Origin of the sequence: Porphyromonas somerae DSM 23386 (assembly GCF_000372405.1) — a bacterium.
In the GTDB taxonomy this organism is placed as follows: Bacteria; Bacteroidota; Bacteroidia; order Bacteroidales; family Porphyromonadaceae; genus Porphyromonas_A; species Porphyromonas_A somerae.
This window is the reverse complement of record NZ_AQVC01000005.1, coordinates 1-57,671: the sequence shown is the minus strand read 5'-3', so window position 1 is coordinate 57,671 and position 57,671 is coordinate 1. Positions and strand designations below refer to the sequence as shown.

At 47.8% G+C, this 57,671-nt stretch carries 42 protein-coding genes and 2 pseudogenes (1 of these 44 running past the window's edge); 25 read left to right on the top strand and 19 right to left on the bottom strand.

Annotation, left to right across the window (positions count from 1 at the left end; translation table 11 throughout):
• From A3GK_RS0101620 to A3GK_RS0101525, 19 genes are all read right to left on the bottom strand, one after another.
• Positions 1-236 carry the start of an Mfa1 family fimbria major subunit gene (locus A3GK_RS0101620; RefSeq protein WP_018027785.1) on the bottom strand. The gene continues 1,438 nt to the left of window position 1, outside the view, so 236 of the gene's 1,674 nt are visible here — the first part of the coding sequence; its start codon is at positions 234-236; its stop codon lies off the left edge, out of view.
• 20 nt (positions 237-256) lie between these two features.
• Positions 257-1,240 carry a FimB/Mfa2 family fimbrial subunit gene (locus A3GK_RS0101615; RefSeq protein ID WP_018027784.1) on the bottom strand — a complete coding sequence of 328 codons (984 nt, stop codon included), beginning with the start codon at positions 1,238-1,240 and terminating at the stop codon, positions 257-259.
• 295 nt (positions 1,241-1,535) lie between these two features.
• Positions 1,536-3,200, bottom strand: coding sequence for an Mfa1 family fimbria major subunit (locus tag A3GK_RS0101605; RefSeq protein ID WP_162138127.1), 1,665 nt, complete (start codon positions 3,198-3,200; stop codon positions 1,536-1,538).
• A 66-nt stretch (positions 3,201-3,266) separates the two neighbouring features.
• Entirely contained in the window at positions 3,267-4,724 is a 1,458-nt protein-coding gene (locus A3GK_RS0101600; protein WP_018027782.1) for an OmpA family protein, read from the bottom strand.
• 9 nt (positions 4,725-4,733) lie between these two features.
• The gene (locus tag A3GK_RS0101595; RefSeq protein ID WP_018027781.1) at positions 4,734-5,321 is read right to left on the bottom strand and encodes a DUF3575 domain-containing protein; all 588 of its coding nucleotides are present in this window, start codon (positions 5,319-5,321) and stop codon (positions 4,734-4,736) included.
• Positions 5,322-6,756: 1,435 nt separating this feature from the next.
• Positions 6,757-8,082: a 3-phosphoshikimate 1-carboxyvinyltransferase gene (locus tag A3GK_RS0101590; protein ID WP_018027780.1), complete on the bottom strand. Its 1,326-nt coding sequence runs from the start codon at positions 8,080-8,082 to the stop codon at positions 6,757-6,759.
• 67 nt (positions 8,083-8,149) lie between these two features.
• Positions 8,150-9,049, bottom strand: coding sequence for a deoxyribose-phosphate aldolase (gene deoC / locus A3GK_RS0101585; RefSeq protein ID WP_018027779.1), 900 nt, complete (start codon positions 9,047-9,049; stop codon positions 8,150-8,152).
• 5 nt (positions 9,050-9,054) lie between these two features.
• Positions 9,055-9,399, bottom strand: coding sequence for a nucleotide pyrophosphohydrolase (locus A3GK_RS0101580; protein WP_018027778.1), 345 nt, complete (start codon positions 9,397-9,399; stop codon positions 9,055-9,057).
• Complete coding sequence (dtd, locus tag A3GK_RS0101575) at positions 9,396-9,845, bottom strand: D-aminoacyl-tRNA deacylase (RefSeq protein WP_018027777.1); 450 nt, start codon at positions 9,843-9,845, stop codon at positions 9,396-9,398. Before dtd ends, A3GK_RS0101580 begins: the two co-directional genes overlap by 4 nt.
• Positions 9,842-11,668: an excinuclease ABC subunit UvrC gene (uvrC, locus tag A3GK_RS0101570; RefSeq protein ID WP_018027776.1), complete on the bottom strand. Its 1,827-nt coding sequence runs from the start codon at positions 11,666-11,668 to the stop codon at positions 9,842-9,844. Before uvrC ends, dtd begins: the two co-directional genes overlap by 4 nt.
• A 19-nt stretch (positions 11,669-11,687) precedes the next feature.
• The gene (mnmG, locus tag A3GK_RS0101565; RefSeq protein ID WP_018027775.1) at positions 11,688-13,565 is read right to left on the bottom strand and encodes a tRNA uridine-5-carboxymethylaminomethyl(34) synthesis enzyme MnmG; all 1,878 of its coding nucleotides are present in this window, start codon (positions 13,563-13,565) and stop codon (positions 11,688-11,690) included.
• Positions 13,565-15,670, bottom strand: a complete 2,106-nt coding sequence (gene recG / locus A3GK_RS0101560) for an ATP-dependent DNA helicase RecG (protein ID WP_018027774.1) — start codon at positions 15,668-15,670, stop codon at positions 13,565-13,567. The genes mnmG and recG overlap by 1 nt, the downstream gene beginning before the upstream one ends.
• The gene (gene ispD, locus A3GK_RS0101555; RefSeq protein WP_040575770.1) at positions 15,663-16,367 is read right to left on the bottom strand and encodes a 2-C-methyl-D-erythritol 4-phosphate cytidylyltransferase; all 705 of its coding nucleotides are present in this window, start codon (positions 16,365-16,367) and stop codon (positions 15,663-15,665) included. Before ispD ends, recG begins: the two co-directional genes overlap by 8 nt.
• A gap of 6 nt (positions 16,368-16,373) precedes the next feature.
• The gene (locus A3GK_RS0101550; RefSeq protein ID WP_018027772.1) at positions 16,374-16,913 is read right to left on the bottom strand and encodes an RNA methyltransferase; all 540 of its coding nucleotides are present in this window, start codon (positions 16,911-16,913) and stop codon (positions 16,374-16,376) included.
• Positions 16,913-18,769, bottom strand: coding sequence for an AMP-dependent synthetase/ligase (locus tag A3GK_RS0101545; protein WP_018027771.1), 1,857 nt, complete (start codon positions 18,767-18,769; stop codon positions 16,913-16,915). Before A3GK_RS0101545 ends, A3GK_RS0101550 begins: the two co-directional genes overlap by 1 nt.
• Before the next feature lie 1,452 nt (positions 18,770-20,221).
• On the bottom strand, positions 20,222-21,070 hold the full coding sequence (locus tag A3GK_RS0101540) for an MBL fold metallo-hydrolase (RefSeq protein ID WP_018027770.1): 849 nt from the start codon (positions 21,068-21,070) through the stop codon (positions 20,222-20,224).
• A gap of 3 nt (positions 21,071-21,073) precedes the next feature.
• Positions 21,074-22,132: an asparaginase gene (locus A3GK_RS0101535; RefSeq protein ID WP_018027769.1), complete on the bottom strand. Its 1,059-nt coding sequence runs from the start codon at positions 22,130-22,132 to the stop codon at positions 21,074-21,076.
• 75 nt (positions 22,133-22,207) lie between these two features.
• Positions 22,208-23,020: a zinc transporter ZupT gene (zupT, locus tag A3GK_RS0101530; RefSeq protein WP_018027768.1), complete on the bottom strand. Its 813-nt coding sequence runs from the start codon at positions 23,018-23,020 to the stop codon at positions 22,208-22,210.
• Between the two features lie 6 nt (positions 23,021-23,026).
• On the bottom strand, positions 23,027-24,361 hold the full coding sequence (locus A3GK_RS0101525) for a UDP-N-acetylmuramoyl-tripeptide--D-alanyl-D-alanine ligase (RefSeq protein WP_018027767.1): 1,335 nt from the start codon (positions 24,359-24,361) through the stop codon (positions 23,027-23,029).
• A gap of 255 nt (positions 24,362-24,616) precedes the next feature.
• Between A3GK_RS0101525 and A3GK_RS11135 the strand changes: the two genes are divergently transcribed.
• The 25 genes and pseudogenes from A3GK_RS11135 (at position 24,617) to cas2 (ending at position 57,387) form a co-directional block, all read left to right on the top strand.
• The gene (locus tag A3GK_RS11135; protein ID WP_021903009.1) at positions 24,617-24,847 is read left to right on the top strand and encodes a 4Fe-4S dicluster domain-containing protein; all 231 of its coding nucleotides are present in this window, start codon (positions 24,617-24,619) and stop codon (positions 24,845-24,847) included.
• Between the two features lie 33 nt (positions 24,848-24,880).
• The gene (locus A3GK_RS0101520; protein WP_018027766.1) at positions 24,881-25,960 is read left to right on the top strand and encodes a 3-methyl-2-oxobutanoate dehydrogenase subunit VorB; all 1,080 of its coding nucleotides are present in this window, start codon (positions 24,881-24,883) and stop codon (positions 25,958-25,960) included.
• Positions 25,961-25,973: 13 nt separating this feature from the next.
• Complete coding sequence (locus A3GK_RS0101515; protein WP_244860711.1) at positions 25,974-26,234, top strand: hypothetical protein; 261 nt, start codon at positions 25,974-25,976, stop codon at positions 26,232-26,234.
• A 22-nt stretch (positions 26,235-26,256) separates the two neighbouring features.
• A complete protein-coding gene (locus A3GK_RS0101510; RefSeq protein WP_018027764.1) occupies positions 26,257-27,054 on the top strand; it encodes a thiamine pyrophosphate-dependent enzyme in 798 nt (265 codons plus the stop codon).
• Positions 27,055-27,075: 21 nt separating this feature from the next.
• Entirely contained in the window at positions 27,076-27,636 is a 561-nt protein-coding gene (locus A3GK_RS0101505) for a 2-oxoacid:acceptor oxidoreductase family protein (protein ID WP_018027763.1), read from the top strand.
• A gap of 205 nt (positions 27,637-27,841) precedes the next feature.
• Positions 27,842-28,492: a DUF3575 domain-containing protein gene (locus A3GK_RS0101500; protein WP_018027762.1), complete on the top strand. Its 651-nt coding sequence runs from the start codon at positions 27,842-27,844 to the stop codon at positions 28,490-28,492.
• A 15-nt stretch (positions 28,493-28,507) separates the two neighbouring features.
• Positions 28,508-29,947: a DUF3868 domain-containing protein gene (locus tag A3GK_RS0101495; RefSeq protein ID WP_155799403.1), complete on the top strand. Its 1,440-nt coding sequence runs from the start codon at positions 28,508-28,510 to the stop codon at positions 29,945-29,947.
• Between the two features lie 1,404 nt (positions 29,948-31,351).
• A pseudogene (locus tag A3GK_RS10245) lies at positions 31,352-34,644 on the top strand (SusC/RagA family TonB-linked outer membrane protein).
• A gap of 22 nt (positions 34,645-34,666) precedes the next feature.
• Positions 34,667-36,208, top strand: coding sequence for a RagB/SusD family nutrient uptake outer membrane protein (locus A3GK_RS0101485; RefSeq protein ID WP_026161638.1), 1,542 nt, complete (start codon positions 34,667-34,669; stop codon positions 36,206-36,208).
• Positions 36,209-36,223: 15 nt separating this feature from the next.
• Positions 36,224-37,333, top strand: a complete 1,110-nt coding sequence (locus tag A3GK_RS10240; RefSeq protein WP_018027759.1) for a zinc-binding metallopeptidase — start codon at positions 36,224-36,226, stop codon at positions 37,331-37,333.
• Between the two features lie 16 nt (positions 37,334-37,349).
• Positions 37,350-38,630 (top strand): DUF4302 domain-containing protein, encoded by a 1,281-nt coding sequence (locus tag A3GK_RS0101475; protein ID WP_081605295.1) that lies wholly within the window; start codon positions 37,350-37,352, stop codon positions 38,628-38,630.
• 5 nt (positions 38,631-38,635) lie between these two features.
• Entirely contained in the window at positions 38,636-39,748 is a 1,113-nt protein-coding gene (locus A3GK_RS0101470; protein ID WP_162138126.1) for a BACON domain-containing protein, read from the top strand.
• A gap of 213 nt (positions 39,749-39,961) precedes the next feature.
• Positions 39,962-41,719 (top strand): single-stranded-DNA-specific exonuclease RecJ, encoded by a 1,758-nt coding sequence (gene recJ, locus A3GK_RS0101465; RefSeq protein WP_018027756.1) that lies wholly within the window; start codon positions 39,962-39,964, stop codon positions 41,717-41,719.
• Positions 41,679-43,622 (top strand): RecQ family ATP-dependent DNA helicase, encoded by a 1,944-nt coding sequence (locus tag A3GK_RS0101460; protein WP_018027755.1) that lies wholly within the window; start codon positions 41,679-41,681, stop codon positions 43,620-43,622. The genes recJ and A3GK_RS0101460 overlap by 41 nt, the downstream gene beginning before the upstream one ends.
• A gap of 569 nt (positions 43,623-44,191) precedes the next feature.
• Positions 44,192-46,294, top strand: a complete 2,103-nt coding sequence (locus A3GK_RS0101455; protein WP_026161637.1) for a S46 family peptidase — start codon at positions 44,192-44,194, stop codon at positions 46,292-46,294.
• 161 nt (positions 46,295-46,455) lie between these two features.
• A pseudogene (locus tag A3GK_RS11670) lies at positions 46,456-46,605 on the top strand (helix-turn-helix domain-containing protein); the annotation flags it as partial.
• A 185-nt stretch (positions 46,606-46,790) separates the two neighbouring features.
• Entirely contained in the window at positions 46,791-47,522 is a 732-nt protein-coding gene (locus A3GK_RS0101445) for a toxin-antitoxin system YwqK family antitoxin (RefSeq protein ID WP_018027752.1), read from the top strand.
• A 15-nt stretch (positions 47,523-47,537) separates the two neighbouring features.
• Positions 47,538-48,107 (top strand): LemA family protein, encoded by a 570-nt coding sequence (locus tag A3GK_RS0101440; RefSeq protein ID WP_018027751.1) that lies wholly within the window; start codon positions 47,538-47,540, stop codon positions 48,105-48,107.
• Positions 48,108-49,154, top strand: coding sequence for a DUF3137 domain-containing protein (locus A3GK_RS0101435; RefSeq protein WP_018027750.1), 1,047 nt, complete (start codon positions 48,108-48,110; stop codon positions 49,152-49,154).
• 47 nt (positions 49,155-49,201) lie between these two features.
• On the top strand, positions 49,202-49,909 hold the full coding sequence (locus A3GK_RS0101430; protein ID WP_018027749.1) for a DUF1266 domain-containing protein: 708 nt from the start codon (positions 49,202-49,204) through the stop codon (positions 49,907-49,909).
• 334 nt (positions 49,910-50,243) lie between these two features.
• Positions 50,244-50,762 carry a shikimate kinase gene (locus A3GK_RS0101425; RefSeq protein WP_018027748.1) on the top strand — a complete coding sequence of 173 codons (519 nt, stop codon included), beginning with the start codon at positions 50,244-50,246 and terminating at the stop codon, positions 50,760-50,762.
• A 1-nt stretch (position 50,763) separates the two neighbouring features.
• On the top strand, positions 50,764-51,426 hold the full coding sequence (locus A3GK_RS0101420) for a SprT-like domain-containing protein (RefSeq protein WP_018027747.1): 663 nt from the start codon (positions 50,764-50,766) through the stop codon (positions 51,424-51,426).
• Positions 51,427-51,609: 183 nt separating this feature from the next.
• Positions 51,610-56,139: a type II CRISPR RNA-guided endonuclease Cas9 gene (gene cas9, locus A3GK_RS0101415; protein ID WP_018027746.1), complete on the top strand. Its 4,530-nt coding sequence runs from the start codon at positions 51,610-51,612 to the stop codon at positions 56,137-56,139.
• Positions 56,132-57,019 carry a type II CRISPR-associated endonuclease Cas1 gene (cas1, locus tag A3GK_RS0101410; protein WP_018027745.1) on the top strand — a complete coding sequence of 296 codons (888 nt, stop codon included), beginning with the start codon at positions 56,132-56,134 and terminating at the stop codon, positions 57,017-57,019. The genes cas9 and cas1 overlap by 8 nt, the downstream gene beginning before the upstream one ends.
• 50 nt (positions 57,020-57,069) lie before the next feature.
• Positions 57,070-57,387: a CRISPR-associated endonuclease Cas2 gene (cas2, locus tag A3GK_RS0101405; RefSeq protein ID WP_021902785.1), complete on the top strand. Its 318-nt coding sequence runs from the start codon at positions 57,070-57,072 to the stop codon at positions 57,385-57,387.
• Positions 57,388-57,671 lie beyond the last annotated feature (284 nt).

Below are 57,671 nucleotides of genomic sequence, written 5' to 3'. Positions count from 1 at the left end.
AAGAGCACCAACCCCTGCTTTATGCCTTGCTCACTCTTAGTTCCAGACTCATCTTTCTGTTCTTGATTGACCCCACGCAGGGAGCGATCCATCGCTACCCGCACAGCAAAGTGCATCGAGGTCTGGGAGTCCCCCTTATTGATAGCCTCCTCACTAGGGGATTGCTGGCTGCAAGCTCCGAGTAAGAGGGTGCCTATCAGAAGGGCAACGAGGTGATATATTCGATTTCTTTTCATCTCCTTAGATCGCTATATAATTATAGGTGGGCGTCGCGGAAGACGAGGTTCCAATTCTGGATGGTTACCTGTACCGCCATATAGGTCTCCGTGTATTTCTGAAGGAGGATACGGATATTAAAGTCGTGGTTGAGGTCGAGGTGATCCTTGAATGGGTTAGGACTGCTCATCGCCACACCACTATATAGGATATAGTCGTGCAGTGGGTCGAACTCATAAACCACTTGACCACTCTCATCGGTGATGGTGATGAGGTAATCGCCACGCTCCCCAGGAACCAGACGAAGGATATCGTAGGTAGCACTAACCGTAACGCTCTTACCACTCTCGCTCACCTTCTGCTCAAAGGTATCGGTGGTCCACTCAAATGGAGTATCGGGGAGTAGCTGCCCATCGTATCCGTAGCGGCTATTCTTGGCGGTATAGGTCATCTTGTATTGGTGACCAGGTGCCAACCCTCTAATCTCGATATTGAAGTGGTTGGTGATCTGAGTGAGTGGGAAGTGCACACGGTCTATCACCGTCCCCTTACCATCGCGGTCAATCTGATTCAGTGCTCCCTCCTTAGGAGTCCCGACGTAGAGAGGACCTGCGGTTGCCTTGATCTTATCGGCCTGCTTAGCCATAAATAGGACGAGGTCGGACTTCTTGGCACCCACCTTGAAGGCAGAGAGGTCGTACTGGCTCATATCCTTAGCCGCCCACGCCACGAACGTGGTGGTCTTGCCTGGGCGGTAGTGGTTGGTCCGCATCTCGTAATCGGGTAGGAAGGCTACACCGCCCTCCTTCCACTCTCCGATCAATTGGTCGTTTTCGTCGAAAGCGAAAACTCGGATATCGTCAATCTTACCATCTGGATAACTGATCTCATCGGGTGTCCGGACATCGAATGTAAATATGGTGTACTGAGGACACTCTGAGAGGTCGCTCATAATGCCCTTCTGGCAACTAGCAAGTGCCACAAGTAGCAGAGCTGAAAGTCCAATCTTTGATATAAGCTTCATCTTACTCACTAAATTAATTAGTTTACTCCTTCTAAGAGTGCTGTTGTATGGCACCGCTGCCACGCTCTTCCACTCTCTTTATTTATCGCGGATAGGGGGGCGTTCAAGCCCACCCTACCCTAAAACTTCGTATAATGGTTACCTACTGCGTTACCTGCGGGTCACGGGCTGGGTCATGTACGGAGGTACACTCCCTGCACCCTTGCCCTTGGTGCCTTGTAGCTCATCCATTCTACAGTGTTTTGAAAAACTTGCTCTACTGCCTAGGCAGTTTAGAGCAGTTGTGAATACCTAATTATAGGTGAACGTCACGAGTTACAAGGTTCCAAGGAAGTACCTTAGCCTCTACACGCATAAAGCCCTTCTCTGGCTCGAGGTCATTATCGTGGTGGTCTGGAGTTGGGTCCTCGTCTGGATCCTTTGGATCTGGCTTTGGAAGGTTAGGGTCGTTAGGATCGTTAGGGTCATAGTTAAATCCACGGCTAGAGAAGCTAGCAATAGATAGAGCATAGATATTGTTACGACGAGTGTCGGCATACTTAATACCCTTCTCTACCGTACGGTTCAATAGACCATAGTAACCGCAGCGACCATCCTTATAAGTGTGGACCTTGGTATTGCCATTTGCTAGGGCAGCCTCGATAGAAATGTAAGCTGTATTATCAGTAGCACCAATATAGAAAGTAGTACCAGCAGTGTAAGCTACCTTAACGATATCTGCCTTATCATAACTTACGCGACCCTCAACCCACTCTTGGTTAGCCTCAACTGCAGCAGTTGGCTTAGCGTCAGAGATAGTACGATCGCTATAGGTAATAGTTGTCTTTTCTTCTGTACCAACCGTTTCCTTAGTAGTAGTCTTCTTGTACCAAATCTTGGTACCTGCCTCAGCAGTAAAGGTTTGCTCAGCATCAGCCTTAACACCATAAACAGTCTTTGGTACGAAAGTAGCATAAACCTTAGACGTAGCTACACGGCTGTAACCCTCCTTACGGTCAGCTACATTAGTGAAGTCTGTGCTACATGAGTTCTCAAGGAAGTAGATACCAGGATTTGTCTCATGACCACCAGTAGCATAAGCATTCTCATTAACTGCAATCGCCTTGTAACCACCAAGCTGGTCATTAGGCTTACCAAAATCACCGATACGAATCAAGAAGTCTTGACCTTCAGCCTGAGCCTCAGCAATAGTCTTGGTGTGGATAGCAGACTCATAATTTTTGTAATTACCAGCATCTTGCATAGTTCTATCACCAGCGTGGCTAGCAAGTACGTAAGTGCGAGCAGCACCATTCATCACTGAGTAGGTCATGTCAGTTAGCTGTACCTCACCAGAACCATCAGTAGCCTCACCCTTAAGACCAGCCTTCTTAGATACGAAAGCTTGAGCTACTACACGCTCTAGGTCAAACTTGAATACGTTGGCAGTCTCATCAGATCCATCCTTAGCCTGTTGCTCAGTAATACCAGCGATTACAGTCTTCTTAGCAGCAGCAGAAGTCATCACAAACTTACCATCAGTAGAAAGCTTTGCGATATCCTCAATAGCAGAAGTCTGAGCACCGAATGGGTTCTCTGGAGTGATAGCGATAGAGAGGTCACCCTTATTAAGTGCCATAGCAAGGTCACCTGTACCAGCCTTCACCTCAAATGGAGCGATGGTATAATTGCCATTAGCAGCTTTCCAGAAACCATCACCATCAACTGCTGATGGATTCCAGTCCTTAGTTGCGAAGCCTACAAGGTGCATCGTTTTGATCTGGCTCTCAGCGTCACGACCAACCTCATCAGTTTGTGGCTGTGCCTTAAGGCTAGATGGGGTAGCGATGCTTACAGATACACGAGCACTGGTATTACCAGCAACAGTACCCTCGTCAGGGGCAAATCCCTTTTCATTGTTACAAGCAGCTAGACCGAAAACGGTAGCACCTGTAAGAAGAAGTGTTGAAATCTTTTTCATACTTTTTCTTTGTTGATTAAACATTAATATATTACTTATTATTACTTCTCAAAAAATGATTCGTTATTAAAAGCCGAGTTCTGCGAGGTTGTGCTTCGCCTCTTCTGAGCCAAGAGAGGCAGCCTGCTCTAGTAGGGTGCGTGCCTGCTCTCTATTACCTGCGAGGGCGGTGGCAACACCTAGGTTGTTGAGTGCCTCAGGGCGGTTACGCAATGAGGGGAGCACCTTGAGGGCACGTGCGTAGCTTCCTACCTCTAGCTCTGCAGCAGCTGAATTGATCAGTGCCTCGGGCTCGTTGGGGTAGAGACGGCTAGCGATATCAAAGACCTGCTTGTACTCCTCGGAGCTAGGGTCGTAGCTCTTGGCTACGAGGTACATCTCGTTGAGGGAGAGTAGCTTTGGATTGGTCTTGATCAGTTGCTTTGCCTCCTCTACGTTGAAGGGGCGTACGGAGTAGCTAATAGTGTACTCGGTACGGCGGATCTTTGGCCACACCTCGGTGAGGAGTCTTTTGTAGGTGACCCCACCATCGATCGCCTTGATCTTGGCATCACGGGCATCGACATCGGGAGTGGACTGAATGATATCTAGCACCTGCTGGCGTGTAGCATCGGCTAGACCAATGCTATTCTCACGGATTAGCTCCTCGGCTCTATCCCAATCCTCGCCATAGCCCTGAGAGGTGAAGTGGCGAGCATCGACCGCATAGCGGGAGGAGAGATAACCAGCAAAGGCAGCGGCACGCTTCTCAGCGAGTCGCTTATTGTAGGCTGCAGAGGCCTCTGGAGAGGCGAAGCCGACAATCTCGATCTTGGAGGTATTGAGGTCTTTATTATTGAGGATCTCTACCACCTTGGCATCCACCTCGCTGAGGACCTCTTTATTATTGCCGAAAGGAGCCTTGATCACATCGCTATTGACTGGGAAGCCAATGGTAGCGGTGTACTTATCGGAGCGTACCTTGAGCTCCTCAACCTTTGGGGAGACGTACGCCAACTGGAAGTTGGGCTCACGTAGGATCCGCTCTGCCAACTGTGTGGTGGTCATCCCTTTATCACAAGCAGCACAGCCACTCGCCCACTCGATAAGCTCGAGGTGGGCATCCATCATCCAAGGCTCAAAAGGCACCTGGGCTGAGTAGTTGAAGATCTGTGCGAGACCGTTATTGCGCACCACAATGTGGGGGTTGGTTACCATGTAATCGGGCTGGTTGCCGTAGCGTTCGTTGCGCTCAAGGACGATTGCACGGGTTTTGCCGGCTACCATAAATGGAGGGAGCTGGCACACCTTATTGGCATCAACATTACTTACTAGCTGTGGGGTAACGAGAAAAAAATCGTTGGCCCTGACTTTGCTCTTACCGAGATCAAAGTCCACAGCAATTGCCACCTTGTCGCCCTCACGTGTATAGAGGGAGTGGGTGGGGGTCATCTGTCCACTCAAGCCCTGGGCTGCTGCAGTGCAAGCGAGGGTGAGTAGTGCCAGTGCAAAACCGAGACGTATGTTCAAGTTATTTTTCATCATCAGAGTCTTTTATTTAAGGAAGAATAGAAGTGAAAGAGTTGCACGAGTGACGCCAAAGTAATCGTACTTACCGTCAGATATTTGTCGACCACAGGTGGCGCAGTCGAACTTCCGGTAGTCGATGCGTGCCCATCCTCCTCCTACTGAAAGCTCAATATTCATCAGGGGTGAGAGGACAAACTGATGGCCGACGCTGATGCCCGCACCATAGAAGGTGCCTTCGTAACGGTGGTCTTTGAACCTATCTAGGCGACCAATGGGGATATTCCACCCGCCAACATTTGCCTGACCTACATGGCCGTGAAGCCCAATGAAGGTCTGATTGAAAGATTCACAAAACCAATAGCGGAGCTCGGGCTGAACTACCCAATGACGAAATTCGCGCGGCTCGCTGAACTTCCATAGATTGAGACCGCCATCAACATCTAGTGTCCACTTAGGACTCAAGGCAAATTCTACTCCTGCATTAGGAGAGCCCATCAATGCCCAGTGGGCAAGGTTGCTCTTAAGTGCCACTTTCTGCCCGTAAGCCTTGGGGTTGAACGCTAAGGCTCCAGCCAAACACAAAAGCAAAAATAAAAGTTTACTTCTCTTCATAATAATATCTCTTGAGAATGTACGATACAAACTCTTTTAAACGAATAATTCGTTACTCATAGCACATTAAACTGCATGCCAGTGCACAAAGATAGCAATAAATTTATATACAATACAAAGTCGTGTATTACTTAACATTTAATTATTGGATAGTTGTTATTGAAAACTGGCACTATAAACTGATTAAATGTAAGGAGAAAGGGTAATGAAGAGTTTTATGATCCGAATGTTAATTCGGTGGGATATCAGGGGTTACGCATTAGAGGAGGTCTTACCATGAAGGAGGCTGTTGCACGGAGTGTCTACTATTTCAGGAATAGAGAACACGAAGTGTCTACACTTTCAGTAATACCATACCGCCCCGCCCCCATATTCCGTATGCGTGCGGAACGTATTCCGTAGCCCTGCGGAATCCATTCCGCACGCATACGGAATATGAGGTTGTTACAAGAAAAGAAAGGACACTCCGACACGTCCGATAAAGGTGCCACAAAAAAGGACCTCGGCAGAGGTCCCTCTTAAATAGGCACAGGTCGAGGGCAAAGCCTGATGACCATGTATAGCTCGCCCGTCTGACTTGTCTGACCTGTCCGATAAAGCACTTCCATATCAGCACCCGACAGGGTGCCATTCAGATAGCCCCCGTGTCGGAAGGGGCAAACACCCCCGAACGACCGGCGGGAAACGTTATGGCTCTTGGGCACCACCTATTGATCCGACCAAAAACGGCGACTGGGTCTCGCCAAAAGTTTAGTTGCAACTAAGCATTTGCTTTGTTGCAACTCGCCATTTGCTTAGTTGCATCTCGCCGATTGCTTAGTTGCAACTCAACTTTTGCCTCCTCTTCACTATGTTACCCACACGCCAGCGTGTATATGCAACCCCTTCGGGGTAGTGAGGTTTTGGTGACCTTGCTTCCCAAGCTTCACCTTCAGGCCGCTTACGCTCCCCTTCAGGGGGAAGCTTGGGTTAATACACCATGAAACCCCTTCGGGGTTTTTCTCGAATAGGTGGTACCCCATCAGCACCCGACAGGGTGCCACTCAGATAGCCCCCGTGTCGGAGGGGGCAGAAGCCCCCGAACGACCGGCGGGAAAAGGATACAGCATATATAATCGACCCTTGTGGTCGCACAAGCCTATCCAAGTGCGACCACAAGGGTCGTTGGATTGGGGTGCCTCTAACCCGCCGGTCTTCGGCACTACGTGCCTTGACCGGGGGCTAGCTGAATGGCACCCTTCGGGTGCTCCAATCCCCGCCCGACCTATCCGATAAAGGTGCCACAAAAAAGACCTCGGCAGAGGTCCCTCTTAAATAGGCACAGGTCAAGGGCAAAGCCTGATGACCATGTTTAGCTCGCCCGTCTGACTTGTCTGACTTGTCTGACTCGTCCGACTCGTCCGACCTGTCCGATAAAGGCACCACCTCCTAGTGTTCAGAGGTCATTGCGGTAGCGGAGCAGGTCATCGAAAAAGGAGGGATAGCTTTTGTGAACTACGTCGGGGGTGAGGATGGTTGTCTGGACCTCGCTCTGGTTACTTCCCCATATCCCGAAGGCCATTGCTACTCGGTGGTCGTTGTGCGGGTGAATAGAGACCTCTTTTGCCCCAGGAGTTCGTGTGCCACTCCACGCAATGCGATCCTCTGTAAGCTCAATGCCGGTCACTCCGTAGGGTTGGATATTTTCGATTAGTGAGGCGATGCGATCGCTCTCTTTATTCCTCAATAGGTGTATCCCAGTGATTTCAAAGGGGCAATCCAGAGCCACAGCGGTAAGGGCGATGGGGAGAAAGAGGTCGAGGTTTTGGGAGAGATCCATCTCTATCCGTTGGGCAATGCACTCCCCCACCCGAGTTATCTGCACTCCCTCGTTGCTTTCTTTTGTCTCTATACCAAAGGAGCGGTACAAATCGGCAACGGCTCTATCGGGTTGGACGCTATCAAGGTTCAATCGAGGAAAGACTATCTGCTCTACCTGAGGGTTGGTGGCGAGCAACTGATACCAAAAGGAGGCGGCACTCCAATCCCGCTCTAGTGGGAAGTCATCTCCTTTTGAAATGACTGATTTGGTCAGTTGGAGGTAGGAGTAGGAGGGGCTATCGGGGGAAAAGTGGTAGGCTATCTTTGTGCCATAAGCTTCGTTGCAGAGCTCAATAGCACTGAGGTACTGGCTACTGCTCCAGCGATTGGTAAGGGTGGTGTCGGGCACCTCCCTTGGGGGGATAATAATAAGGGTGCTTTCTTCGGACAACCATTGGTAGTCGCCACCTAGTTGGGTGATAAACTGGAGGTCATCTCGCTTAATTCGCTCTATCAATCGTGGCGACCCTACAAGTTGGGTGTCTCCTGGCTCAAAAAGTGAGGCGATGATTAAGAAGCGAATGGCAGTGCCACTCTCTCCACAATCGACTTTGCACGAGGAGCTGCCTTGACGCTTAGCCAATTGCTCCACAGCATGGTAAAGCACCTTGAGGTCGTCACAAAAAAAAGCACCAATCACTCCCGAACCGATAAGGTCGGAAAGCGACTGGTGCTTGAGATAATGTCTTAGTATCTGCCTAGCAGCTACACTCTTACTATAGGGCAGCTCTATCTTGAGCTGGCGGGGAAAGGTGAGCGGTGGAAGCTGTAGGAGACTGTTGCACGAAGGCGATCTGCGGCGTTGCATTCGGGATTCGGGCTCGGTCACGTACGAGAGTACGCTCCCAGCACCCTCTCCCTCAGCGCCTTGCATCTCATCCTTCGTGCAAAGTCTCAGCACATTTGAATCAAATGTGCGAGAATGGCACTTCGTGCAACATTCTCGTAGAGGCATAGGGTTGGCTCGCTTACTTCAAGTGCTTGAGCAGATCGCCCTCTAGGGAACTGGCTCCGATGCGGAAGAGCTTATTGGTCATCCACTCATCGCCTAGTATGCCTTTGACGATGCAAAGGTACTTAATGGCATCTTCGGTAGTACGGACTCCGCCAGAGACTTTGAAGCCTTTTCGGACGCCATACTTATCGTAGTACTGCTTGAGTACTTGGCACATGACATAGGCGGCCTCTAGCGATGCTCCGGGGTAGCCCTTTCCGGTAGAGGTCTTGATGAAGTCGGCCTCTGAGAATAGTGCCAGTATGCTTGCCCTCTGAATGCTCTCGGGGGTCTTAAGAGCACCGGTCTCTAGGATCACCTTGAGCACCTTGCCCTTGGTGACGTCTCGAAGCTCCTCTATCTCGTCGGTAACGGCTTGGTAGTCGCCACTGAGGAAGTTGCCAATATGCAGCACAATATCTATCTCATCGGCGCCATCGGCAAGGGCAAGAGAGGTCTCTGCCACCTTGATCTCTTGGAAGGTCTGCGAGCTAGGGAAGCCTCCCGATACACAGCAGACGTGCACATCTTCGACCATTAGGGTCTCCTTGACCGTCTTGGCAAAGTTGGGGTAAACGCAGATACTTGCTACGGGAGGAATGGTAGGATTGGTATCGTCGAGGTCGTTGACACTCTTGACGAAGTTGTATATCTGATCCGTATTATCCTCAGAGCCCAAGGAGGTGAGATCGATGGTGCTGTGGAGGAAGCTGATGGTATCGTGATTATTGAGTGCATCGTAGTGGGTATCGATCAGCTTCTTAATCTCGGACTGGATCTCTTCCACTGTCTGCACAGGTGCGAAAACTGAAAAAGCCTCTTCAAACTTGCTCTTACCTACATGCTTGTGTGGCTGTTGATTTTCTAATGTCATAACCTTTATTTATATAGCTTGTTGTTATTAATATGTCTATCTCTATCGCGTTGGCTCTTCTTCTGGATATTCTTCTGAAACGCCTCTGTGAGGTCGCAACCTGTCTGATTGGCAATACAGGTGAGCACCCAAAGAAGGTCGGCCAACTCATCAGCAAGGTGCTCTTGTGTGATCTCCTCACCTGGCTTCTGGCTCTGTTCGCCATAAAGGCGTGCCATTACCCGAGCCACCTCCCCCACCTCTTCGGTGAGGATCGCCATATTGGTGAGGGGATCGAAGTAACGAACGCCATACGCCTTAATCCATTCGTCCACAGTGGATTGTAGCTCCTTTAGTGTCGGGCTATTCATCTATTTCTACTGTCTATTACAATGGTAACAGGGCCATCATTCTGTAAGGTCACCTGCATATCTTCCCCAAAGATACCTTTTTGAACTGGTTTACCCAAATTGTCGGACAGCCGTTGGCAATATTTATCATACATTGGGGAGGATAGCTCTGGTCGCTCTGCCTTGATGTAGCTGGGTCGATTGCCTTTTCGGGTATCGGCAAGTAGGGTGAATTGGGAGACGCATAGGATCTCGCCCTCTTGCTGCAATATGCTCTCATTCATCACCCCATTGGCATCATCGAAGATGCGGAGGTTGAGGGTCTTCTTGAGGATATACTCTAGGTCTTCCTCACTATCGCCTACCTCAACGCCGTGGAGGATAAGCATTCCTTTGCCGATCTCGCTGATGAGCGACCCTCGCACCTCTACTTTGGCGTGTGTCACTCTTTGTATCACTACCTTCATCTGTCGTTGCTATTGAAATGTTGATATACGGTCTCCCCTTTTACCTTGCCAATAGAGGCTTGGAGTGCCTCGAGGGAGGCCTCTTTGATGTTCTTGACACTCTTAAACTCCTTGATCAGCTTCTGCTTATTCACCGGTCCGATGCCTGGTATCTCGTCCAGTTCGGAGTGGGTTTGTCGCTGACTACGGAGCTTCCGGTGGAAGTTGATGGCAAAGCGGTGCACCTCATTCTGTATTCGCTCTAAGAGATAGAAGACTTGGCTACGCTGCATAATGCCGACAACTTGAGGTGGATCTCCATATAGCACCTGATTGGTATTGTGCTTATCGTCTTTGGCGAGACCCATCACTGGGATCTCTACACCCACCTCTTGGAGTGCCGCTTTCACTACACCCATTTGCCCTTTACCGCCATCGGTAATGATGAGGTCGGGTAGCTCCCCACCCTCTTCCTTTATCCTCTGGTACCGCCGAGTCACCACCTCGTGCATAGAGGCGTAGTCGTCGGGACCGGAAACGCCCTTTATCTTATAGAGGCGATAATCTTTTTTACTTGGCTTGGCACCCTTAAATACAATGCAACTAGCCACTGGGTCGCTCCCTTGTATATTGGAGTTGTCGAAGCTCTCCACATGGTAGGGCAGTTTGGGCAAGCCCACAGCATTCATTAGCTCACGCAATATCTGAGTATTCCGCTGCTCGGGATTCATCTTCTCGGCCTGCTTGTGCTTGTCTCGCATATACTGGGTCACGTTCTGCAGACTAAGGTCGAGCACCTTTCGCTTCTCCCCACGCTTGGGATGGGTGATGGTGTAGTGAGAAAAGTCGCCGAAGGTGGGTGGCTCCTCGAGTATCAGCTCCTGGATATCGTAGTGCGTACGACTAAGCAACTCGATGAGAGCCGAGGATAGAAAGTCGCTCTCCTCCTCTTCATCCTCAATCAAACGCCGCTTAAACTCTAAGGTACGACCGGCAATGATACTGCCATCATGTATCTCTAGATAGTTGATATAATGGGCATCCATATCGGATAAACTACTCACTACCAATGCATTACCTATCAAATTGCTGATGATGGTGCTCTTAGCTTGGTAGTTGGAAACATCCGTTATCACCCTTTGTATCTCCAGTGCTCGCTCAAAGTCGAGTTCGGCACTCGCCTCAACCATCTTTTCATTGAGTAGCTTCTTCACACCCGAGACATTGCCCCTCAATATCTCTATCGCCTGAGCTACTTGTTCGTCGTACTCTGCCTTCGTGATGTACCCCTCACAAGGGGCGTTGCATCTATTGATATGGTACTTAAGGCAGACACGGAACTTCCCCATCTCTATCCCCTCCTCGCTGAGACGCAAGGCACAGGTGCGGAGCTTATAAATACGCTTGAAGAGATTAACCAAGGTCCACGCCATCCCTTTTGAAGGGTAAGGACCGAAGTATCGACTTCCATCCTTTATATACTTAAAGGTGACAAAGATCCGAGGAAACTCCTCTGCTTTCACGCAGATATAGGGGTAGGCATCGCCATCTTTTAGTAGCACATTGTACTGCGGTTGATACTGCTTGATTAGGTTATTCTCCAGTAGAAGGGCATCGAGCTCGCTCGCTACCACCACATACTCTATCGTCTCAAAGGAGCGTAAAAGGGCACGCACCTTACGCTCCGGATGCTTCTTCTGAAAGTATGAAGCGATCCTCTTGCGGAGGTTCTTTGCCTTCCCGATATAGAGCACTACCCCCTCTGCATCACGGTAGGTATAGCAGCCAGGAAGCTCGGGAATGATACTTATACTCTCCTCTATTTCAGACTTGGTCAGTAGCATGTGTATGTTCCACGTGAAACTATCTGCCGATAAGAGTGAGCAGAATATTAATATCCGAGGGAGATATGCCTGGAATTCGTGAGGCTTGTCCTATCGTAGAAGGCTGAATCTTATCTAGCTTTTGTCGTGCTTCTATAGAGAGACTATTGATAGAGGGATAGTCGAATCTTCGCTCAATGTTGATGCCCTCTAGGCGTTTGGCTTTATCCGCCAATTGTTGCTCCCGCTTGATATAGCCATCATACTTATATCGAATCTCCACAGACTCCACCACTTCCTCGGCATTCTCTTCCTGAAGGTAGAAGCGATTGACCCCGTCACAAACCTCGCGAAGGCTCTCGTAAGTGATGCCAGGGCGAACAATCAACTCCTTAAGCCTCACCTTCCGTTGAATGGGTTGGCTTCCCAAGGAGGTCAGCCAGTTATTTACTGCAGTAGTAGGTTCAAGCGACACCTCCTCTGTAAGCTTGCGAAGCTCCGTCTCCTGTCGCTTTTTATCTTGGTACCGCTTCAGTTGCTGCTCGCCTACCAATCCCATCTCATACCCTAGCTCAGTAAGTCTTTCATCCGCATTATCCTGACGCAAGAGTATCCGATACTCGGCACGACTAGTAAACATTCGGTAAGGCTCATCTACCCCTTTCGTCACCAAGTCATCTATCATCACGCCGATATACGCCTGCTCTCTCGTGAGCACAAAAGGTTGTTCCACGTGGAACGATAAGTGGGCATTGATGCCAGCGACTAGACCTTGTCCTGCCGCCTCTTCATAACCCGTAGTGCCATTGATTTGTCCGGCGAAGTAAAGTCCCTTTACTAGTTTCGTCTCCATGGTATGGTGCAACTGTGTCGGGTCAAAGAAGTCGTATTCAATGGCGTAACCAGGTCTTAGAATATGTACATTCCGTAAGGCAGGTATCTTTCTGATCGCCTCTTCTTGCACCTCATACGGCATCGAACTACTAAAGCCATTGAGGTAGCACTCATTGGTATCTACCCCCTCTGGCTCGATAAATATCTGATGATGGTCGCGCTCCGCGAAGGTGACGATCTTGGTCTCTATGCTTGGGCAATATCTTGGACCTATTGAAACTATCTGACCATTATAAAGAGGAGCCTCATCGAGGTGGTCACGAAGAATTTGATGTGCCTCCTCGTTGGTATAAGTGATGTAGCAGGAGCGTTGTGGCAAATCCTTATTAGAACAATTAGAGTCATAACTAAAGTGATGCCACCCCTCATCACCCGCCTGTTCCTGACAAAGGGAATAGTCAACCGTGGTGCCATCAATACGCATCGGCGTACCCGTCTTCATGCGATCCGTCTTAAAGCCAAGCGAAAGCAACTGCTCCGTAAGTCCGTAGGCAGCTGGTTCGGCAATACGTCCGCCTTTAATCTGTACCTCCCCGAAGTGCATAACGCCATTGAGGAACGTGCCATTAGCCAAAATCACCTTTGGTGCCATAAACTTTGCCCCAAGATGAGTTTGTACCCCTTTTAGTACCCCGTCCTCAATCAATAGCCGCTCCACGCTATCTTGCCAAAAAGAAAGATGCGGAGTCTGTTCTAGCTCCTCCCGCCATAGGCGAGAGAATAACTTACGATCGGTTTGGGCACGTGGGCTCCACATCGCTGGCCCTTTGCTCCGATTAAGCATCCTAAATTGGATCGTACTTCTATCTGTCGCCCTTCCCATAAATCCCCCAAGAGCATCTATCTCACGCACAATCTGCCCCTTCGCAATACCGCCCACTGCGGGATTGCAACTCATCTGTGCTATCCGCTCCATATCCATAGTGATGAGCAGCACCTCCGAGCCCAGTAGTGCCGCAGCACGTGCTGCCTCACAGCCAGCATGCCCTGCTCCCACTACAATAATATCGTACTTCTTATTCATTAGCTAATCAATCCCCAATCCTTTTCATTCACTAGCATCTTATCCAAACGCAGCCTTAGCAGGCGGTTTTTATCCAACCGAAGCTCCGGATCCTCCTTAAGGATATGTCCGACCAAGTTGCTACAAAACTGCACATACCTACCGTCCTCCGACAGATCCGCGATACGTAAGTCGAGCCCTACCCCACTCTGGCGTGTCCCCTCCATATCACCATGTCCCCTGATTTTTAAGTCCTGCTCCGCCAAGTAAAAGCCGTCCGTACTCTGGCACATAATCTGAATCCGCTGCAACGATGTTTCCCCAATCGAGTCACCACTTACCAAGATACAATAGCTCTGATGGCTTCCTCGCCCCACACGACCTCGTAGCTGATGGAGCTGAGAAAGCCCAAACCGCTCCGCACTCGTTATCACCATCACCGTAGCATTCGGTACATCCACCCCCACCTCAATTACCGTTGTAGCGACCAAGATATTTGTCTCCCCGCTAGCAAACTTCCGCATCTCCTCCTCCTTCACCTCTGGCTTTAGTTTGCCGTGAACCATTCCTACCTTATGTGCCGGAAAGGCGTGCTTAAACTGCTCATATCCCTCCTCCAGACTCATCAAATCCACCTTCTCACTCTCCTCAATCAATGGGAAGACAATATAACATTGTCGCCCCTCCGAGAGTTGCTGGAAGATAAATTGATTGACGTCTGCCATCTGATGCGTATAAGCGTGCTTCGTAATAATCGGCGTACGCCCGGGCGGTAACTCATCAATAATAGAGACATCCAAATCGCCATAGAGCGTCATCGCCAAGGTACGAGGGATCGGTGTCGCCGACATAATCAAGATATGCGGATTCAGGTGTCGACTCTTCTCCCAAAGAACACTCCTCTGATAAACCCCAAAGCGATGCTGCTCATCAATGACTGCAAGACCAAGGTTATGAAATTGTACATACTCCTGAGTCAAAATATGAGTGCCCACAAGGATATCTATCTCCCCATTGGCAAGGGCTTCTAGCAGAGGCTTCCGCTCCTTCTGCTTCATTGAACCCGTCAGCAGTGCCACCCTAATATCCTTTTGCGACGCCAGCATATTGGAGATCGACTTAAAGTGCTGCTGTGCTAGGATCTCCGTCGGCGCCATCATACAAACTTGATAGCCACTATCCATCGTGGCCAACATTGAGAGAAGAGCGACCACCGTCTTACCACTTCCCACATCCCCTTGCACCAGGCGATTCATCTGCTGGCCCGACGCCATATCAGCTAGAAGTTCTCCTACCACCCGCTCTTGAGCACCTGTCAGTTGGAACTTCAGTCCTTCCCTCTTAAATTTCGTCAAATGACCATCGTCCTTAGGAGTCACCACCAGTCCAACCGTCTCCTCCTTACGTTCACGGTGCAGATACTGCATCCTCAGCGTAAGATAAAAGAGCTCCTCCATCTTGAGTCGTGCCTGCGCTCGCTGAAGCATACGGGGAGAAGTGGGGAAATGAATCATACTCAGCGCCTCCTCTATAGAGAGCATCTGGTACCCCTCCACAATATATTGTGGCAACGTCTCCTCCAACTTCCCATGCACCTCCATCAGGATATACTTCTGTAGCTCACTGATGTTCCTCGAATTGAGACCAGAGCGCTTCATACGCTCCGTAGCAGAGTACATCGGGTAGAGCTTCCCCACCGAGCTCAATGGTCCCTTTGCAGGCTCCACCTCAGGGTGCGGTATGCTAAAGGTATCGCCAAACTTATTGGGCTTTCCAAAAATCGTATAGGGCGTATTGACCTTAAGCGACCTAAGGATATAACTCGCTCCATTAAACCAAACCAGTTCAATGACCCCAACAGCATCCTTGAAGTAAGCCTTCAAACGCTTCTTAGCACCTCTTCCCTCCTCCACAAAACCGATGATCTCCCCTTGCAGTTGCACATAAGGCATCCCATCAATCAGTTCATTGGTGGTATAGATGCGTGTCCTATCCACGTGGCGATAAGGGAAGTAGTAGAGCAGGTCCCCCCACGTCTCCACTTCCAATTCCTTCTTTAGGGTGGCAGCTTTTCGCTCCCCCACTCCTCTTAGAAAGGTCACATCACGCTTCAGGATATCATTCATTGCTGACTCTCTCCTCCATAATCCACTCCGCCAACACCCTATCCTTAGGTGTGGTGAGTTTGATATTCTGTTCCTCCCCCTCTACTATCGTCGTATTCAGTCCACCATACTTCTCCACAATGCTTGCATCATCGGTACAAGTAGGGTCAGGCTGTTCATTAAAGGCTTGGTAGGACTTCACAATAACCTCTCTATCAAATAGTTGAGGTGTCTGTACTAGTCGGATGGTACTTCGGTCTATGGCCTGATTTGCCCCATCGTGTTGCACCAAACGGATAGAGTCGGTCGGGAGAATGGCAGGAATCACCGCCCTAGATTGCCGAGCGCTCCAAAGGCGTTGCAACATTGCACGCGTGACAAACGGACGTACCCCATCGTGAATCATCACATACCGCCCAGTGGCGAGTGCCAAACCATTCTGAACACTATCGGCACGTTCCTTACCCCCATCGGTGATCTTAACCTGTATAGAACTCGGAAGGTAACTACGGAGTAGCTCCTCCACATAAGCCTGGTCACCGCTGGGTCGTACCAAAATCAATTCGCTATCCACCCAGCCCTGAGTCGCCTCAAAGATATTGAGGAGCGTCCAGATAATGATCGGGTGATCCTTGAGCATCAGATATTGCTTAGGTAGCTCCGTACCCATTCTTCTGCCACTGCCACCTGCCACCACTACTACCGATAGCTCCTTCATGGTCATTTACTCTATCTCCCTCAATTCACTTAGATACCACATCACAATCCCCCCGGCGACACTGACGTTCATCGAGTGCTTGGTGCCATATTGCTCTATCTCCACCACTCCATCCGAGAGGTCAATCACCTCTTGGTCCACGCCATCCACCTCATTGCCTAGCACAATGGCAATCGGTTGGCTCTTGCCTAGATGTTCCTTGAGCTTGGGCAACTTCACCGAGCCTTCCGCCTGCTCAAGCGACCAAATAGTATAGCCCTTATCTCTTAGGAGCTTAATTGCCTCCTGCGTCCGATCAAAGTGCCACCAATCGACCACCTCCTCAGCCCCGAGAGCACTCTTATGTATCTCAGAGTGAGGTGGTTGACCCGTAATACCACAGAGATAAAGTCCCTCTAGCCTTAGAGCATCCGCCGTGCGAAAGATAGCCCCCACGTTGTGCATACTTCGGATATTATCCAGTACCACCACAATCGGTCGCTTCCCAGCCTTGGCATACTCCTGAGGGCTGATACGCCCCATCTCCTCTATCCTCAGCTTCCTCATCACTTCGTAAGGTCGGGCAACTGATGATATGAGTAGAGGTCACGAATCGCCTCCTCATAATACTTCTCCACTACTAATCTCTTGGTCTTCAAACTATTCGTGAGCATGCCATTGTCTATTGACATCGGCTCTGTAAGGAGGTAAAACTTCTTGACCTTCTCAAACGAAGCCAGCTCCGCGAGTTGAAGATCAATCCGCTCCTCCAATAGCGAGTACACCTCAGGGAGCTTTGAAAGTACTTCAAGCTTCTCTGGGATATTCTCCACCCCTCTCTTCTTGAGCTCCTCAATCACTAACGACCACGATGGGTAGATCAAGGCACTCACAAAGCTACGACCATCGGCAATCACTACCGCCTGCTCAATAAAGGCATCAGAAGTGAGTAGGTTTTCAATCACGTTAGGGGCAATATACTTTCCATTCGCCGTCTTAAAGAGATCCTTAGCCCGCTCCTTAAAGAAGAGATTCCCCTCAGAGTCCATAGAGCCGAGGTCGCCCGTACGGAACCAGCCATCACTAGTAAACGCCTCAGCATTCGCTTCTGGAGCCTTATAGTAACCCTTGGTGACGGTATCTCCCTTGACTAGTATCTCTCCGCCGGCTTGCTCATCAATCTTCACCTCAACACCACCTAGCGGGCGACCAATAGAGCCAAATTCAAAGCCATCCATGTGGCAATAAGTGACCGTGGCAGTCGTCTCAGTAAGACCATAACCATAGACAATCGGCACCCCGATGCTGAGCAAGAAGGCTTGTACCTTATCGGCTAAAGCAGCACCAGCAGTAGGGAAAACGAGCCCTCGCTCTACCCCCACCTTTTTCTTCACCCTATTCAATAGAATCATAGAGTAAAAGCCATATTGTAACTTGAGCCAGAAAGGTGGCTTCCTCCCCTTTGCCCGATACTCAAAGTGGTACTTCCGACTTACCCTGAGTGACTCATCGGCAATCTTCTTGAGCAGTGGAGGGAAGCTCTGCATCTTTTCATAGACACCCACATAAACTTTCTCCCAAAAGCGGGGTACATTGCACATATAGTGCGGACGCACCTCAGCCAAACTATCTAGAATCTTCTTTGGATTGCGATTAATGGCTATCTTCACCCGCATGGAGAGGCAAAGGCAGCACCACATCGCTTCGAAGATATGAGTCATGGGCAAGAAGTTCATACTGACATTGCCTGGCTTAATCTCCTCAATCTCCTTGCTGTGCTGTGTGATCGCCCACTGAACACTGCGGAAACTGATCTGCACCCCCTTAGGCACCCCACTGGTACCACTCGTATAGAGGATAAGTGCCGTATCATCAAGGTCCCACAGCTCCCGACGCTTCTCCAGCTCTACCTCCAACCCTCTACCCTCAGCGATGCGTAGGAAGTCCTCAATATATAGCGACTCCTTATCCTCCCCTATTCGTTCAATCGCACGATCAAAGAGTACCAATTGTACCTTTTGCTCCATCCCTGATATCGCCTCAATAGCAGCAAGATACTGATCCTGCTCGCCCACAAAGAGAAGGTGCGTCTCACTATGCTCCAGCATCATACGCACTTGGGTGGCAGAACTAGAGGCATAAAAAGGGATCGCAATGCTCCCCACCTCAAAGGAGGCAAGATAGGTGGCTAGAAATAGCTCGGAATTCTCCGAAAAGATAGCAATACGGTCGCCACGCTCCACACCATTGTGAAGCATCGACACCGCTATCCTCTGCACAATGCTCCCAAACTGAGCCCACGTCATCTCCTCCCAACTCCCAGAGAGTGGGTTACGGGTTAAGAGACAAGTCTCCTTGGCATACTTCTTAGCATACGCCCTAGGAACATCTACAATCGGTAAAAAAGGGTCGGGAAGTCTCATAGCTTACATCACATCATCAAAAATTGTATTACCTACAATCACAAAGGTACAAAAAATCTAAGAAGCCCTATTCACACGTGTGCCACAAGCCAGGGGAGGACGTGATAGAAAGCTCACGCCGTATGATTTTAGCGGGGTTCTATGAGTAAGGACCTCGGAGAGGTCCGTGCTAAATAGGCACAGGTCAAGGCACGCAGTGCCGAAGACCTGTGTATAGATGGTGTAAAATACCCTTACGACCCCGGCTGAGGGGTCGGACAATCCAATCTAGAGGTCTGACCCCTCAGCCGGGGTCAAGGAGGTGGTGAATATGCTCTTACACACAGGTCGTTCGGGGCTAACGCCCCTTCGACCTGTGCCTATTTAAGAGGGACCTCTGCCGAGGTCCTTACGCCATTATCCTCTACAGATTGTATTTCATCATTCGTACAACTGTCTCTTCTAATGCGTAATCCCTGGCAGTACCTATAAATAATTTGCCATCAAGGTTATATTAACATTTAAGACAATGAAACGGGAGATAAAGAAATAGCTAGATAGAGAGTCCCCCAAAAAGGGCAACGTTGCAGATTCGCTCACTGCAACGTTACTATCATTGTCCCTCATCTGTCACGTACCTGAGCACAACTCCTTCACCCAGATGAGGGCCTGCTGTCCAGCATCCACCCACTCCGCATCCTTAGCCCTTGCATCTCAACCATTCTGTACCTCCTACAGACGCTGTTGACTATGCACACGCAAAGTCATTTGTGATAGCTTTGCGTGTGCACTGTCTTAACCCTTGTTTTAATGGAATATATACTCTGAAACGAAATCTCGAGAAAAAATCCAGCAGGGTTCACTGTGTCCTAATCCTTGTTCTAATGGAATATGGTCTGCGACCGTTTAGACTTGTCTAGCTTTGACACAAGCAAGGTAACGTCTTAATCCTTGTTCTAGTGGAATATGGTCTGCGACCCCTATTGGTAGGCGGTCAGGATACGTTTATAAAGTCTTAATCCTTGTTTTAATGGAATATGGTCTGCGACAGCACCTCTCTTAACTCTATCTATTTGAGTGACTTATCTTTTTGAACCCCCTAAAAAGTGGGTAAAAAGGGGTCTCTCAAATTGATGTGCAAAGTTACCAACTATTTTTGAATGATGCAATAGGTTAATTTTGAATTGTCCATCACCAATTTTTAACGGTCTATAAAAGTAGAATTATACCCCATTTCAATTGTTGGTAGAGTAGAGAAAAAGTTGAGATGCAACTAAGCAAATGACGAGTTGCAACTAAGCATTTGCTTTGTTGCAACTAACCGATTGCTTAGTTGCATCTCATTTTCTGTCTATATAGGATACTGTAAATCAGCAAGTTATAAATTAGTCAGAAAAGGATTTTAAGGGGCAGTAGATTTCGTGTAATAGAGACTATCACACAAGGACGAATAGATGTAAACCCAATACTGGCTTAGCGGAGGTGGTAGATGGGGGAGCACTCGCCACGTTTGAGTACAACTACCTGTAGGTCTGTAAGCTCTCGGTGCTGGAGGGCATTGAGGTGGGTAGTGAGGGCGAGTTCGGGAGTATTATTTTCGCCACTGAGGTGGCAGAGGGCTAGGAAGCGGAGGCGGTCGCTGATATGCTCGGAGAGCATCTTTGCCGACTCGTGATTGCTGAGGTGCCCTATTCCACTAGTGATCCGCTCTTTGAGATGAAAGGAGTAGCTGCCATTCTGGAGCATCTCACGATCGTAATTGCTCTCAAAAACGAGGAAGTCGGCAGCAGCTACCTCGGCCACCACCGTCGGGGTCACCTGTCCTATATCGGTGACAAAGGTAAACCGACCTACCGGGGTATCTATGGCATAGCCTACATTCTCTGTGGCGTCGTGTGGCACCTCAAAGCTTCGAATACGTAGGTTACCAAGAGCCACCTCTCCGCCCACCTCTATGCGCTTCATATAGGCCGATAGTTCGGCGCTCGCCATACGGTGATATAAAAGGGAGCGCACCACGGCAGGACTAGCGTAGATGGGCCATTGGAACTTATGTGCCAATCGTGCGGCTGCTCGGGTATGGTCGTTGTGGTCGTGGGTGATGAATATCCCCACAATCTGCTTGGGATTGATCGCCAACTGCTCAAGGTGCTTTTGAAACTTACGGATACCGATTCCCGCATCTAGGACAATGGTCTGCTCGCCATAGGTGAGGAGCCCACAATTGCCACAGCTTCCACTGCTGAGGCTCACAAAGGTGAGGGCTGGCTCACCATTGCCTTGACGAAATAGCGGGCCTAGTATCTCTTCAGACAGCTCCATGCATCAGAAAGGCGAAAATTCGCCTCTGAGGTTGACGCCCATATAGTGCTTCACCTGCTCGCTATCCTCCAGCAGTCCAAGGAGATACATCAGCTTAGCTACCGCTGCCTCAGCGGTCATATCATAGCCACTGAGCACGCCGGCACTGAGGAGTGTCCGCCCCGTCTCGTATCGCTTCATCTGAACTTTGCCCTGAGGGCATTGGGTGACGTTAACGATGACGATGTCACGTGCCACCCCCTCTCTCACCACTTTCATAAAGCGCTCATTGGAGGGGGCATTGCCACTGCCAAAGGTCTCTAGCACTATTCCACGCAGACCAGGGGCATTGAAGCAAGCATCAATCACCTCGGGTGATAGGCCAGGGAATAGCTTGAGGAGGAGCACATTGGTATCCAACTTAGTGTGGGTAGTCAGTGGACCAGTGGGATGTGGTAGCATTGAGTGCTGATTGAAGTCGATCTCAATCCCTATCTCCGCAAGATTGTGGTAGTTGGGCGATTGGAAAGCATTGAATTGGTCAGCACTCACCTTGGTAGCTCTATTGCCACGGATAAGGTTGTTATTGAAGAGGATACACACCTCATTGACTGCCGCCCTACCCTCACTATCCTTGCTCGCTGCCACCTCAAGGGCGGTGAGTAGATTTTCCTTGCCATCGGTCCGAAGCTTGCCAATCGGCACTTGAGAACCGGTTAGGATAATTGGTTTGCCAAGGTTTTCGAACATAAAGCTGAGCCCAGAGGCGGTATAAGCCATGGTATCGGTACCGTGAAGTACTACAAATCCATCGTACGCATCGTAGTACTTGGTCACCATCTCAGCAATCTGCACCCATAGGTCTGTACCCGCATCGCTAGAGTCACAGGGTGGCTCAAAGGTGAGGGTATCAATACCGAAGGGGAGCTGACTGATCTCCTGCACATGCTCTGCCACATAGGCAAAGTCGCATACTTCCAAACCCTTTGTGATGGGGTTTTCTAGCATACCTATTGTGCCACCTGTATAGATAAGTAGCACCTTGATCCCATTACTGGAAGGGGTTGTGGTCTTGATAGTCATAATAGTATTATTGGTTTTTTCTGACTACAAACTTACAACAAATAAATCAATTGAAGGTGAAAGCCCATTGGTGTGTTATAGGATTACGAGGGTGAGCGCCATGATGAGCATGCCGGCGATCACACCGATGATGGCGAAGTGGTGCTTGCCGTACTTCTCGGCTGCGGGAAGGAGCTCATCGAGGGAGATGTAGACCATAATGCCGGCAATCATCGCATTGAGTACGCCAAAGAGGCTTGGGGTGAGGTAGGGCCGAAGTAATAAATAGCCAATGAGGGCACCCAATGGCTCTGCCAACCCACTTGAGAAAGAAATCCAAAAGGCTTTGGCACGATTGCCAGTGGCGTAGTAGATAGGTACTGAGACTGAGATGCCCTCTGGGATATTGTGGATCGCAATGGCAATAGCAATCGGTAGCCCTAGGGTTGGCTCTTCGAGGGCGGTGAGGAAGGTGACCATTCCCTCGGGGAAGTTGTGAATGGCAATGACCACAGCCGAAATCAGACCAGTACGTGCGAGGGCTGAGGTAGATAGGGGGGTGGGTTTGTGAGGTTGATTCATCATCTCTACCTCTACTATCTCGTGTGGGTTGTCTCTCTCGGGCACCAGTAGGTCAATCACCATAATCAATAGGATACCGCCGAAAAAGCTGAGAAGGGCATAAAGGTGACCCATGGACTTTCCGTAGATATCGGCCATATTGGCGAGCGATGTGGCATAAAGCTCTACAAAGGAGATGTAGATCATCACTCCTGCCGAGAGCCCTAGCGAGAGGGAGAGCATGCTAGTATTGGTGCGCTTGCTAAAGAAGGCAATGGCACTTCCTATTCCGGTGGAGAGGCCTGCAAAGAGGGTGAGCCCAAAGGCAATAAGTACTGCGTGGTCCATAGGCTTTTAACTATTGATCATCGTTTCAAGTAGTGGTAGGAGCTTCTCTAGCCCTATCCCATTGGACCCTTTGACCAGGATAACGAGGTCGGAAGGAAGCTCTTTGATCTCCTGTAAGTGGTGCTCTAGGTCGCTATTGGTGGGGAAGTGCTGCATCCCCTCCTGAGCCACTTTGGCAAACTCTTCGCCACAAAGAAGTGGGGTGATCTCGGGGTGGTGGGTGAGCCAATCTATTATACTTTGGTGCTCCGCTAGGCTATCTTGCCCCAGCTCTCGCATATCGCCGAGAAGCACCAGCTTGTGGGCGGAGTGCTGTGCCAAGATATTCTCGAGTGCCTCCATCATACTGGAGGGATTGGCATTGTAGGCATCGGCAATGATTTGACGTCCTTTTTGCCCCACCACCAACTGCGAACGGTGGTTGGAAGGGTGGTAAGAGGCAATCGCCTCAGCCACTTTTTCTGCGGAGATACCACAGCTTGTGGCAAGAGCGGTGGCGGCCAAAATGTTGTAGGCGTTGTATTTGCCCACCAATTGCGAGGTGATGTGCTGGCACTCGCCATGGATAAGCAGCTTCATCTTGAGATATGGGTTGCACGCCACCTCAGCCCCTTGTATTGTGGAGTGCGTGGTGATGCCGAAGCCGATGCTTTCGCTCCCTTGCCACCGCTCCCGTAGGAGTGGGTCGTCCATATTGAGGATGATCTTGCCGTGATGTGCCAAAAGGTAATCAAAGAGTTCGCTCTTCGTCTCTAGGATACCTTGTTGCGAACCGAAGCCCTCGAGATGGGCTCGCCCTACGTTGGTGATGACGCCTACCGAGGGGTGGGCAATCTCTACCAATTCCTTGATATCACCACGTTTACTGGCACCCATCTCGATGATTGCCACCTGATGCTCGGGGCGAAGTCGTAGGAGGGTGATCGGTACGCCGATGTGGTTATTGAGATTGCCCTCAGTGTAGAGGGTCGGCACCTCGGCGTGGGTCAGGATCGTTGCGGTGAGCTCCTTAGTGGTAGTCTTGCCATTGGTACCGGTGATCCCTAGCACCTTAAGGTGTGGATATTGGTCGCGGTGGTGGCTGGCGAGGGCTTGAAGTGCCACAAGGGTATCCTCTACCAGTAGGCATCTAGGCTCCCGCTCTGCCAGCTCGGGGCGAGAGACCACCGCAAACTTCGCCCCCTTCTCGAGGGCCGAGAGGGCATATTCATTGCCATCAAAGCGGTCGCCCACCAGAGCGAAAAATAGCACCCCCTCCCCTACTCTGCGACTGTCGGTGGAGACCTCCATACCACACTCGAGGTAACACCTATACAGCTCTTCTATCTTACTTCTCTCCATTATATTATCTATATCTTATCGTTTTGTCCGACCTTTTGTGGATGGTTTATGGGTTCGAATCCCATCCCAATCACAGACGCTTAATCGGGTCGGACAACCTATATGACCACCTTTTATTCATTCTATAGGTCAAAGGTACTAAAAATAATTGGGCTGATATTTGGTAAATGTGACAACCTTTTTGTAACTTTGGGAAGACGTAGCAATACGAGTACAACCTAACTGAATATAATAACACTTAAAAACCAAAACCACATGACTAAGACAGTAAAAGGGACCGTGGTGATCGACCAAGTTCGCTGCAAGGGGTGTAACCTCTGTGCCGTGGCTTGCCCGACAGGTACCCTAGCAATGCACCCTGTCGAGATCAACGACAAAGGGTATCACTTCTCTTATATGGCTAATCCCGAGAATTGTATCGGGTGTGCCAATTGCGGGCTAGTATGCCCCGACGCATGTATCACAGTCTATAGAGCTAAGAAGTAACTAACGAAGTAGACATTAACCTATAAGAAAAGTATGGAAAAAGAAGCAAAACTATTGAAAGGTAATGAGGCACTAGCCATCGGTGCGATCCGTGCTGGTGCGGATGGATACTTCGGGTATCCTATCACCCCACAGAGTGAGGTATTGGAGTGCTTGATGGAGCAGGCTCCTTGGGAGACCACCGGTATGGTGGTGCTTCAGGCGGAGAGTGAGATCTCCTCTATTAATATGGTGTATGGTGGTGCTGCCTGCGGTAAGCGTGTGATGACCACTACCTCTAGCCCAGGCTGGAGCTTGATGCAGGAGGGGGCTAGCTACTTGGCTGGTGCCGAGCTTCCTTGCGTCGTGGCCAACGTGATGCGTGGTGGCCCTGGTCTGGGTACTATCCAGCCTAGCCAAGGTGACTACTTCCAAGCTACTAAGGGTGGCGGTCATGGCGACTACCACTTCCTAGTACTTGCCCCCAACTCGGTACAGGAGATGACCGACTTTGTAGGCCTCGGATTTGACCTCGCCTTTAAGTATCGCAACCCTGTGATGATCCTTTCGGATGGAGTGATCGGACAGATGATGGAGAAGGTTCACCTCCCTGAGCAGAAGCCTCGTATGACGGAGGAGGAGATCCGTAAGAATTATAAGTGGGCAACGATCGGTCACGATGGTGATCATAGAGCTATTGTCACCTCTCTGGAGCTGCAGTCGCAAGTGATGGAGGAGAATAACCACCGCTTCCAGGCTAAGTACCGCGAGATGGAGGAGAAGGAGGTACGCTATGAGGAGATCCAAACGGAGGATGCTGAGTATATCATCGTGGCCTTTGGCTCTAGTAGCCGTATCGCTCAGAAGGTGGTAGAACTCTGTAGAGCTGAGGGTAAGAAGGTAGGATTGATCCGCCCAATCACCCTTTGGCCATTCCCCACTAAGCGTATCGCTGAGCTAGCACAGAAGGCTAAGGGCTTTATCAGTGTAGAGCTCAATGCTGGCCAGATGGTAGAGGATGTACGCCTTGCCGTTAATGGCAAGTGCCCTGTATATCACTACGGTCGTATGGGTGGTATGATCTTTGCCCCAGGCGAGATCAAGGAGGCTATGGCTAAGAGCTTTGGCTGGTAATCATATTGGATAAGTGACCTTTTTTAGAGACCACCAACCGATGTACGTTAGCGATAGTATAGACCAGCTACTCACGGTGCTATTTATGCTCGTGGCAGTCGCTGCCTTTGTGATCTTCTTTACCATCTCCGACCGCACTATATTTCTATATGTGGGTGGGGTGGCAGTGGTGCTTCGCCTTTTTCAATACGGCCGGCGCTACTATATGAAGCGTAAGCTACGTAAGGAGAGAAAGCAATCGCTAGAGAATGAGATCTCTAAAAAGGATATTTGACCTATTAAATAGATAGATAATTATGGAAATCAAACAACAGATAATGGGCGAGACCTCTGTGGATGTATCACAGCTAGTAAAGCCCGAAAACCTAGTATACGAGAGACCAAAGCTACTCACCGATGCGGTGATGCACTACTGCCCTGGCTGTAGCCACGGCGTGGTACATAAGCTGGTAGCTGAGTCTATAGAGGAGATGGGAATGAAGGACCGCACCGTAGGTGTAGCCCCTGTGGGGTGTGCGGTATTTGCCTACAACTATATAGATGTAGACTTTCAGGAGGCAGCTCACGGACGTGCACCTGCACTTGCTACCGCTATCAAGCGCCTGAATCCTGACCACTTGGTATTTACCTACCAAGGTGATGGCGACCTTGCTGCTATCGGTACTGCCGAGACCATTCATGCTGCTAACCGTGGTGAGAATATCACCATTATCTTTATCAACAACGCTATCTACGGTATGACAGGCGGTCAGATGGCTCCTACTACCCTAGTAGGTATGCCTACCACCACTTGCCCTGCTGGGCGTAATGTGGAGCTGAATGGCTACCCACTCAATATCACCAACCTCCTCAAGGAGCTACCAGGTGTATGCTACGTCACTCGCCAGAGTGTGCACACTCCAGGTAATATCCGCAAGGCAAAGAAGGCGATCCTGAAGGGATTTAACAACTCTATGAATCGCAAGGGTACCTCTATCATTGAGATAGTATCTACCTGCAATAGTGGCTGGAAGAAGAGCCCAGAGCAATCTAATAAGTGGCTGGAGGAGAATATGTTCCCACAGTATCCACTCGGAGACCTCAAAGATATTTAACCCATTAAATCGATAAGCGAGATGAAAAAGAGTTACGAGATAGTTATTTCGGGATTTGGAGGACAAGGAGTCCTCTCTATGGGTAAGATCCTTGCCTACTCAGGACTAATGGGTGGCAAAGAGGTGAGCTGGATGCCATCTTATGGCCCTGAGCAGCGTGGTGGTACTGCCAACGTGACGGTGATTATCAGCGAGGAGGGGATCAGTTCGCCTATCCTCAATGAGTATGATGTAGCGATTGTGCTCAATCAGCCATCCATGGATAAGTTCCTACCTATGGTAAAGAAGGGTGGAATCGTCCTCTATGATAGCAACGGTGTCTCCCACGTACCTGAGCGTGATGATATCAATGTATTCCGCGTAGATGCCGTGGACGAGAGTGTAAAGATGAATAATACCAAGGTATTTAACATCATCGTATTGGGTGGTCTGCTTAAGGTAGCCCCAATGGTGGATATCAATAATATTGAGGCGGGTCTCAAGAAGAGTCTTCCTGAGCGCCACCACAAGTTGATCCCACTCAACCTCGATGCCCTCAAAAGAGGTATGGAGATTGTAGTACAGGAGCGTGTAGCTAAGTAAAGCTCACCCCTGTAGAGTAAGTAAAAAGCCCCCTTCGGACTTATAATAGTCTGAAGGGGAGTTTTTTGTATATCGTATGCTTTTTGTATATTTGCAAAGATAATAATAGGACTTTAAGTCGCTATTCACTAAATCATATTGTTACTTCTGAAGTGAGTGGGGGCAAAGGGTCTGTAGATATTTTTAATTTTTGAGGATACATACTATGAGCAATAGATGTCAATCAAGTAGTACCCTACTCCTTCAGAGACTAATTTTGGGAGTGGCAGTGCTACTTATCGGAGTATCCACTTCGTATCGTGCTGAGGCACAGACAGTGGCACTCAAAAACAATCTCGCCTACGATGCACTGCTGACGCCCAACCTATCGATGGAGGTGGCTTTGGGAAAGCAATGGACCATGGACCTGCAGTATGGGGCGAACTTCTTTTTCTATGAGAATGATGCCACTGCAGAGAACTACAAAACCAAAAAGTGGAGCCACTGGATGGTACAGCCAGAGCTGAGGTATTGGTTCTGCGAAGCCTTTAACGGCTGGTTCTTGGGTCTGCACGCACAGGGTGGTCAAGCCAATGTGGGCGGTATCTCTATCCCCTTTGTATTGCAAAATAAAGATGGGGTGATGAAGGATAATCGCTACGAAGTAGACGCCTTTTATGGCGGTGGCTTGGCAGTAGGATACCAGTGGCTGATTACTCCCCGCTTTAGCATGGAGTTTGAGCTAGGTGCAGGATACAATCGCATCCACTACAACAAGTACCCAAGTACTACATGCGGTGCCTGTAAGGGCAAGGGTGAGGCCGATTATGTAGGCCCTACTAAGGCAGCTATCTCTTTGGTCTTTTTCTTGAAATAACAAATGATGATGAATATGATAAAGCGACTAAGTGGTGTGCTACTAGCCCTTTGCTTGGTAGCCCCAATGTTAAGTGCTCAGAGTAAGGGGAAGCAATCCACTCACCTTTGGAACTATTCTGAGCCAGTGATGAAGTATATCGCTGCTACTGAGCACGACCCTATAGCTCAGCTTTCTATACAGCTGGAGGTAACTCCAGAGAGAGAGCTGAAGAGTACCGAGATCATTAAGGTGCAACCTCTTCTGGTCTCTAAAGATGGAAGGCATAGATGCCAACTTCCAGCTACTTTTGTGGCAGGGTCCAACCGATACAAGTATATCAAACGAGCTGATAACCTCGGACACTCAAGGGTGTACCCCGAGGTAGCACTCAGTGATATACGCACGTGGAGGGAGGTGAAGGCTTCTCCTTTCGCCATTGCACAAAAGGTGCCATTCGAACCATGGATGGCAAGTGCTACCCTGATGATACAAGAGGAGCTATCGGGATGTGCCTCTTGTGGTGTACAAAACTATAGCAATCCTCTAAAGGCTGTGGATATTCCGCTATTCATTCCTGATATCAGCAAGATGGCTTATCACCAGCCTATGGTGGTGCGTCAGAAGGAGTATGAAGAGGAGTTTGTAAGCTATATCAACTTTAAGCTCGACCGCTATGAATTGCTGAAGGATTACAAGGATAATCAAAACGAACTCCGACGTATCGATGAATTTATCACTAAAGCACTGAAGCTAAATGAGCTTGGAGCTACCATCGGTAAGGTAGAGGTGACTGGTTTTGCTTCGCCTGAGGGTAACTTTGATTACAACCGCAGACTTTCACGCAATAGGGCCAATACTTTGATGAATCACGTGAAGGCTACTTATCCAGACTTGCTGAAGGCGGCAGAGTTTGAGGTGATAGGTGGCGGTGAAGACTGGGCAGGCCTTCGCCACGCACTATTCAATTCAACTGCTTCATTCAAGGATCAAGTGATCGCAATCATTGATAAGTACGATACCGATCTAGAGCGTGAGGCAGATATCAAGGCAATTGATGGAGGAGCTCTCTACAAGACGCTCCTTACTGAGTATTACCCACCACTCCGCCGGACTACTATTAAGACAAAGTACAAGGTGCGTAACTATACCACTGAGGAGCTACCTAAGGTGTACCAAGAGAAGCGTGAGCTGATGAGCCATAGCGAGTTGCTAGCACTAGCTATCAATCACTATGAGCAGCAAGGTAAAAGCCCAGTAGAAGTGCTTCGCTATGCCAATAAACGATTTGGTAAGGAGGATCCTATTGCTCGCTACAACCTAGCCCTAGCTATCCTCAAGTGGGAGCCTGAAAAGAGCAAAGAGGCACTGGAGCTTCTGAATACTCTGCCTAAAACCAGTGATGAGAACTATCTACGTGCAACGGCTCTATACCAATTGGGTGACCAAGAAGGAGCCTATAAGTTGATGCACTAAAGAGAAGGTAAAAGGGCTATATATACACTATTTTTGAGAAAGTATTCATTACTATTCTATCTATTTTGTTGAGTGATGTATAGCCCACTTATAAGGAATGGGAGTAGTGTAAAACCACTGCTCCCATTCCTTTTTATATAACATTGAAAATGGTTAAAAAAACACCGAAGTAGAGGATTTTCTAACCCACTGATATTCAATACCCTCATCTCATAAAAAACTGAGTTGCAACTAAGCAATTACTGAGTTGCAACTCGTCGATCGCTTAGTTGCAACTCGCTAATCGCTTAGTTGCAACTCAACTTTTACCCTCCTACCAAGAAGAAAAAAATATAGCGATACAAAGAAGTTAAACTAACTGTTAGGGAGTTGAAGAGCTGGGCATATCATTCTCAGTATAGCTTAGTCAATATATATTCGTCAAATAAACTCATTGGAGTATTATTGGGGAAAGGACCTCGGTAGAGGTCCGTGTTAAATAGGCACACCTATAAATGCCCTACGGCAAGACCTTCATAATGCGTGAACAAATTCATTGTGGATAGAGGTGTGAATAGAGTGTGAAAAACTTCTTGATAACTTTTGGGCTAAAAAATAGGTATTCTCAATTAATTTCTTACTACAAAAAGGTTGGAGAATCACAATAGTTATCACGAAAAAGTTACCAACTAATTACACACACATTCCCCAACACCCTCACCCACTATCATTAGCTCTCTAAAAGTTATCCACAGGATACTATAGCGTTATTCACATAGATGCTTCTTTTCTGAGCATTATAGGGGGAAAGGAGTGTGGGTAAAATGTGAATAGATTGTGGAGATAGGTGCAAAGCAAATACATCGCATTGGTCATAGCTTCGTAACTTCACCGTAGCTTTTACTCTACTCACACAATCCACAGGCTTTATCATATTCTATTACCATCTAAACAAAATCCCATCTATATATTCCCTTCCCCTACTCCCAACCAAATATATAAATAGAATAAAGAGGCGTGTGGAAACGGTGGAAAACCTCTGCAGACGAAAGTAGAGAGCACTGGGATAAACGGTATTCTATCCTATTCACTTTTTCCAATTTCTATACGCTTTAGTTATACATTAAAAATAAACCAGAGATAACCTACCTCTATTTTCCCTGTGATTTTAGCGTTTTTTTTTTTACACAAATTTGAATATAAGAAATATTATACCTATATTTGAGTTCTTAAGTATTCTGAGGACTGTGAAAAGACCTCTTTAACCTGAACAATTAAAAGCTAATTAATAACTTTTTTACTGAATTTATGAGAAGAATAGAACGCAAGGCTTGGCTACTTCCAATAGCCTGTTTTCTGCTCCCCGTCGTAAGTAACTCATCTAATGAGCTACTTGCCAATGACGAGAGTTCGAGCAAAACTTCAGTGGAGGTACAAGCTAAGACCATTACCCTAAAAGGGGTGGTACTCGAAGCTTCTAATGGTGAGCCCATACCTATGGCTACCATTCGTATCAAAAACCAAAACAAAGGAACCAATACCAATCTCGATGGAGAGTTTTCACTAGAGTGTAAGGTAGGTGATGTCTTAGTTATCTCCTTTGTAGGACTAGAGGAGCAAGAGTTTACCGTGAAAAACGCAGGCCCCGTCACTATCAAGCTCAAAGAATCCGCCGAGATGCTAGAGACAGTAGTAGTGACAGGTATGGTTGCTCAGGATAAACGTCTTTTTACAGGAGCTACAGATAAGCTAGATGCAAAGGATGTCAAGCTAGATGGCGTTGCGGACCTAAGCCGTGGTCTCGAGGGAAGATCAGCTGGTGTAACGGTTCAAAACGTATCTGGTACTTTTGGTACAGCTCCAAAGATTAGAGTACGTGGTGCCACTTCTATTTATGGTGATTCAAAGCCTCTATGGGTAGTTGATGGTGTAATTCAGGAAAATGTGGTGGAGGTAAGTGCCGATGCTCTTAGCTCGGGAGATGCTACCACATTGATCAGCTCTGCGATTGCAGGGCTTAACCCTGATGACATTGAGAGCTTCCAAATTTTGAAGGATGGTAGTGCGACTTCTATTTATGGTGCCAAGGCGATGGCAGGTGTGATTGTGATCACTACTAAAAAGGGTAAATCGGGTACGAGTAGCTTTAGTTACACGGGCGAATTTACCTCTCGATTAATTCCATCTTACAATGAATTCAATATTATGAATTCTCAAGACCAGATGGGCTTTTACGAGGAGCTACGTCAAAAGGGATGGCTTACTTTTGCAGAGACTTTCAGGAGTAGCACCTCTGGAGAGTATGGTAGAATGTACCAACTAACTCACCAATACAATCCTACCACTGGTCAGTGGGGACTGCCTAATACACCTGAGGCACGTGCTGATTACCTCCGTGCTGCTGAAATGAGGAATACTGACTGGTTTGCGGAGCTTTTCTCACCAGCTGTAATGATGAATCACTCAATCAGTATGAGTTCGGGTACTGAAAAAAATCAGACCTATGTATCCCTCTCTGTAATGACTGACCCAGGGTGGATGGTGGCAAGTAATGTCAATAGGTATACCGCTAATCTCAATAATACTTATCACTTCAGTGATAAAGTGAATATCAATGCGATTGCTAATGTCTCTTATCGTAAGCAGAAAGCACCAGGTTCTCTAAGTCAAGGAACGGATGCTGTAAATGGTACAGTATCAAGAGACTTTGATATTAACCCCTATTCGTATGCACTCAATACGAGTAGAACTTTGGATCCTAACGTAGCTTATACCCGTAACTATGCTCCATTTAATATTCATAAGGAGTTGGAGAATAACTATATGGATCTAGATGTATTTGATGCTAAGTTCAGGGCGAAATAAGTTACAAACCTATACAGAGTCTTACTTTTAAGGCACTTGGAGCATTTAAGTATTCTGGTACAAAACAGGAGCATAAGATTAAGGACGGCTCCAACCAGGCTCTTGCCTATCGTGCAATGGGGGATGCGACCATTGTAGATCGGAACCCATGGCTATACACCGACCCAGATAAGCCCAATTCACTACCATTTAGTATACTTCCTAATGGTGGATTCTACAACATCAATAACTATAAGATGTACAGCTACGACTTCCGCCTATCAGGTCAGTACAATACAGTATTTGGTGAGAGCCACATCTTCAACACTTATGCTGGTATGGAGCTCAATGCTCAGGATAGGTCTAGTGATGGATTTGATGGATGGGGTATGCAATACTCCAATGGTGAAGTACCTTTCTGGGAATATAATGCCTTTAAGCACATGAAGGAGGGTAATTCAGATTACTACTACCTATACAATACACGTGTACGTACACTAGCTTTCTTTGCTACGGCTACCTATTCTTATCAAGGTAAGTATACATTGACTGCTACTGGACGCTATGAGGGTTCTAACCGTTTGGGAAAAACACGTAAGGCTCGCTGGTTGCCTACTTGGAACGTTGCAGCCGCTTGGAATGCTCATGAAGAGGATTTCTTCCGCGATCACCTTTCGGATGTGCTTTCTAACCTAACGCTTAAAGCATCTTACTCACTGACTGCAGATGCAGGTCCACGCTGGGTAACCAACTCTCGTGTGATCATTGGAAGCTATAATCCATGGAGACCATCGGCAAGTGTAACTGAGTCGGGACTAGAGGTGCGTAATCTAGAGAATAGTGGACTTACCTACGAGAAAAAGCACGAGCTCAATGTGGGTGCTGATGTAGGTTTCTTGAATAATAGGATTAATCTAGCTGTTGACTGGTATAAGCGTAATAACTTTGACTTGATTGGGTATACCAATACTCAAGGTGTAGGTGGTGAAGTTAATAGAATCGGTAACGTAGCCTCTATGAAGAGTCACGGTCTAGAAGTTTCCCTATCAACTCAAAATATCAAGACAAAGGACTTCGGCTGGACTACTAGCTTTATCTTTGGTTACAACTCCAATGAGGTAACTAAGCTTGATAATCGTAGTCGTGTGATCGACTTTATTACTGGTACTGGATTTGCCCGTGAAGGTTACCCAGTACGTGGACTTTTCTCAATTCCTTTTGATGGACTTGATGAAGAAGGATTCCCTGTATTTAATATCAATGGGAATAAGATTACAAAAGACAATTATGGTGCTATCAACTTCCAGGATCGTGAGAATATCGATTACCTGAAGTATGAAGGACCAATTGATCCTACTATTAATGGTAGTTTTGGTAACATCTTTACCTACAAAGGCTTTCGACTCAACGTATTCATTACTTACTCAGGTGGAAATAAGTTGAGGCTTAATCCTGTATTCAGAAGCTGGTATAGTGACCTAGACGCTACACCTAAGGATTTCCAAGACCGTTGGATGGTGCCTGGTGATGAAAAGATCACCAATATACCTAAGGTGCTTTCTCAACTAGATGTGTACTATAATGGTAATAGCGACAGAGGTTACAATGCCTACAACTACTCTACAGCTAGGGTAGCAAAGGGTGACTTTGTACGTCTTAAGGAGCTATCACTCTCTTACGATGTACCACGTGACTTCTTAGAGAGCCGCTTGAATTATCTCAAGAGTGCTTCTGTAAAGCTTCAAGCTACCAATCTGCTACTTCTCTATGCTGATCCAGAGCTGAGAGGGCAAGACCCAGAGTTTTTCCAATCAGGTGGTGTCTCTGCTCCTGTACCTAAGCAGGTGACCGCTACGCTAAGACTTGGTTTCTAATCGTGATAGAATGATATTTGATATGAAAATAGTAAATAAAATAATAGCTACTTTATCGCTCTGCTCCCTAGTAGCCCTATCTGGATGCAATAAGTTTCTTGATACTATGCCAGATATGCGTGCAGAGCTTGATGAGGAGCAAAAGGTAACGCAGATACTTGTGGCTGCTTATCCCACACTCTTTCCTCTAGGAATATTGGAGCACCGTACCGACAACGTCGATGATAATGGAGATGCCTATCCACTTCCTGATATCTTTATCCAAGAGAATTATCATTGGAAGGGCAATACAGAGCCCGATTGGGATACCACTCAGAGACTTTGGCAGATGTGTTATCTGGCCATCTCCAATGCCAATCAAGCCCTAGAAGCTATTGAAGAATTGGGAGGTGCTACCACCCCTAGGCTCAAAGCTGCAAAGGCCGAAGCTTTAATGTGTAGAGCATATAGCCACTTTATATTGGTCAATGTATTTTCACAAGCTTACAATGGGCAGACCTCAGATTCTGATCTTGGTATACCTTATTCTACTGAGCCTGAGACTGAAATCGGTGTGAAGCATGAGCGTCCCAGCGTAAAGGAAAACTATGAGCAGATGGAGAAGGACATTCTAGAGGCACTCCCCGAAATATCTGAAGACTTTTATTCGGTACCTATGTACCACTTCAATAAGAGAGCTGCTCTAGCATTTGCTACACAGTTTTACCTCTATTACGAAAAGTGGGATAAGGCCGAGAAGTATGCTACAGAGGTACTAGGTACCAATATTGCACCTACTCTGCGTAATATCTCGGAGTATGCCAAGAAATATACCAATACCAAAGAGTGGACTTATGGCTATCACAGTGCTAAAGAGCCAGCCAATCTAATGATCGTGGCTACTCGCTCTCGCTGGGGTAGGAGGTACACGGATCGTAGGTATGCACATACTGGTCAGATCGCTAGTAAGCAGACACTTCGTAGCCCTGGTCCATGGGGTAGTCAATTGGTGGATTATGATGTACTCTACTACAGAGGCAATCCATCGCACATGGTGTGGTTACCTAAGTATCAGGAGATATTTGAATACACAGATGCTGTAGCTGGCATTGGCCAGCCTCACGTGGTAGTATTCCCATTCACTACGGATAAGACCTTACTCCTCCGAGCTGAGGCTAGAGTGATGCTTGAGAAGTATGATGATGCCGCTAGCGATCTATCTATGTGGTATCAATCCAAGGGTGGAAATGGTGCGACGACCAGTGATATTAAGAGTTATTACAAAGGTTTGATGGAGGATCCGGAAGAGGTGAGCCCAGTGACGAAGCCACTACATCCTAAATTTGAATTGAAGGAGGGTGATCAAACTTATATGATGCAAGCTGTATTGCATGCCAAGCGTATCCTTTCGGTACATAGTGGCGAAAGGTGGGATGATATCAAGAGGTATGGTATAGAGATTACCCATAATCTATTCCAAGAGAATCCTATCACCTTGAAGTCCGATGATCCTCGAAAGGCACTTCCTATCCCTGCCCCAGTAGTGGCAGCTGGACTAACTCCTAACCCAAGTAACAATCTCTAAATATTTAAGTGTGTTATGAATAAACTAATTAGTAAATATACTTGGTCGGTACTACTGATAGCCCTTATTAGTATGATAGCTATGGGCTGTAAGGGTGACCAACCTGATGAAAATAAATCGGTCGTAAAGAAGCCCACGACGGAGAAGAACGCCTTTGATAAATGGTTGGATAAAAACTATGTCAATGCCTATAATGTAGACTTCAAGTATCGTATGGAGGATAATGAGCGGGATCGGTCAAAGCAGCTAGTCCCCTCAACCATCGAAAACTCAATGAAACTGGCCAACATCTTCCGCCATTCATGGTTTGGTGTCTATGATGAGGTAGCAGGCATGCACTTTATGCGTCGATTGGCTCCAAGAATTATACATATCGTAGGCTCTGCATCGTGGAATAATGATGGAACCATCGTCTTGGCTACTGCTGAGGGGGGGCTTAAGGTGACCATTTATCGTGGTAACTGGGTGAATGAAAAAAATCCCGACAACCTCAACGAGATGTACTTCAAGACTATGCACCACGAGTTTACTCATATCCTTCACCAAAATGTCAAGTGGCCACAAGAGTATAATACCATCAGTGCAGGTGGTTATGCCCCTTCTTCTTGGCACAATCGTAAGAAGATGAGTGAATATGCAGAACTTGGCTTTGTGACGGCATATGCAGGCCACTCTCCTAGCGAGGATATCACAGAGCTTACCGCCTGCTATATTACCTATAGTCAGGAGCAGTGGGATAAGATATTCAAGGCTGCAGGAGAAGAGGGTAGTGCCAAGATTCATCAGAAGCTAGAGATTATGAAGACCTATATGAAGGATAATTGGAATATCGATATGGATGTCCTTCGCGACGTCAATAATCGCCGACTTCATGAGATCCCACAGATGCAATTGATCCTTCCTGATTGGGAGCCACTATTTGCCAATGTAGAGGTGCCAATGGCTGCTCCTACCAAAGCTGCTCAGGAGGCCTACTATAAGGCAGGTAGGATAGCACTTGAGAAGCAAATAAAGGTAGAGCCTAAGGACGCTAAGTTTGGTTCTCCTACCTTATGTTACATAGCTACTCAGATGGGTGATCATCTTGATGACGAAAGCACAGAGGCAGCTACTTCTAACGATTAAAACAATCAATTGACCTATGAAACGATTTAATATATATAGTTTGATGGCGGCACTATCACTCTTGATACTGGGTGCTTGTACGCCAAAACATGAGTCACTTTTCGACGAGTCCGCTAGTGAGCGTACTGCCAATGCTATGGCCGCACTTCAGGAGAAGCTACTCAGCTCTCCAAATGGCTGGATAGCCGAATACTATCCAGGTGAGCCAAGTGGTGAAAAGCAGTACGGTGGCTATGTGATGAGCATCATATTTACCAAAGATGGTGAAGCATTTATTTCCTCCGAACGAACTAGATCTAGCGATCATAAGTATTCGCGTGGTCAGTATGTGGTTAGTTCGGATGCAGGTGTGTCGCTCAACTTTGTTACCTACAATGAAGCACTACACTTCTTCGCTGACCCAGATTATCGTGTAGGGGCAGGTGTAGGTTTTGGCTATGAAGGTGATTTTGAATTCCTTCTAAAGGAGGAGACTAATCCCGATGAGATCATCTTAAAGGGCAAGAATAAAGGACAGATACTAAAGCTTATCCGTCCAAAAACCAGCTCCGAGGATTATCTTGAGGCCTGTATGAAGAGTTACGATAAAGTCTTTGATTGGAATTTGATCGAAGAGCAGGTCAAAGACTCCTACGCAGGTAAAGTAGGTGGTAAAGATATGGTGCTGTTCTTTGATAAAAACAACACCTTTTACTACATCAATGACGAGGGCAATGAGGTGATTGTTCCCTTTATTCCTACCGATAAAGGCATCAAGTTTCAATTGCCACTCAATGGTGTTACTGAGCTCACCTACGATGCCAGTACTGCTACCCTCAATGCTGAGAATACCTCTTTATCTCTTAGAGAAGACCCCAATTACAAGTACTATGCAGAGTATCTTGGTGAGTATATCGTGAAGGATTCTAAGCATGAGTATAATGTCACCTTCGAAAAAGCAGGAAGCACTAAGTACAAGGTTACATGCCCAGATTGGAATTACTACTTCTATGCCAACTTTGATGCAAAGAATAGACGGTTCGCAGTCTATGTCCAGGAGATTGAGTCCAAGCCTGGCACTAAGCTAGCTATGTGGGATACTACAGAGGGATATCTTACATGGGGTAATGAGGAGATCGGTATGTACTCAAAGCAAATTGAGACGGCTGATGGCTCTATTGCCTATAAGCTGGTGGACAACAAGGTTTGGGGCTCATATAAGGCTGATTCCTTCTATCTGCGGGATGTTAAAGGAAAAAAATTGGACAAAACTCTCAAACCTAATAAGATTATTAGACCTATCTTTATTAAGAAGTAATGAATATGAAGAAGATAATTAATATAGCCAGTATAATTCTCTCCCTCATCGCTTTGATAGGGCTTTCTACTAGCTGTAAGAAGTCCAATGAGAGTGAGATAAATCCATTCAACCCTGCTGAGATTGATCTTCAAATAGTATCTGCCGATGTAGAGTATCAAGCCATCGGTGGAGTGGGGACAATCAAAATGAATAGCAGTGATTTCACTATCTCCTGCGAAGAGTCTTGGCTTACTGCTAAGAAGGTAGGTGATAAAATAGAAGTAACGGTCACTCCAAATGAGAGCCCAGAGCTTCGTACTGCTCTATTGCTCATTAAGGAGTTAGATGGTAAATCTGGAGTTTCTGGTACCCAAAGGGTTTCTATCAGCCAATTTGGTACGCGTAATATTATGGATGCTTCACCTATCTTTATGGCGCTTGTAGGTGGTAAAGTCTCTTATGATATTTCCCAGGTGGTGGATCCTATTACCGTTACACTACCCGATGGTGCTGATCAATGGATCAAGTATACGATCCATGACGGTATACTCGAGATAGAGGTATTACCCTCAGGTAAAGACCGTAAGGGGACCATCAATGTATCTGCAGGTGTTATGAAGTTAGCAATACCAGTAACGCAGCAATTGCAGTATGCTGATCTTATAGGTGACTACAATGCACATTATTGGTTAGAAATTGACTGGACCGAGCGAAATAAAACCTGGACCCTTAGCCCACTCGTAGAGAATGAGAGCTTTATTCTCTCAGGGTTTGGTCTTGATTTGATTGTCAATTATGACCCTGCTACACGTACTATGACTATTCCTTGTGGCACTCACGATCTAAAGACCAATCCTAGTGGCTATTTCTTGGCTGCTTGGGTCGGATTTGAGTTCGGTTCAGGTAGTCTATGGGGTCATGGTGACTTCTACTTTGAGGCACCACTCAATACGGATTCCGATACCCCTCAGTTCCATTTCGTATTCAAGACGAAGGGTAAAAAGTATACAATCAAGATTGATGGTAAGGAGACTGAGGTATTCCCTAAGGGTATGATAATATGGAGTAGTGAAGGTCAGCTAAAGCTTGCTGATAAAGACACTCAACTCTTTGATCTTACCATCACTAAGAAATAAAGGACGATCATCCTTTACTTTGTAATTGTTTGTTTAGGTACCCACCTATGGATTCGTCCGTAGGTGGGTACCATTGTTTATAGTTGATTATCTATTACTTACAACTTCCATTATGTGTTTTTGGGGCAATCTATTACGTGTTTTTGTGGTGGAGGGGGTAGGTAATAGGGAATAAGGGGGAGAAAATAGGTTACTTTTGGTATCTTTGTGTCTATGGATTTAGTTTGGAAATATGAGCCATTGGGGAGCGATGAGCAGGAGATAGCTGAGGGTTTGTGCCGAGATGCTAAGCTTCTGCCTTCGACTGTGGAGGTGGTGATGAAGCGAGGCATTCGCAGTAGTGAAGAGCTCTCTAGCTACCTTAAGCCATCGCTTAGAGAACTCCATGATCCCTTCCTGATGCCTGATATGACCAAGGCTGTTGCCCGCCTAAATAAGGCGATCGGCAATAAAGAGAAGATCATCGTTTATGGCGATTATGATGTGGATGGCATCACCGCCGTTACCCTAGTTTATAAGTATCTGCGGTATATTACCACGGCGATAGAGTATTATATTCCCGATAGATACGAGGAGGGGAGTGGCATCTCACGTCAGGCGATTGAGTATGCTCATGAAGCGGGTGTGAAGCTGATGATTGTGCTCGATTGCGGTATCAAGGCCAATGACATGGTGGCGTATGCCAAGAGCCTAGGCATTGATATCATTATCTGCGACCACCATGTCCCAGATGACGCCCTTCCCGAGGCAGTTGCCAACCTCAATCCTAAGCTCAAAGGCTCCCCTTACCCTTTCAAAGAGCTATCTGGCTGTGGGGTAGGGTACAAGCTGATGCAGGCCTTCGGATTGAGCAATGGCACCGATAGGCGCCTTCTGGATAATATGCTCGACCTTGTGGCGGTAAGTATTGCTGCCGACTTGGTGCCCCTAGTGGGGGAAAATCGGATCCTCGCCTATTATGGTCTGAAAAAGCTCAATCGCCGACCCTCTCTTGGCCTTAAGAGCATTATCAATGTGAGTGGCTTGCAGAGCAAACAGCTCGATATGAGCGATATCATCTTCAAGATTGGTCCTCGCATCAATGCCTCAGGGAGAGTGCAGAGTGGTCGAGAGTCAGTGGACCTACTACTGGCACGCGATGCCAAGGAGGCACGAGAGATGAGCTATCATATCGATGAGTACAATAACCAGCGGCGTCTGATTGACCACTCCATCACACAGGAGGCCAATGAGATAGTGGAGAGCTTCACAGATATGGAGGATCGCAAGATCATCATTGTCTACGATCCTTCGTGGCACAATGGCGTGATAGGGATAGTGGCATCGCGTCTTTCGGAGCGGTACAATCGTCCCACCATCGTCCTCACCGATACCCAAGACGATCGCGTCAATGGTTCCGCCCGAAGTGTGATGGGCTACGATATCCACACCCTTTTAGAAGCCAATAAAGATATCCTCGATAACTTTGGTGGTCACCCCTTTGCAGCAGGGCTCACGATCCAAAAGAAGTACCTCCACCAATTTATTCAAAATGCTACTCATCAAGCCGATGAAGAGCTCACTATGGAGGACCTCCAGCCCCGCCATGTCATCGATTATCCGCTAGAACTATCCGATATTACCCCCAAGCTACGTAGGCAATTGAGGAGCCTTGCCCCTTATGGGCCAGGCAATGAAAAGCCTCTCTTCATGACTCGTGGTGTGGTGAGCGTTACCCCTCCTAGATTGATGGGCTATAAAAAGAGCCACCTCAGGCTGATGATCTCCATGCCCAATGAGATGCCTATCTACCAAGCCGTTGCCTACAATCAGGCAGAGTTGCTTCCCTTGATTGCTAGCGGCCGACCCTTTGATATCCTCTATTCGATTGAGGAATTTCAGCGGAAGGGTCGCTTCGCTGTGCAGCTCTATATCGTCGATATCCATATAGATGGTAGAGAGAAGTGCGATGAAACCCCAGCTATCCACTGACGCCACCCCCCTAGATACCCTAAAGCAATATTGGGGCTATGACCGCTTCCGTCCGATGCAGGAAGAGGTAATCAATAGTCTCCTCGAAGGGCACGATACCCTCGCCCTGATGCCTACTGGCGGTGGCAAGTCCATCACCTACCAAGTACCTGCTTTGATGTGCGAAGGGGTAGCCCTAGTCATCTCCCCTCTTGTGGCACTGATGAAAGACCAGGTCGATGGCCTCCGAAAGCATGATATTCGTGCCGGCTACCTTCATAGCGGGCAGAGTAGGGGAGAGATGCTGGCAGTGCTAGATAATTGCACTTTTGGTTATTACAAACTCCTCTATGTCTCCCCTGAGCGACTCACCAATTCCCTCTTTTTGCGACGGTTAGAAAGTATCCCCATCTCATTTGTAGCGGTCGACGAAGCCCACTGTATTAGCCAGTGGGGGTACGACTTTCGTCCGCACTATACCCGCATCAAGGAGTTCCGTCAACGCATACCCCACCTTCCTTTCCTCGCTCTTACCGCTACCGCCACCTCTCTCGTGGTGGAGGATATCAAGCGACAGCTACTCTTCGAGGAGGGGAGTCGCTTCTTCAAAAAGAGCTTCCACCGCCGAGCCCTCACCTATGTGGTACGACAAACAGAGGATAAAGCTCGGGAATTGGTACACATCCTCTCCAGTGTTGAGGGGAGTGCCCTCGTTTATGTGCGAAGCCGTAAAAAGACCAAGCAGATCTCCGACCTCCTCAATTCCTTTGGACTTAGTAGCGATTACTTCCATGCCCTCCTTCCGCCAGAGGTGAAGGCACGTAAGCAAAATGCGTGGCAGTCTGGCGAAGTGCGGATTATGGTTTGCACCAACGCCTTTGGTATGGGTATCAATAAAGAAGATGTGCGGGTAGTGGTACACCCTGCACCCCCTCCTTCTCCCGAATTTTACTACCAAGAAGCGGGTAGGGCGGGAAGGGATAATCAGCGTGCCTTTGCCGTACTTCTCTATGAGCCGATACGTGATGAGCGATACCTGTGGAATATGCTCGATAGAGAGTTTCCGCCCGAGGAGACCGTAAAGCAGGTGTATGATACACTCGGCAATTACTTCCAGCTCGGTGTGGAGAGTGGGGAAGGGGCAATCTATGAGTTCGACCTCTTCCACTTCTGTACCCAGTACAAAATTCCCAGTCATGTAGTTACCGCATCGCTAGCCATACTACAGCTCTCGGGCTATATGGAGTATTTAGAGAATCACGATAAGGCGGGCCAATTGATGATTACTACCGATCGCAATCAGCTCTACACCCTGTTTGATGAAAAAGAGTCTCTCTACGATGACCTCCTTGAGTTCCTGATGCGTCGCTATACCGGTCTATTTACTGCCTATAGTGCTATTGACGAGCGAGAAATTGCCAGTGCACTAGGCATCCGAAGGGAGCAGCTCTATTTCCTTTTGATTAACCTCAAGCGATGGCACGTGATAGATTATATCCCAGGCAAAATAAGTAATTATATCTACTACATGGAGCAGCGGGTGCCTGCCAAACAACTGGTTATCCCAAAGGAGATCTACCAAAGCCGCTACAACGCTGCCCGCGAACGTGTGGAGGCAATGGAGCAATATATGACCACCTCCGACTGCTGTAGAGCGATGCAATTGGTCAGTTACTTCGACGAAACCAATCCCCTTCCTTGCGGTTATTGCGACTACTGCCTCAGTCACCCGCCTAAAGGACTTTCGTACAAGGATATTGACGAAATAGAGGATTACCTCAAAGCCGAAGGGAGTACCTCTCACGAGCAATTACACAACCAATTTCCGCAGCTCTCACCCGACGAACTACAGAGTGCCATCGAGCACCTCAAGGGTGAGTACCACACCATTGTGGTAAAGGGTAGCACCATCACCTACCTCTAACCCATATTATTTCATTGATTGTTTTGGTGCCTTATCGGACAAGTCGGACAGTTCGGACAGTTCGGACAAGTCGGACAGGTCAGACGCACCCTCATGGGTGCTCCTTTTGTACCTTATTGGCGGGCTGGGTGGGTCCGATAATATACTCTGATAAGGTTCACCAAAAGGCTCATTTGTAATCCATTGATATACAATGTGCTATATACCTGCTTTTTTAGATGCAACAAAGCAAATGCTTAGTTGCATCTCGCCGTTTGCTTAGTTGCATCTCGGCAATTGCTTAGTTGCATCTCAATTTTTGCTCCGCTACCACTTGGTTTTGAAGTGGCAGTTATGCAGGCTTTCTTTTAGGACCTTATCGGACAAGTCAGACAGGTCAGACAGTTCGGACAAGTCAGACGCACCCTCGCGGGTGTTCCATTGGTGCCTTTTTGAACTCCGACTTGTCCGACTTGTCTGAGCTGTCCGACTTGTCCGATAATAGCACCACTAAAAATGTGTGGTACCTCGCTGAAAATAGTTAGCTTTGTGGTACAAGAAAAATATTACAACTTTATTATTGACTAACGATGAAACAACTACGACTATCCCTAGCGATGGGTCTCTTACTCCTTCTTGCCCCAATGGCAAAGGCAGATAAGGGAATGTACTTGATCAATTCGATCAAGCAGGAGAATATGGATCGCATGCGTGAGCTCGGACTGAAGCTCTCTCCCGAGGAGCTATTTAGCGCCGATGGCAATAGCCTCTCTAGTGCTGTGGCGATCTTTGATAACGGCTGTACCTCTATCACGGTATCCAATCAAGGACTACTCTTTACCAACCACCACTGTGGTTACCGCTCTATCCAGAGCCAGAGTAGTGTGGAGCACGACTACCTGAGAGATGGTTTTGTAGCACACAATATGGCGGAGGAGCTTCCTATTGAGGGGCTAGAGGTGAAGTACCTCAGAGAGTTTGTGGATGTGACCGACCAAGTGACCGAAGGTACCGAAAATATGACTGATGAGATGGCTCGTATTCAGGCGATTCAAATGGCAAGTAGTCTTTTGGTAGCCAAGTATGCCGATGACCCTCACACCGATGCCGATATCTACTCGTTCTACGAGAATAATAAGTTTTACCTAGTGGTCTACGACGTCTTCACCGACGTCCGTATGGTATTCGCTCCACCTACATCTATGGGTAAGTTTGGTGCCGATACCGACAACTGGATGTGGCCACGCCACACCAACGACTTCTCGGTATTCCGTGTCTATGCCGATAAGGATAATAAGCCAGCCGACTACTCAGCCGATAATAAGCCCTACCAACCTCGTCACTTTGCCAAGGTATCGATCCGTGGTATCGAGGAGGGCGACTATGCTATGACCATTGGCTTCCCAGGAAGTACCGACCGCTACCTCAGCTCATGGGGTGTAGAGAATCGTATCGTGAATGAAAACGAACCTCGTATCCTCGTACGTGGCATTAAGCAGGAGATTTGGATGAAGCACATGAATGCTGAGCAAGCCATCCGCATTCAGTATGCTAGCAAGTATGCCGGTAGCTCCAACTATTGGAAGAATTCAATCGGTATGAATAAGGGGCTCCGTCGCCTCAATGTGGTAGAGAATAAGCGTCAGATAGAGCGTCAGTTCAGCGAGTGGGTAGCAGCCGATGCTGCTCGTACAGCCAAGTACGCTGGGGTATTGGATAGCCTGCGTATACCACTTGAGGCAATGGGTAAGCTCTTCTACAACTTCACCATCCTCTCTGAGGCTATGAGTGGTACCGAGTTCCGCTCTTTCGTGGCGATGCCATCGCCCGATATGGCAGAGTTTGATGCCGATGCCCTCTACAAGGACTTCAGCACCAAGGTAGGTAGAGCTACTCTTCCAGCCATGCTCAAGGTAACTAAGGAGCAGGTAGCCCCTGAGTACTTGCCTAGCATCTTTAGCGAGATCGAGAGTAAGTTTGGTGGCGATTATGAGGCTTATGCACAGTATGTTTACGACAATTCTGTAGTGCTCCACAAAGATCGTATGGTAGAGGCACTCAAGAATTATGAGCTATTTGCCAAGGCACACGATACCGACCCTGCTGTGGTGATCAGCAATAGCTACAGAGATGCATTGATGAAGCTATATGGCGAGATCAATAACTATCAATATCAGTATGCCAAGGGGCGTCGCCTCTTTATGGCTGGCCTGCAGGAGATGAGTGATGAGTACCTACCTAGCGATGCCAATTTCACCATGCGTCTCAGCTACGGTTCGGTGGGTGGCTATCGCCCTTATGATGGTGCTTATTACGACTACTACACCACTGAGGAAGGGGTATTGGAGAAGCAAGATCCTGAGAGCACCGAGTTTGCAGTGCAGCCCGAGATCCTCGATATGATGCGTAATAAGGAGTTTGGTGAGTATGCCGCCAAGGATGGTCATCTACACCTCTGCTTTATCAGCAATAATGATATCACTGGTGGTAACTCCGGTAGTCCTGTCTTTGATGGCGAAGGCAATGTCATCGGCCTAGCCTTCGACGGCAACTGGGAGGCGATGAGTGGCGATATTGAGTTTGAGCCAAATCTTCAGCGGACCATCAGCGTAGATATTCGCTATGTGCTTTGGGCTATCCAGCACTGGGGTAAGGCCGACTACTTGATCAATGAGCTCACCCTTGTGAAGTAATCTAAGTAATTATTGAATAGACCCTGGTGACAGGCGTTACGCATTAGAAGGTTCTTACCATATAGTTTTTAGTGGGGTGTCTATGAGCAAGGACCTCGGCAGAGGTCCTTGCTAAATAGGCACAGGCAAGGCACGAAGTGCCGAAGACCTGTGTATAGATGAGACTGTTCCTTTCCCCTTGCACCCTGCAAGACTATCGGGACAAAAACATTATCCCTTACACCCAAATCGCAGGGAAAATCCTCTATCGGCTCTCAGACATAAACAGAATACTGAGTGAGAACTATGTCAACAGAAACCTTCATCGGTAATGATGTAGGTCTTCCTTTGTTTTTATCCATGTTTTGGTCAGAGTATCGCAAAAAAGCTCTACCTTTGCCATTGAGTATCTGTGTATGCTCTTGCCTCTTGATAAAGGAGGCAGGATATTTTCTTATATGCTCGAGAGTAGAGAAACTTAAATAACCAATTAAATAATTGGGCATTCTATTATAATATGAATCGATATATTCTCTTTTTCTTCTCGCTGTTGCTGAGCCTTTCGGTATCGGCTCAAAAGGTGATTCTAAGCGATGAACTCTTACCCCTATCGGGCGAAAACAATACGACAGTTTATTTCGAAAAGGACAGCCGAAAACCCTTGCAGGGAGAGTGGCGTATCAAGCGGAAGCTTGACGAAGAGACTATTTCCTTTTCTAACGGACTGATGGATGGCAAGTACCACCGCTATCGGGATGGTGTACTGAGAGAAACGGGAGCGTATGACCAGGGGAAAAGAAATGGGGTGTTCACGGAGTACTACCAAGACGGCAAAACTGTCAGCAAGATTACCCCTATGAAGAAGGGCAAAATCGATGGCTGTGTAAAAACCTATTTCAAAGACGGTCGTTTGGATTTGGAGAAAGAATACCAGGAAAGTGTGGAAAACGGCTTTGAGAAGCGGTATGACAGCCAAAACGGTGCTCAAATACTTGAGACCCGTTGGGTAAATGGGAAGAAAGACGGGGTCGAGTGGAAACTCACGAAACAGGGAGATGGCGTTGAAAGCAAGGTCACACGAACTTATCGCATGGGCGTGCTACATGGGGCGTACAAAGAAGAAGTTTTGCGCAACGGAAATCCGATTTTGGTTGTAGAGGGACAGTATGCCGATGGAGAACGTTCGGGGGTATGGAAAGAGTACGACGCCACTATGAAGACGACAAGAGTACTAAGAAATAATCATTGAGACAAGCGAATTTGTATGACTGCATCAATAATTGCCGGGAGTGTCCTTATCGCAATAGCTGTGCTTATACTGATTTGGGGTATAATCACCTCTAATAATCTCATTGCCAAGAAAAACAGGGTGGAACAATGCCGGAGTGGCATTTGTGTGGCACTCAAGCAGAGAAATGACCTTATACCCAATTTGGTGGCATCTCTTAAAGCGTATATGGGACACGAAAATGAAATCCTTACCCGCATAGCCGAACTAAGGTCTCGAGCAGACGGAGCCCCCGAAGCAGAACAAATCAAGGACGGGACAGAAATCTCCGCTCTTCTCAAACAAGTTAAGGCCGTTGTTGAGAGTAATCCGGATCTCAAAGCCAATGAGCAGTTTGTCTATCTCCAATATCAGATAACGGATATGGAGAACGAATTGCAGGCTATACGCCGAACTTATAACGCAACCGTAACGGATTACAACAATGCCGTAGAAATGTTCCCGTCTTCATACATCGCTTCAAGAAAACATCTTGGGAAAGAAGCATTGATACGAATTCCTGAAAGTGAGTTGGGCGACATTCATATCAAGGAGATTTTCGGATAAATGATGAAAGAAGACCACTTGATAGACTTCAAGATTGTCGCTCAACAAATGAGAGGGCAACTAACCCACATAGCTATGTGGCGTAAGATTGTTAGGCTTCTCATTTATTCCGTTTACCCTTTGGCTCTGCTTTGGCTTGCATTCACTATATTCGGAAGGTATATCGTCGATGCGGACAATTATGAAACCTCACAATTAACGGCAACGTATGTCGTCATATTCTTTGTCACCTTTGTGGTCCTCAATACGCTGTTCTCTTTATGCCTAAATGTACTGAAGCAGAAAGAGGAAAAAGTAATGGGGCAAATTATCAACCAGCTATTTCCGGATGCAAATTATTCTCCGACAAAAGAAGTAAAGGTGTCCGATATTCGGGCAAGCAGACTATTCGGAACCCCAAATAGGTCGGAGGGTACTCTTCAAGTGGCAAGTTACGGTGCATTGAGTTTCCCAACTCAGCATCAAGCATTGACAATAGCCGATATAGGAGTAACCGCAACCAATGAACAGAATACTAAACCATGGAGATCCTTTAGGCTCCTCAATCGGGCGATTTTCAGTCCGATGTGGGGCGCACAAGTAGAGAGCACGATGTTCAGCTTTAGGGGAATGTTTAGTTACTGCCGTCTTCCAAGAACTTGCAGGGGATTTGTTATGCTGCTTCCCGACCATTTGGAGGATAAGTTGGGCTACTTCGCTCTGACGATACAAAAACTGAGGGAGAGACATAAAGCAAAGTTTGTTTATTTGGAAGACCCCGAGTTTGAACGTCTCTTTACCGTATATGCTGATGACGAGGTAGATGCCCGTATGATTTTGACCCCGGCAATGATGAAGAAACTTACCGCTCTTCGTTGTTCCTTTACTCATGACTTGATGCTCTCCTTTAGCGGAGATACATTTTATTATGCCTCCAATATGCCAAAAGGTTTTCTTCGCCTTAGCGGAAAAACATCTTTAAACGAAGACCTATTGCTTGAAATCTACCAAGAGATCGGGTTCTGTCTTTCTGTAGAAGAAATGATGGGGAAGCATGTGGATAAGTAGGAAATATGATATAATAGACTTATGTTTAACTTTAGAATAATACTTGTATGATCTGGAAAATCATCGTGGCAATAGTCGCTGTCTTGATTATTGCTTTTATCGTGTTTGAAATCGTGTCTAGGGTCTTTGCTAAGAAAAACCTGAAAGCCTTTTTGGCTTCTCATCCTCAAACACCGCTCACCGAGGAAAAGAAAAGGTTACTGGTATTTGGAGCCATCTTGTCTTGTTATCGCAGTGAGGACATCCTTAGTATTATCACCGATGATAATATGAATGTATACAAGACCGGGCTTCAAAAACAATGGAGCATTAATGGTCGGGAAGATGCTCTAGAGACGCTAAACGCTCTGCTTAATTTAGAGCAGAGTACGGAATTGGACGAAGTCCTTGCTCAAAGAGGTTCTTCCGAGGAACTTATTGAGCTGCAGACTTTGATAGCAGACGGGCTAAAAACGGATTTGGCTCAAGTCCGGACCACAACCTCCACGTATGCTTGGGACGTATGCCGACTGGTGAGCTTGGCAAAATGGTGTTATTGGTTGCAATATATCAGTGAAGCGGAAATGTGGAAGTACCTCAATGAAGGAGCGGTGAAAGCATCGTCATTAGGCAAAGACTGGAACGACTATACGGTCTCGTTCTTAATGGGCCGAGCCATTCACGGATTTGGTACAGAGGATATCATAGACGATTGTAAGGCTCTATATCATAGAGAGTCTGACACGGATGTGTATTCCAAATACAGCTTTAAATAACTTTTCAAAGCTGACCGAGACCTCTGTGCAAAGGTCTCATAGATAGGTGTAAAACACCCTTGCAACCCCGGCCGAGGGGTCGGACAACCCTATCTAGGTCTGACCCCTCAGCCGGGGTCAAGGAGGTGGTGAATATGCTCTTACACACAGGTCGTTTGGGGCTAACGCCCCTCCGACCTGTGCCTATCTATTTAAAAGGGATCTCTGCCGAGGTTCTTACTCCATTATCCTCAACAGCTTGTATATGATCATTCGTACAACATTTCTTCTAATGCGTAACGCCTGATCCTGGTGAAGCTCTCACTTTGCCAGGGTCTATTATTATTATGTGACAATGAAACCAATATTCCTAGTAGGCTTTCCAGCAGTGGGGAAGACCACCATTGGACGTGAGCTGGCAAAGCTGCTACAGCTCTCCTTTGTAGATACCGACCTCTATATTGAGCGGAAGTACCACTCCTCTGTGAGTGATATGATTGGTTGCTGTGGCTTAGAGAAGTTTCGGAAGCGGGAAAAGGTAATCCTCATTGAGCTCTCTCAGCTTCAGGATGTAGTGATCGCTACAGGCGGAGGCATGGCCAGTCACGACGATAATATCTCTACCATGAAGCAGCGTGGCACTGTGGTCTACCTCAAAGCATCGCCCCAGCTACTAGCCGAGTGGCTCTACCTCTATCGCGAGAGCCGGCCAGCGGTGGCACGCCTCGATAAAGAGGGGGTGAAGCAGTATGTCGAGGCAACCTTGCCTCTCCGTGAACCCTTTTACACTCAGGCCGATATCACTATTGAGGTGACGGCTGAGGCGACCACTGCCGAGGTAGCTGAACAGATCGTGCAACACCTTTCATTGTGATATGGAACAACCCTTTGAGATCAACTTTGAGTGGATAAAGTACTGGTTTGATAAATTCAATCATCAGTACTTCCAAGGCTCTTTGCCTCGGCCCGGCTTTACCATTAGCCCTACACGACGACAGATGGGTGGCTTTTCTTACGCTGCGGAAAAAAGAGGTAGCACTACCGTCTACACAGAGCAACGGATACAGCTCACCAACCTCTACAAGCTCACGGAGCGACAGTACCAAAATATCCTGCTCCACGAGATGGTCCACTACTATATCCATTTCCATCAGATCAAGGATACCTCAGCCCACGGCAAGGTATTCAGAAGCCTAATAGATCAGCTCAATAATGAGCACGGCTGGGAGGTCACTATCACCGAAAAAGCAGCTATGGAGACCTATCCCACCTACGAAGCCTACGCCGTTCTCCTCCTCGAGAATAAAGAGAGAGGAGAGTACTACGCCACTGTGGTCAGTAGGAATTACCTTGGCAGGATCCAGCATCAGGTAGAGAAAGAGCCCAGCCTCATCCACCACGGTTGGTACGTCACCGAAGACCCCTACTTTGCCTCCTTTCCCAAAGTCCGAACCCTCCGCGGTCGCACCCTCCCCTACGATAAGTGGAAAGCCCTCAAAGATAGGCTCGCCCCCGACCACGTCCCCCTCCAATCCTAATCCCCAGATACAAAAAAGGCTCCACCGAAGTGGAGCCGTAATAACTTCGGCATATAGCCTTGTTATGAAAAGATTACTTTAGGGAATAATCTTCTACCGCAAATGTAGGTAATATATTTGAACCTTCCAAATATATTATCTACATTTGTTTATAATGTTAAACATCTCAAAATGTAATATGCTATGATCGCACTCGGATTAGATATCGGTGTTAGTAGCTTGGGAACAGCTATCGTCGACACTCAGAAGAACCAAATACTCCACACAGGAGTCTATGTATTCCCCGCAGGTAAAGAGGCTTTCGGCACCAATAAGGAGAAGCCAAAAAACGAGACGCGCAGGGTCGCAAGGCAAGGTCGCAGACAAAACTATAGGCGTCGTTTGCGTCGCTCTCAGTTGCTCAAGTTTCTCTATCAGCTCAGCGAGCTCAATAGCCCCGAAGGGGATCGCTATGTGCCACTTACTTTTGAGGAGATAGATGCTTGGCTCTCCTGGGATAAGGAGGGGAAGACGGCTGCACGCCAGTTCCCAGATAGTGATGCCTTCAGAGCTTGGATGGCGATGAACCCTTATGAGATTCGCTCAAGAGCGGTAGAGGGGAGCATCACGAGGGCCGAGTTTGGTCGTCTATTGTACCACATCATCCAACGTCGTGGCTTCCAATCTTCACGCAAGATGAAGGCAGATGAGGGAGCGATGGCGAAAGGAAAAGATGACATCATCGGCTACACCCAAACCAAGTCGGAGATAGGAGAGCAGACCCTTGGGCAATATCTGTATCAGATAAGTGCCAAGGAGGGAGAGCCATTTACCCAACGTGAGGAGAAACCCAGAGGGAGGTATACTCTCCGCAGTATGTATGTGGAGGAGATGGAGCGTATTTGGGACCAACAGGCTAAGCGACTTGGTCTAGAAGAACTAGAGATAGAGGGCACTCCCGTCAAAGATCTCTTGATCGGACAGATCAGCCATGACCCAGAGAGTGGAGAGCTACTGTACAAGTCCAATGATAGTGTCCTCTTCTGGCAACGCCCACTTCGCTCGCAGAAGCACCTAATCAATAAGTGTAGCCTTGAGAGCCGTAAGATGTACGACCCCGTGAAGCAACGCCACTATATCCAAGGGCCACGTGTCGCTGCTGTATCTCACCCTACCAGCGAATTTCATAGAGCACTTCAGGTGCTGAGCAATGTGAGGGTAGAGGGGCGGACACTCTATGGTATGGGGTTATTCCAAACCTCCCTCGACTTCCTCTGCTCAAAAAACAGCAAGACCATCAAAGTGGCAGACCTGAAAAGGCACCTCAGCCTAGTCTCCAAGCTCAATTACGACGATGACCAAGCCCTCCCAGGGTGCCCTACTATCGCCAGTATCACCGACCTTTTTGAAAAGGGTGCATTGAGCTACCTCTATGGCGAGACCGATACCATATATATAGATATCTGGCAGAAGCTACTCTTTTACGACGATGAGAGACTACTTGAGAAGAACATCGCCGACTATGCCCAGAGCAAGGGGTTAAAGCTCAAAGCCGACTTTGCCAAGCGACTAGAGGGTATCAATCTCGTTGATGATTACGGCTCCATCTCCATTCATGCAATGGACAATATCATTCCATTCCTACTTCAAGGGCGGAGCCACACAGAGGCAATTTTCCTCGGTGGCGTTAAAAATGCGTTTGGTCCGAGGTACTACTACTTTGAGAAAGAGGAGCAAATGTGGCAAGAGCTACTCCAGATCATCAATGAGCCAGCCTCTAAGGGCGAGAAGATCGACCGTCTGATAGAGTTCCTAAGCAATCCCGACGAGCAGACCGGTTTGGACGAAAAGCGACTGCGGATGAAGCTTTACCACCCTACCCAGTCGGTGCAAAAGATAGAGATACAGAACAGACTGGGGGAAGTGGATAATCTCCGTAACCCCATCGTGGAGCAAGCACTTTGGGCGGTGCGGAGGCAGGTCAATGCTCTTATTGATCGGATGATTCAGCAGACCGGCAACCCCAACTTTAGGTTCGATCGCATCACCATAGAGCTCTCTCGTGACCTCAAGTCGTCCCTTGACCGACGCCTCAAGATACGCCAGGAGCAAGAGGCCAATCGGGCAGAAAATGAGGAGGCAGTGATGTGGCTAAGAGCACTCAACGTGCAGGTCAATCGAGATAATATCCTTAAATACCGCCTCCATAAAGAGCTCCAGCAGCAAGATGGAATTGCCCGCTGCCCTTATACTGGTAAGACTATTAATCCAGCTCATCTCTTCGCTGGCAATAACTACTTCCAGATAGAGCACATTATCCCTCGAAGCATCTCCCTTGATGATAGCTTCGGTAATAAGACCCTCTGCGAGTCCAATTTCAATAGAGAGAAGGGCAATAAGACCCCTTACGAGTTTTACTCCGTCAACTCTAGCAAAACCCTTTGGGGTGCAGAGGATTGGGACGAGATTACACATCGAGTAAGGAGAGTACTGCCAGCACGTAAAGCGAGTCGCTTCCTATCCAAGCGGAGTGCCCAAGAGCAGTTAGAGGAGCTACCCAATAAGATGCTCAATGATACCGCCTATATGTCAGTAAAGGCACGTGAATACCTCACTACCATCTGCGGTGATGTTCGCTCCGTTACCGGCCATATCACTGCCGACCTCAGGCGGATGTGGCAACTCAATAAGATCCTAGGCGAGACCTATGAATGCGCCCCAGGAGCCGTGAGCGAGGTGCTGATAGCCAGAGGCGATACCGATGTCTACGCCCTCCTCGATAGCGAGTCACAGGTGGTCAATCGCGTGGCACCAAAGCTCAATCTTATCCCCAATCCCACGGCAGATGAGATCCGTATCCCTGTGGTGGTCAAGGGGTCTAAGCTATACCGCGACGGCAAGGAGTACCCCAAGCCAGCCCATCTAGATCTCAGTGGAGTGACGGGCGAGGCACTCATCGCCTACCACCGAGTAGGCGGTACCCCACACTGCCAGCCCCTCTTCAACCCCAAGCCCTCTGCTAAGGATAGGCTAGTGGTGCCAGCTACCATTAATAGCAAGAACCAATTGACCAGCGACTATATTGAGGCACTCCGAAAGGTCAAGAGAGGTAATTACCCTACTGAGCCAGGAAAGTACTGGGTCACTCTTCAGCTTAAAGGCGAACCCATTTGGGAGCTTCCTAGCAATAAAAAGAGAGTGGCAGCCAATGCGGTAAGGGTATCGGGCCGACTCAATGGCAACGCTTTCTGGAGCCCTCTCTTTGAGACCGAAGTGGATAGTAGTGTGGTCAATATGGAGGAACACCGCAATCGCACCGCCTATCTCAATCTAGACTACGACACCGCAGAGTTTACCAGGATGCTTCGCCCTGCACCTGAGGTAGGAGAGGGAGAGCTACTACTCACAGGAGTCGCCAACCACGGTTCGCTCCTTCTGGATCAGTGCGACGGCAAGACAATCGATGTACAGCATTTGGACCTCCAAGAGCAGACCAAGTATTATGTATCCTTACGGTACGGAGAGACCATTTCTCCAGAAGAGCGGGTCACCATCTATCCATTGTATGCCAAAGCTCCAACACCAAGGAGTGGCGAAGTACTGCTAGAGGGAAAGCTCTTCCTACTTGATAAATCTCAAGGACTCTACGCTTTAGAACCGGTCAAGAATAGAGATGACCATAGGCACCACGCTGTAGACGCCCTGGTGATTGCACTAGCCAAACAAAACTACGTCACGGAGCTTTCAACTTACAACAGGCAAGATGACTCCTACCGACAAGGAGGGAGGCTAAAGCCACGCTTCGACCTACCGTGGGATGGCTTTAGAGAAGAGGCAGAGCAATCCATCAATGATATATTGGTGGTACATAAAAAGAACCGAGTGGATCCTCTCTCCAAGGTGACCCGCAAGATCACCAAGAATGGCAAGGTCTATACCTCTGAAGGTTACGCCGTGAGGGGTGCCCTACATAAGGCTACTATCTATGGTCAGAGAAAAGCACCAGGACAGACAGAGGTGGGCTACCACTCTAGGAAGAGCATCGCCGAAGTGACCAAGATGAGCCAACTCAATAAAGTGGTGGACGCCGCTATTAGGAAAGAGATGCTGCGGATACTCAAGGAGGAGTTGGGGCTAGACATAAGTAATCCAAAGCTTGTTTTCCCTAAGAATGCCTTTATTGATGAGGAGGGCAAGACCAAAGTCTATCTCCCCAATCGCAATGGTGGAGAGCCTGTCCCAGTGAAAAAGGTGAGATTATGTGATAAGTTTAATAATGTGGTAAGGCTAAAAGAAGCCAATCAATATGTTGACCCACAAAACAATCACCACGTGCTGATTTATGAGGCGCTAGATGGCAGTCTTCAAGAGAGTGTCGTAACTATGTGGGATGTGGTGGATAGACGGAACAGAGGTGAGGAGATATTCCAACTTCCACCCGATGGCAAGAGAATCCTCTTCAAGCTAATGCGTGATAGGATGTACTTGATTGGAATCACCAGAGAGGAGATACTCGTCCACCTCTCTGATACCTCTTATCTCAGCAAGTACCTCTATAGAGTGCAGAAGCTATCGTCTATGTATTATGTGTTCAGAAAGGCAACTGCTAGCAACACCAATTATGATAGAGAGATGATTAGAGTGCAGTCCCTACCTTTCTTTGAATCGGATAAGGATAATATTCACTCGGTGGAGATCAGCCTCACGGGTAAAGTAATATTGAAGGATGATTAAGCGGACCATCACTATATCTAGTCCTGTTCACCTCTCCTTAGAAAGTCGCCAATTGGTGATAACCAATAAGGAGACGGAGGAGCGGCAGACCCTACCTCTAGCTGAGGTAGGACTATTGATACTGGAGCATCCGAGGGTGACCACCACCCTCTGGATGCTCCAGTACTGTATGGAGGTGGGCTGTATAGTGGTAGTTTGTGATGAGTTTCATATCCCAAGTGGCTACCTCTCTCCACTCGAGGGGCACTCCACACAGGGTGAGCGAACTCGGGAGCAGGTGGCAGCATCTATCCCTACTAAAAAGAGCATCTGGAAGCAGTTGGTCAAGAGCAAGATCCTCAATCAAGCGGCCGTACTGAAGTCACGAGGAATAGAGGAGCACCAAAGGCTACTCAACCTTGCCGATGAGGTGCGGAGTGGCGACCCAGATAATAGAGAGGGGATCGCAGCACGTATCTACTGGAGTGCCCTCCTAGGGGAGGAGTTTATACGAGAGCGAGATGGAGTACCGCCCAACGCCCTATTCAATTATGCCTATGCCATCTTGCGTGCTTCGGTTACCCGATCCATCATCGCTTCGGGTCTCTCCCCAAAGCTAGGGGTGCAACACCAAAATAAGTACAACCCTTTTCCGCTCTCCGATGATGTAATGGAGCCCTACCGCCCCTTTGCCGACCTAGCGGTGATGGAGTTGGTGGATAGTGGAGAGCTCTCTATCACCAAGGAGAGTAGGGCTCACCTCCGTACCCTATTGGCACAAGATACCATCATCAGCAAGCTCAGGCGGCCACTACTCATCGCCATCTCTATCACCACCAGTTCCCTCGCTAGAGTCTATTCAGGTGGTGCCAAGACACTCGTATTACCTCGAATACCATAATAAAAAGGAGTCTCGCAATGAATGTTTCAAGATTAAGTGCGTACAAACTTATGTGGATTTTAGTCGCTTTTGATATTCCTGTCCTCACTAAGAAGCAACGAAAGCAGGCGGCAAAGTTTCGGAAGGAGTTACTGGGAGAGGGATATATTATGCTACAGTTTTCGGTCTACATCAAGCCGATCCCATCGATGCAACATCGACAACCACTCATTAATAAATTACGGAAATCACTACCTGAAGAGGCGGATATTAAGGTGATTACCATTACCGACAAACAGTATGCTGAGATCATACACCTCTCGGGAACGAAGCAAAAGGAACCGAAGATACCGAAAATACGACAGCTATCACTCTTTGAGGAATTTTAGGTAGCTTTGAATTGAAAAATAGCACCCCTATTGGCTCTTTTCATCAAACATCGGCTTTTTATTGGACGTCATACGACCCTAACCCATTGATATTTACAATTATATATCGCCGAAGTTGTGAATTGATTACTTTAGGGAACTAGATACAACTTCGGCTACAACTTCAATTATCGTTGTGAAGTTGTGAATTGATTACTTTAGGGAACTAGATACAACTTTGCGGTTAGCATAGTGCAAGCCGGTGAGTTGTGAATTGATTACTTTAGGGAACTAGATACAACTGC

Excerpts from the sequence above, each read along its gene's own strand:
- A3GK_RS0101615 (WP_018027784.1), bottom strand. The coding sequence starts at position 1,240 with ATGAAGCTTATATCAAAGATTGGACTTTCAGCTCTGCTACTTGTGGCA.
- A3GK_RS0101605 (WP_162138127.1), bottom strand. The coding sequence starts at position 3,200 with ATGAAAAAGATTTCAACACTTCTTCTTACAGGTGCTACCGTTTTCGGT.
- A3GK_RS0101600 (WP_018027782.1), bottom strand. The coding sequence starts at position 4,724 with ATGATGAAAAATAACTTGAACATACGTCTCGGTTTTGCACTGGCACTA.
- A3GK_RS0101595 (WP_018027781.1), bottom strand. The coding sequence starts at position 5,321 with ATGAAGAGAAGTAAACTTTTATTTTTGCTTTTGTGTTTGGCTGGAGCC.
- deoC (WP_018027779.1), bottom strand. The coding sequence starts at position 9,049 with ATGACATTAGAAAATCAACAGCCACACAAGCATGTAGGTAAGAGCAAG.
- A3GK_RS0101580 (WP_018027778.1), bottom strand. The coding sequence starts at position 9,399 with ATGAATAGCCCGACACTAAAGGAGCTACAATCCACTGTGGACGAATGG.
- dtd (WP_018027777.1), bottom strand. The coding sequence starts at position 9,845 with ATGAAGGTAGTGATACAAAGAGTGACACACGCCAAAGTAGAGGTGCGA.
- uvrC (WP_018027776.1), bottom strand. The coding sequence starts at position 11,668 with ATGCTACTGACCAAGTCTGAAATAGAGGAGAGTATAAGTATCATTCCC.
- mnmG (WP_018027775.1), bottom strand. The coding sequence starts at position 13,565 with ATGAATAAGAAGTACGATATTATTGTAGTGGGAGCAGGGCATGCTGGC.
- recG (WP_018027774.1), bottom strand. The coding sequence starts at position 15,670 with ATGAATGATATCCTGAAGCGTGATGTGACCTTTCTAAGAGGAGTGGGG.
- ispD (WP_040575770.1), bottom strand. The coding sequence starts at position 16,367 with ATGAAGGAGCTATCGGTAGTAGTGGTGGCAGGTGGCAGTGGCAGAAGA.
- A3GK_RS0101550 (WP_018027772.1), bottom strand. The coding sequence starts at position 16,913 with ATGAGGAAGCTGAGGATAGAGGAGATGGGGCGTATCAGCCCTCAGGAG.
- A3GK_RS0101545 (WP_018027771.1), bottom strand. The coding sequence starts at position 18,769 with ATGAGACTTCCCGACCCTTTTTTACCGATTGTAGATGTTCCTAGGGCG.
- A3GK_RS0101540 (WP_018027770.1), bottom strand. The coding sequence starts at position 21,070 with ATGGAGCTGTCTGAAGAGATACTAGGCCCGCTATTTCGTCAAGGCAAT.
- A3GK_RS0101535 (WP_018027769.1), bottom strand. The coding sequence starts at position 22,132 with ATGACTATCAAGACCACAACCCCTTCCAGTAATGGGATCAAGGTGCTA.
- zupT (WP_018027768.1), bottom strand. The coding sequence starts at position 23,020 with ATGGACCACGCAGTACTTATTGCCTTTGGGCTCACCCTCTTTGCAGGC.
- A3GK_RS0101525 (WP_018027767.1), bottom strand. The coding sequence starts at position 24,361 with ATGGAGAGAAGTAAGATAGAAGAGCTGTATAGGTGTTACCTCGAGTGT.
- A3GK_RS11135 (WP_021903009.1), top strand. The coding sequence starts at position 24,617 with ATGACTAAGACAGTAAAAGGGACCGTGGTGATCGACCAAGTTCGCTGC.
- A3GK_RS0101520 (WP_018027766.1), top strand. The coding sequence starts at position 24,881 with ATGGAAAAAGAAGCAAAACTATTGAAAGGTAATGAGGCACTAGCCATC.
- A3GK_RS0101510 (WP_018027764.1), top strand. The coding sequence starts at position 26,257 with ATGGAAATCAAACAACAGATAATGGGCGAGACCTCTGTGGATGTATCA.
- A3GK_RS0101505 (WP_018027763.1), top strand. The coding sequence starts at position 27,076 with ATGAAAAAGAGTTACGAGATAGTTATTTCGGGATTTGGAGGACAAGGA.
- A3GK_RS0101500 (WP_018027762.1), top strand. The coding sequence starts at position 27,842 with ATGAGCAATAGATGTCAATCAAGTAGTACCCTACTCCTTCAGAGACTA.
- A3GK_RS0101495 (WP_155799403.1), top strand. The coding sequence starts at position 28,508 with ATGATAAAGCGACTAAGTGGTGTGCTACTAGCCCTTTGCTTGGTAGCC.
- A3GK_RS0101485 (WP_026161638.1), top strand. The coding sequence starts at position 34,667 with ATGAAAATAGTAAATAAAATAATAGCTACTTTATCGCTCTGCTCCCTA.
- A3GK_RS10240 (WP_018027759.1), top strand. The coding sequence starts at position 36,224 with ATGAATAAACTAATTAGTAAATATACTTGGTCGGTACTACTGATAGCC.
- A3GK_RS0101475 (WP_081605295.1), top strand. The coding sequence starts at position 37,350 with ATGAAACGATTTAATATATATAGTTTGATGGCGGCACTATCACTCTTG.
- A3GK_RS0101470 (WP_162138126.1), top strand. The coding sequence starts at position 38,636 with ATGAAGAAGATAATTAATATAGCCAGTATAATTCTCTCCCTCATCGCT.
- recJ (WP_018027756.1), top strand. The coding sequence starts at position 39,962 with ATGGATTTAGTTTGGAAATATGAGCCATTGGGGAGCGATGAGCAGGAG.
- A3GK_RS0101460 (WP_018027755.1), top strand. The coding sequence starts at position 41,679 with ATGGTAGAGAGAAGTGCGATGAAACCCCAGCTATCCACTGACGCCACC.
- A3GK_RS0101455 (WP_026161637.1), top strand. The coding sequence starts at position 44,192 with ATGAAACAACTACGACTATCCCTAGCGATGGGTCTCTTACTCCTTCTT.
- A3GK_RS0101445 (WP_018027752.1), top strand. The coding sequence starts at position 46,791 with ATGAATCGATATATTCTCTTTTTCTTCTCGCTGTTGCTGAGCCTTTCG.
- A3GK_RS0101440 (WP_018027751.1), top strand. The coding sequence starts at position 47,538 with ATGACTGCATCAATAATTGCCGGGAGTGTCCTTATCGCAATAGCTGTG.
- A3GK_RS0101435 (WP_018027750.1), top strand. The coding sequence starts at position 48,108 with ATGATGAAAGAAGACCACTTGATAGACTTCAAGATTGTCGCTCAACAA.
- A3GK_RS0101430 (WP_018027749.1), top strand. The coding sequence starts at position 49,202 with ATGATCTGGAAAATCATCGTGGCAATAGTCGCTGTCTTGATTATTGCT.
- A3GK_RS0101425 (WP_018027748.1), top strand. The coding sequence starts at position 50,244 with ATGAAACCAATATTCCTAGTAGGCTTTCCAGCAGTGGGGAAGACCACC.
- A3GK_RS0101420 (WP_018027747.1), top strand. The coding sequence starts at position 50,764 with ATGGAACAACCCTTTGAGATCAACTTTGAGTGGATAAAGTACTGGTTT.
- cas9 (WP_018027746.1), top strand. The coding sequence starts at position 51,610 with ATGATCGCACTCGGATTAGATATCGGTGTTAGTAGCTTGGGAACAGCT.
- cas1 (WP_018027745.1), top strand. The coding sequence starts at position 56,132 with ATGATTAAGCGGACCATCACTATATCTAGTCCTGTTCACCTCTCCTTA.
- cas2 (WP_021902785.1), top strand. The coding sequence starts at position 57,070 with ATGTGGATTTTAGTCGCTTTTGATATTCCTGTCCTCACTAAGAAGCAA.